A 57,671-nucleotide genomic window follows, 5' to 3' on the forward strand; every position below is an offset into this window, starting at 1 on the left:
GTATGCGGGCGTGCCGGCGGCGATTGATGCCTTCAGGGCCGCGCAGGAAGTGATCGACAGCTACCAAGGCTGACGCAGCCTTTTCCAGTACCGGCCTCTTCGCGGTCACGCCCGCGAAGAGGCTGGTACTGCCTTGCCTATTTGGCCTGGCGAGCCTTCTTCAGCTTGAAGGCCACCCACAGTACGGCAATCCAAGCCGGGATCAGCATCACCGAGATGCGAATCGGCGGGGTCAGGTACATCACCACCAATATCAGCACGATGAACGCCAGACACAGGTAGTTGGTCAGCGGGTGCCCCAGGCTTTTGTAGAAGGGGATGATGCCGGCAGCCAGCTTGGCCTTGCGGAATTTCAGATGAGTAATGCTGATGCTCGCCCAGTTGATCACCAGCGCCGACACCGCCAGCGCCATCAGCAAGCCAAAGGCCTCGCCCGGCATCAGGTAGTTGATCAGCACGCACAGGCCGGTCGCGAAGGCCGACACGCCCAGCGCGGTCAGCGGTACACCGCTGCGGCTTACCTTCAGCAGCTGGCGCGGCGCATCACCTTGGCTAGCCAGGCCGAACAGCATGCGGCTGTTGGCGTACACACAGCTGTTGTACACCGACAGCGCAGCCGTCAGCACCACGATATTGAGGATGGTCGCCACCAGGTCGCTGTCCAGCTCATGGAAGATCATCACGAACGGGCTACCGCCCTGCACTACCTTCTGCCACGGGTACAGCGACAACAGCACCGCCAGGGCACCGATGTAGAAGATCAGGATGCGGTACACCACTTGGTTGGTGGCTTTGGGGATGCTCTGGCGGGGGTTGTCGGCTTCGGCGGCGGTGATACCCACCAGCTCCAGGCCGCCGAACGAGAACATGATCACCGCCAAGGCCATCACCAAGCCGCTGACGCCGTTAGGGAAGAAGCCGCCGTACTGCCACAGGTTGGCCACGCTGGCATCCGGGCCGCCATGGCCGCTGCTCAACAGCCAGGCGCCAAAGCCGATCATGCTGACGATGGCCACCACCTTGACCAGGGCGAACCAGAACTCCATCTCGCCGTAGACCTTCACCTGGGTCAGGTTGATCAGGTTGATCGCCACGAAGAAGATCGCCGCGGTGGCCCAGGTAGGAAACTCCGGCCACCAGTACTGCACGTAGATGCCGACCGCCGTCAGTTCGGCCATGCCGACCAGCACGTACACCACCCAGTAATTCCACCCCGAAACGAAGCCGGCGAACTCGCTCCAGTACTGGTGGGCGAAGTGGCTGAAACTACCGGCTACCGGCTCTTCCACGACCATTTCGCCCAACTGGCGCATGATCAGAAAGGCCATCAGGCCGGCGATGGCATAGCCCAGCAGCACGGAGGGGCCGGCCAGCTGGATGGTTTGGGCGATGCCCAGAAACAACCCGGTACCGATGGCCCCGCCCAGCGCGATCAGCTGGATATGGCGATTCTTCAGCCCGCGCTGTAACCGCTCGGGCGTGCTCTGGTCTTGCATGAAGTGTCCTTTAGCTCAGTGAGGCAGTGCTGTTGCTGTTATTTGCAGTCAAGGATCTAGATCCATCCGCCCCACTGCAAGATGAAAATACCAATGTTGGTGGTGATTGCCGCCATTAGCGTGGTAATGACGATGATCGACGCCGCCAGCTCATGGTTACCATTGGCCGCCCGCGCCATCACGTAGCTGGCCGCAGCGGTCGGGCTGCCGATGTAGAGGAACAGGATGCCCAACTCCGCACCGCGAAAGCCACACAACCAAGCCCCCAGGGTACCGAGCAACGGCAAGCAGACCATCTTCACCAGGCTGGCATCGATGGCCAGCCGGCCACAGTCACGCAGCGCCGCCAGCGACAAGGTGCCACCGATGCAGATCAGCGCCAGCGGCAGGGTCATCTGCGCCAGGTAGTCGCCCGAGGTCAGCAGCCAGTTGGGCAACGGCACCTGGCCGTAAGCCATCGGGGTAGCCACCAGCACGCTGATGATCAACGGGTTGCTGAAAATGCTCTTGCAGATGCTCCATGGGTCGGACTTGAGGTCCGGGCTGTACACCGCCAGCACCACCGCCGACAGCGAGTTGTACATGAGGATGACCAGGCCCGCGAGCACCGCCCCCAGGGAAATACCATAGTCACCGTACAAACTGGCGGCCAGGGCCAAGCCGATCACGCCGTTGTTGCCGCGAAATGCGCCCTGGGTATAGATGCCCCGGTCGGCCAGCGGGCTGCGCCAGATGGCCAGGCCCCAGGCAATGGCGAAGCCGACCAGGGTGGCAGCGATGAAGTACAGCATGACACCGGGTTTGACTGCTGCGGCCAGGTCGGCGTGATAGATACCGAGGAACAGCAGCGCCGGCATGCACACGTTGAACACCAGCTGCGAGGCGACGCGGTTGAAGTTGTCGTCGATCAGGTGGATGCGTTTGAGCAGCACGCCCATGAACAGCATGGCGAAAACCGGTGCCGTGATGTTCAGCGTCTGGATAAGAAGGGCGAGCATGCGCAAGCGATCCTGGAGGGGGTTGCCGTTAGGCGGCTAATAATACGCCAACGGCCGGAATTTGCGGGGATCGCGGGGTGTTATACATAAATTTCTGTCAGTGCCGGCTTCTTCGCGGATAAACCCGCGAAGAAGCCGGCCCTTTGAGCAAAGAATCAGCGCCGAACCGGCCGTTTCTGCAGCTTGCGCTGCAAGGTCCGCCGGTGCATGCCCAGCGCCCGCGCGGTGGCGGAGATATTGCCCTCGTGCTCGTTCAGAACGCGCTGGATGTGCTCCCACTGCAGGCGGTCGACCGACATCGGGTTTTCCGGCACCAGCGTATCCAGGTCGGTGTGCTCCGACAGCAGTGCTGCCAGCACATCATCGGCGTCAGCCGGCTTGCACAGGTAGTTGCAGGCACCGCGCTTGACCGCCTCCACCGCAGTGGCAATGCTCGAATAGCCGGTCAGGATCACCACGCGCATTTCTGGGTCCAGCTCAAGCAGCTTGGGCAGCAGCACCAGGCCCGAGTCGCCGTCCATCTTCAGGTCCAGCGTGGCGTAGTCCGGCAGGTCCTGCTGAGCCAGGATCAAGCCTTCCTCGGCAGAACTGGCAGTGCTCACGCGGAAACCGCGACGGCTCATGGCCCGGGCCATGACCCGGGTGAAGGTGGCATCGTCATCCACCAGCAGCAGGTGCGGCAGCTCTTCGCTTTCGACCTGGTTTTCTTCGCTCATCATTCATCTCCTCGCTTGCCATAGGGCAGGCGCAGTTCGGTCAGGGTGCCACCCTGTTCATGACTATAGAGTTTTACCGAACCGCCCGCACGGGTCACGCTGGCCTTGCTCAAGAACAGGCCCAGGCCGAAGCCTTTGCCCTTGGTGGTAATGAAGGGTTTGCCGATGGCTTCGGCAATGGCCGGCGGCACGCCGGGGCCGTGGTCGCGGATGCTGATGACGATGTCCTGGGCGTCCCAGTCAAGGCGCACTTCCAGGTCATCGGGGCAGGCATCGGCAGCATTGTTCAACAGGTTCAGCAGCGCCTGGGTAAGGTCCGGTGGCGGTGTCAACCGAGGCACCTTGCCGTCGCGCAGACGCTGGAAGCGGTAACTGGCTTCCGGGCGCATCAGGTGCCAGCGGTTCAGCGCTTCGTCCAGCCATGCAGTCACATCCTGCTCGACGATCGCCAGGCGTCGGTTGGCTTCGGCAGCGCGCACCAGCTGTTGCAAGGTTTCCTTGCACAGCTTTACCTGGTCCTGGAGGATCTGCAGGTCCTCCTGCAACAGCGGGTCGGTATGGTCCTGGCGCATTTCGTTGATCAGCACGCTCATGGTCGCCAGCGGCGTACCCAGCTCATGGGCGGCACCGGCAGCCTGGGTGGCCACGGCCAGCAACTGCTCGTCGCGCAGGCTTTCTTCACGCCGTTCGGAACGCAGCTGCTCCTGGCGGCGCAGCTCTTCGGCCATGCGCGCGGCAAAGAAGGTGATCACGGCCGCCGCCAGGGCAATACTCAGCCACATGCCGTAGACCTGCATCTTGTCCCGCGCCATGGGCAAGCCTTCGAGCGGGTAGAACTGCACCAGCAGCAGGCTGTAGGCCGTCAGGGCGATGCCAGACAGGATCAGCGAATACAGCCACGGCAAGGTCACCGCAGCAATCGCCAGCGGCACCAGGTAATACGAAACGAACGGGTTGGTCGAACCGCCGGAGTAATACAGCAAGGCGCTGTGGATCAGCAGGTCACAAGCCAGCTGCAGGGCATACTCCATTTCGGTGACGGGCAGCGACAAGCGCAGGCGCAGGGCCGTGAAGGCACACAGCAGCGAAGACAAGGCCAAGGTGCCGGCCAGCGACAGCCAGGGCAACGGCAGCAGTTCGGTCCAGTAGGCAACACCCACCGAGCCAGCCTGGGCAGCCAGGACCAGGACCCGAATGACGGTCAGGCGCCAGAGGTTCTGACGGGTAGCGGACAACGGTTGTACGGCAGCGAGCATGAGCTCTCCTGATGAGTGCTCCAGAAAATCGGCTGGAGTATACCGAAGCCTGGCGCCTAGCTGCAGCGATGCGGCAAAGCGCCACACTTTGTCACAGGTTGATGATGGCACTTTTGAACCCACTACACTGTTGCCGGTCTGATGGGCCATGCGTGGAATGGACAACCAGACGCCACGCCTTTTATTGCCAAGGAGTACCACATGCAAATCCCACGTCGCGGCACCGCCTTCATCCTGTCTTGCGGCCTGCTCGCCAGCCTGCCGGCGCTGGCGGCCGATGAACCGCGTTTCAACCAGGTATCGCTGCGTGCCGAAGTCAGCAAGGAAGTGGCGCGCGACCTGATGGTCGTGACCTTGTACAGCGAAGCGCAGAACAGCGACCCGGGCAAGCTCGCCAAGCAGATCACCGAAACCATGAACAAGGCCGTGCAGCAGTCGCGTCAGGTCAAGGACGTGAAGATCAGCCAGGGAAGCCGCAACAGCTACCCGGTATATGACAGCAAGGGCCAGAAGATCACCGGCTGGCGCGAGCGCGCCGAACTGCGCCTGGAAAGCGCCAACTTCCCGGCCTTGTCCCAGCTGACCGCCGACCTGCTGCAAGAGCTGAAAATGGGCGGCATGGACTTCTCCATCGCCCCGGCCACGCGCAAGGCCAGCGAAGATGCACTGCTCAAGGATGCGGTCGATGCCTTCAAGGCACGCGCGCAGCTGGCCACAGAAGCGCTGGGCGGCAAGGGCTACAAAGTGGTCAACCTGAACCTCAACAGCAGCGGCTACCCACGCCCGTACCTGCGTAGCGCACCGATGGCGATGAAGGCCATGGGGGCTGATGAAGCGGCACCAGCGCCGGATATCGAAGCCGGCACCAGTGAAGTGAGCATGAATGCCGATGGCCTGATCGAAGTGCAGATGCCTTAACGGGTTCACGAAACACCTGTGGGAGCGGCTGCGCCCGCTCTCCCAGGCATCGCGTCAAACAGATTTTCAGAAGCTTCCTACGCACCATTAAGGTGCCTCCTACATATACTCCCGCCTCGAAACATCCTGCAAAATGCCATCATTTTGCCCGCGCAAACGTTTAACTTCGCCGAAAGTTATACCGATGCGACATCCATGTACGGCCGTACCACTTTTCCGGCGCCAACTATCCTTCTTCCTGTTGCATTGGGAACACCCCCTGCATAAGTATCCGCAGGTCGGCTCACGAGGCCACCTCATCCAAAAAATGACAACAATGAGGCCACCATGCTCAAACACGCAGTCATTCCGTTCCTGCTTGGCGCAGGCTTGCTCACCGGTGCACCGTCGGCCTTGGCCGCGTCCAACCTGGTGTTCTGCTCCGAGGGCAGCCCGGCCGGTTTCGACCCGGGGCAGTACACCACCGGGACCGACTTCGACGCCTCGGCCGAGACCGTGTTCAACCGCCTGACCCAGTTCGAACGTGGTGGCACGGCCGTCATCCCGGGCCTGGCGACCAAATGGGAAGTGTCCGACGACGGCAAGACCTACACCTTCCACCTGCGCGAAGGGGTCAAGTTCCATACCACCGACTACTTCAAGCCCAGCCGCCCGTTCAACGCCGACGACGTGTTGTTCACCTTCAACCGCATGCTCGACAAGGAGCAACCGTTCCGCAAGGTTTACCCCACCGAGTTCCCGTACTTCACCGACATGGGCATGGACAAGAATATCGCCAAAGTGGAGAAGCTCGACGAGCACACGGTGAAGTTCACCCTCAACGAAGTCGATGCCGCGTTCATCCAGAACCTGGCCATGAGCTTCGCCTCGATTCAGTCCGCCGAATACGCCGACCGGCTGCTCAAGGACGGCAAGGCCGCCGACATCAACCAGAAGCCTATCGGCACTGGCCCGTTCGTGTTCAGCAAGTACCAGAAGGACGCGCAGATCCGCTTCAAGGGCAACAAGGACTACTGGCAACCCGATGACGTGAAGATCGACAACCTGATCTTTGCCATCACCACCGATGCCTCGGTGCGCATGCAAAAGCTGAAAAAGAACGAGTGCCAGGTCACTTTGTTCCCCCGCCCGGCCGACATCGAGCCACTAAAGAAAGACCCCAAGCTAAAAATGCCTGACCAGGCCGGTTTCAACCTTGGCTACATCGCCTACAACGTGATGGACAAGATCAAGGGCAGCAACGACGCCAACCCCATGGCCCAGTTGAAAGTGCGCCAGGCGCTGGACATGGCCGTGGACAAGAAAAAGATCATCGAGTCGGTCTACCAAGGTGCCGGCCAGCTGGCAGTCAATGCCATGCCACCTACGCAATGGTCCTATGACACCAGCATCAAGGACGCCCCGTTCGACCCCGAAAAAGCCAAGCAACTGCTCAAGGAAGCTGGCATCAAGGAAGGCACCGAAATCACCCTGTGGGCCATGCCGGTGCAACGCCCGTACAACCCCAATGCCAAGCTGATGGCCGAAATGCTCCAGTCCGACTGGGCCAAGATCGGTATCAAGGCGAAGATCGTCAGCTACGAATGGGGCGAGTACATCAAACGCTCCAAAGGCGGCGAACAGGGCGCCATGCTGATTGGCTGGAGCGGTGACAACGGTGACCCGGACAACTGGCTGGGCACCCTCTACGGCTGCGATGCCGTGGATGGCAACAACTTCTCCAAGTGGTGCTACAAGCCCTACGACGACCTGATCAAGCAGGCCAAGGCCACTTCCGACCAGGCCAAGCGCACCGAGCTGTACCAGAAGGCGCAGCACATCCTCAAGGAGCAGGTACCGATCACACCGATCGCTCACTCCACCGTCTACCAGCCCATGAGCGCCAAAGTGAAGGATTACAAGATCAGCCCATTCGGACTGAACTCCTTCTACGGCGTCAGCGTGGACAAGTAGGCTGACCCGGGCACCCGCTGAGCGGCGGGTGCCCCTCCATCCTTGCCACCCTTTCATGTCGTCCTGCTGCTATCCGCCGCGGGAGCGGCGAACTGTTGCCGTCATTCGTACAACGAGGCGGCGCAAACAGACGAAAAAGGACTTGCCATGCGTCACGCTACCCGCCTTTCGACCCTGTTGGCCCTGGGCCTGATCAGCCAGTCCCCGGCCCTGCTGGCCAACAACCTGGTGTTCTGCTCCGAGGGCAGCCCAGCCGGCTTCGACACCGCTCAGTACACCAGCGCCACCGACAACGACGCCGCCGAACCCATCTACAACCGGCTGGTCGAGTTCGAACGGGGTGGCACCGCCGTGCAGCCTGCCCTGGCAACTCGCTGGGAAGTGTCCGACGACGGCCTGCGCTACACCTTCCACCTGCGTGAAGGGGTGAAATTCCACAGCAACAAGGCCTTCAACCCAAGCCGCGAGTTCAACGCCGACGATGTGTTGTTCACCTTCAACCGCATGCTCGACAAGGGTCACCGGTTCCGCCAGGCCTACCCTACCGAGTTCCCCTATTTCATCAGCATGGGCCTGGACAAGAATATCGCTAGCATCGAGAAGGCCGGCCCGCTGACCGTGGTGTTCACCTTGAACACGGTCGATGCTGCGTTCATCCAGAACCTGGCCATGAGCTTCGCCTCCATCCTCTCCGCCGAGTACGCCGACCAGTTGCTGGCCAGCGGGCGCCCCAGCGACATCAACCAGCAGCCGATCGGTACCGGGCCGTTCGTGTTCCAGCGATACCAGAAGGATTCGCAGATCCGCTACAAGGGCAACAAGGACTATTGGGCACCGAATGAGGTGAAGATCGACAACCTGGTGTTCTCGATCAACGTCGATCCCTCGGTGCGCATCCAGAAGCTGCGCCGCAATGAGTGCCAGGTCACCCTGCACCCGCGCCCGGCCGACCTGCCGGCGCTCAAGGCCGACAGCACGTTGCAGGTGTTGCAGCAACCAGGCTTCAACCTCGGCTACATCGCCTACAACACCCAGCACCCACCATTCGACCGCCTGGAAGTGCGCCAGGCAATGGACATGGCGGTGAACAAGCAAGCCATCATCCAGGCGGTGTATCAGGACTCCGGCCAACTGGCGGTGAACGCCATGCCACCCACCCAGTGGTCCTATGACGAAAGCCTCAAGGACGCCCCCTACAACCCGGAAAAGGCCAGACAGCTGCTGCAGCAGGCCGGTGTCAAACCTGGCACCGAGGTCACCCTGTGGGCCATGCCGGTGCAGCGCCCATACAACCCCAACGCCAAGCTGATGGCCGAAATGCTTCAGGCCGACTGGAACAAGCTCGGCTTCAAGGTACGCATCGTCAGCTATGAATGGGGCGAATACCTCAAGCGCATGAAAAGCGGTGAGCACGACATCGCCCTGATCGGCTGGACCGGTGACAACGGCGACCCGGACAACTGGCTGGGCACCCTCTACAGCTGCGATGCCATCGGCAGCAACAACTATTCGCTGTGGTGCGACCCGCAGTACGACAGCCTGGTCAAGCAGGCCAAGCAGGTGACCGACCGTACGCAGCGCACCGCCCTGTACCAGCAGGCCCAGCAGCGGCTCAAGCAGCAGGTACCGATTACCCCGGTGGCGCATTCCACGGTGAACCAACCGCTCAGCGTCAAGGTTTCCGAATTCAAGGTCAGCCCGTTTGGGCGCAATGACTTTTCCGGTGTGAGTGTTGACTGATCTTTAGCCCTCAAGGGCCACTTCGCGGGTGAACCCGCTCCCACAGAGATCTTCACAAACCAGGCGTCTGCGCAGATCCCTGGGGGAGCGGTTTACCCGCGAAAAGGCCAGCACAGGCAGCACGCCCCCCCCAACTCAGCCCGGCGATCCCGTGGCAACCCAGGCAACACCGCAACACCCACCCGGCCCACAAGGCCGGCAATAACTAGAAAACAATGGGAGCTTCAACCTTGAGAATATTCACCCTGACCGCACTGGCGTTATCCATCAGTGCCTTATCCACCGTGGCCCAGGCCGACCCGCAAAGCCAGGCCTACATCCCGCTCACCCTCAAAGGCAGCAGCGAGCAGGCGCAGGCCAGCGGCTTCATCGACGGCCAGAGCCTGTCTGGCAGCACCCGCAACTGGTACGCCCGCGAACGCGCCGCACGCGCCCCGCTGTGGAAGTACTACAAAAGCGACGGCACCCGCCACCCCACCCACAGCCGGGAAAACTGGGTACAAGGCAGCATCCTCAACTACAGCTCCGGCTTCACCCAAGGCACCGTGGGCATCGCCGTCGAGGCCGCTGGCTACAACGCCATCGCCCTGCAACAGAGCCGCGAAGCTGTCGCCGGCCCCAACAACCGCACCCTGACCCACAGCGATGGCGACCCCATTGGCCAGTGGAGCAAACTGGGCCTGGGCAACATCAAGGCACGGGTGTCCAACACTACCCTTACCTTCGGCCGCCAGTCGGTTGACACCCCGATGATCGCCTACATCGGCAACCGTGCCCTGCCGTCGAGCTTCCAGGGCGCGTTCCTGCACAGCGCCGAGTTCGATAACCTCAGCTTCGACCTGGGCACCTTCGACCGCGTCTCGCCACGTACCGAGCAGAGCCTCAGCAAGTTCCGCAGCGAATACAGCGCCACTGGCGTGGAAACCGACCGCGCCAGCACCGCCGGCATCAACTACCAGCCGTTCAAGAGCCTGAGCACCAGCCTGTACGCCACCAAGGTCGACGATTTCTGGAACCAGTACTACTTCGGCGCCAACCACGTGCTCGGCGACAGCGCAGTGCTCAGCCTGAGCACCGGCCTGAACTACTACAAGACCGTCGACGCCGGCAGCCAGAAAATGGGCAAGATCGACAACGACACCTACAGCCTGTCGTTCGACCTGACCCACCAGGCCCACACCCTCGGTGCCTCCTGGCAGCAGGTCAACGGTAACGAGTACTTCGACTACCTGCACGAAACCAACGGCATCTACCTGGCCAACTCACTGCTCTCGGACTTCAACGGCCCCAACGAAAAATCGCTGAAGATCTCCTACGTACTGAACATGGCGCCCTACGGCGTACCAGGCCTGAAGTTCAACCTGTACAACGCCCGCGGCTGGGGCATCGATGGCACTCACTATCGCGGTACAGCCTACGACGTGAATGGCCTGGATGGCGAAACCCACTACGAGTGGGGGATCGGCACCAGTTACGCGGTGCAGAGCGGGCCGCTGAAAGACACCAGCATCCGCGCCACCTACACCACCCACCGCGCCAGCAAGGCCCAGGGTGATGGCAGCCTGGATGAGTTCCGCGTGGTGACCACCATCCCATTCAACATTCTCTGACCGCCGGCGCCACGGCCCACTTCGCAGCGGGCCGTGGCGACTACGCTGGAATCAATGCAAGCAGGGAGCCTTCAACCCATGCAGAGAGCTTTCATGAAATCGCTACCGCTACGCCTGGCCCTGGCCGTCCTGGTGCTGGGCAGCACCACGCAACTGGCCGCCAAACCACTGGTGGTGTGTACCGAGGCCAGCCCGGAAGGGTTCGACGTTGTTCAGTACACCACGGCGGTCACTTTCGACGCATCGTCCGAAACCGTGTTCAACCGCCTGGTCGATTTCAAGCCCGGCACCACCGACATCCAGCCGGCACTGGCCGAACGCTGGGACATTTCGCCAGACGGCCTGACCTACACCTTCCACCTGCGTCACGGGGTGAAGTTCCACACCACCGACTACTTCAAGCCAACTCGCGAATTCAATGCCGACGATGTGCTGTGGAGCCTGAATCGCCAGCTTGACCCGAATCATCCGTGGCATGACAAGACCAGCGTGGGCTATCCCTACTTTGAAAGCATGGCCTTCAAGGAACTGCTCAAGTCGGTGAGCAAGAGCGACGACAACACTGTGGTGATCACCCTCACCCGCCCGGAAGCCCCGTTCCTGCATGACATGGCAATGGGCTTCACCTCGATCTATTCCGCCGAGTACGGCGACAAGTTGCTCGAAGCTGGCAAAACGGCCGAGCTGAACAGCAAGCCGATCGGCACTGGGCCGTTCATCTTCCAGCGCTACAACAAGGATGCACAGGTCCGTTTCAAACCGAATCCCGAATACTTCCGCGGCAAACCACCCGCCGATGCCCTGGTCTTCGCCATCGCTACCGATAGCAACGTACGACTGCAAAAGCTACGCGCCAACGAATGCCAGGTCGCGCTCTACCCCAAACCGGATGATGTGCCGTCGATCAAGGCTGACCCCAAACTCAAGGTGGCCGAGATCGAAGCGCTGGTCACCGGTTACATCGCCATGAATACCGAGCACCCATACCTGAGCGATGTGCGCGTGCGCAAAGCCATCAACATGGCCTTCGATCGCCAGACCCACGTCGATCAGCTGTTTGGCAAGGGCAACGCGCTAGTGGGCGTCAATCCATACCCGCCGACCATGATCGGTTACAACACCAGTAACAAGAACCCGCCGCGCGACCTCGACAAAGCACGCGCCCTGCTCAAGGAAGCTGGCGTTCCGGAAGGCACGGTGATCACGCTGTTCACCCGCAACGGTGGCGGCATGACCAACCCTAACCCGCGCCTGTCCGCCGAGATGTTACAGGCCGACCTGAAACAGATCGGGCTGAAGCTGGATGTCCGCGTGATGGAGTGGGCGGAAATGCTGCGCCGCGCCAAGAAGGGCGAAGCGGACCTGGTGTCCACCGGCTGGGCAGGCGACAACGGTGACCCGGATAACTTCCTTACCCCGCTGCTCAGCTGTGACGCGGCCAAAACCGGCGAGAACTACGCCCGCTGGTGCAACTCGAAATTCCAGGAACTGATTACCCGCGCCCGCGAGGTGATCGACAACGACGAACGTGCAAGGCTCTATAGCGAGGCATTGAAGGTGTACGATGACGACCAACCCTGGATCAGCATGGCCCATCCGAAGATGTTCACCGCCATGCGTGACAACGTTGAGGGCTACGTGATCAGCCCTCTGACCAACAACAACTTCGCCACCACCAAGGTGAAGTAGAACAACAACGACCGCCGGCAACCCACACGGGCACCGGCGGCACTGCCGTACCGGGCTGATCGCCCCACGGCCTGATGAGGTAACCCCGACAATGTTGAGTTTTATTGCCCGGCGCCTTGGCCTGCTGATACCGACCTTTTTCGGCATCACCTTGCTGACCTTCGCGCTCATACGCCTGATCCCCGGCGACCCGGTGGAAGTGATGATGGGCGAGCGCAGGGTCGACCCCGAAATGCATGCCCAGGCCATGGAGCGCCTGGGCCTGAACAAGCCACTGCCGGTCCAGTACCTGGACTACATCGGCAAGCTGGCCCAAGGTGACCTCGGCGAATCGCTGCGCACCCGCGAAAGTGTGTGGAACGAGTTTCTCACCCTGTTCCCGGCCACCCTGGAGCTGGCCTTCGCCGCTTTGCTATTCGCCGGCATTGTCGGCCTGCTGGCCGGGGTGATCGCCGCACTCAAGCGCGGTTCGCTGTTCGACCACGGTGTAATGGGCATTTCACTGGCCGGCTATTCGATGCCAATTTTCTGGTGGGGCCTTATCCTGATCATGTTCTTCTCGGTGAGCCTGGGCTGGACGCCGGTGTCCGGGCGCATCGACCTGCTCTACGACATCGAGCCGAAGACCGGCTTCATGCTGATCGATACCTTGCTCAGCGACGAGGATGGTGCGTTCAAGGACGCGGTGATGCACCTGATTCTGCCGGCCATCGTGCTCGGCACCATCCCGCTGGCGGTGATCGCCCGCATGACCCGCTCGTCAATGCTCGAAGTGCTGCGCGAAGACTACATCCGTACCGCACGCGCCAAAGGCCTTTCGCCAGCCCGCGTGGTGTTCGTGCACGGCCTGCGCAACGCCCTGATCCCGGTGCTGACCGTATTCGGCCTGCAGGTCGGCACGCTGCTGGCCGGTGCGGTACTGACCGAAACCATCTTTTCCTGGCCGGGCATCGGCAAGTGGCTGATCGAAGCCATCGGTGCCCGTGACTACCCCGTGGTCCAGAACGGCATCCTGTTGATCGCCTGCCTGGTGATTCTGGTCAACTTCGTCGTAGACATCCTCTACGGCCTGGCCAACCCACGCATCCGTCATCAGCGCTGAGGCCCTTGCCATGACTAGCCCGATTGCAAAATCCGTGTCGCCGGCCAGCCCGGTGGACCAGAGCCTGCTCTACCCCTCGCCGTACAAAGAATTCTGGCAAGCCTTCGCGCGCAACAAGGGCGCGGTGATGGGCCTGGCCTTCATGTGCCTGGTGGTGTTCTGCGCCCTGTTCGCGCCGTGGGTCGCCCCGCATGACCCGAGCGAGCAGTACCGCGACTTCCTGCTGACCCCGCCGGTGTGGCTGGAAGGCGGCACCTGGCAGTTCATCCTCGGCACCGACGAACTTGGCCGCGACCTGCTTTCGCGGCTGATTCAGGGTGCACGGTTGTCGCTGCTGATCGGCCTGTCGTCGGTCGTGATGTCGCTGATCCCTGGCATTTTCCTCGGCCTGCTGGCCGGTTTCTTCCCGCAACTGCTCGGCCCATCGATCATGCGCCTGATGGATGTGATGCTGGCGTTGCCGTCGCTGCTGCTGGCGGTGGCCATCGTCGCTATCCTCGGCCCTGGCCTGATCAATACGGTGATCGCCATCGCCATCGTGTCCCTGCCCTCCTACGTGCGCCTGACCCGCGCCGCCGTGATGGGCGAGCTGAACCGCGACTACGTCACCGCCGCACGCCTGGCCGGTGCCAGCCTGCCACGGCTGATGTTCGTCACCGTGCTGCCCAACTGCATGGCGCCACTGATCGTGCAGGCCACCCTCAGTTTCTCCTCGGCCATCCTCGACGCCGCCGCGCTGGGCTTTCTTGGCCTCGGCGTACAACCGCCAACCCCCGAGTGGGGCACCATGCTGGCTTCGGCCCGAGACTACATCGAGCGTGCCTGGTGGGTGGTCAGCCTGCCCGGCCTGACCATTCTGCTCAGTGTGCTGGCAATCAACCTGATGGGCGACGGGCTGCGCGATGCGCTGGACCCTAAACTCAAGAACGCCGCCTGAGGAGAACGCCATGTCACTGTTGCAGATCAACAACCTCAACGTGCGCTTCGGCGACGCCAATGCGGTACCGGTCGTCGACGGCCTGGACCTGGCGGTGGAGGCCGGCGAAATCCTGGCCATCGTCGGCGAGTCCGGCTCGGGCAAATCGGTCACCATGATGGCCTTGATGGGCCTGATCGAAGCCCCTGGGCGTATTACCGCCGACGCCCTCACCTTCGATGGCACGGACATGCTCAAGCTCAGCGGCCGGCAACGACGCAAAGTGGTTGGCAAGGATATCGCCATGGTCTTCCAGGACCCGATGACCGCGCTCAACCCCAGCTATACCGTGGGTTTCCAGATCGAAGAAGTGCTGCGCCAGCACCTGGGCCTGAAGGGCAAGGCCGCGCGCCAGCGTGCCCTCGAACTGTTGAAAAAAGTCGAGATCCCGGCTGCAGAAAGTCGCCTGGATGCTTACCCGCACCAACTGTCCGGCGGCATGAGCCAGCGTGTGGCGATAGCCATGGCGATTGCCGGCGAGCCCAAGCTGTTGATCGCCGACGAACCGACCACCGCGCTGGACGTGACCATCCAGGCGCAGATCATGGAGCTGCTGGTCAACCTGCAGAAAGAGCGCAACATGGCGCTCATCCTGATCACCCACGACCTTGCCGTGGTCGCCGAAACCGCCAGGCGGGTGTGCGTGATGTACGCCGGCCAAGCCGTGGAAGTGGGCCAGGTGCCGGAGCTGTTCGACGTGCCCGCCCACCCTTACAGCGAAGCCTTGCTGGCAGCGATCCCCGAGCACAGCATCGGCGCCGAACGCCTGGCCACCCTGCCTGGCATTGTCCCTGGGCGCTACGACCGCCCGGTCGGCTGCCTGCTGTCGCCGCGTTGCCCGTACGTGCAGGACACATGCCGGCGCCAGCGCCCGCCCCTCGACCCACAGGCCCATAGCCTGGTGCGTTGCTTCTACCCGCTGAACCAGGAGGTGGCGTGATGGCCGTCGTTCTATCCGCCCGGGAGCTTACCCGGCATTACGAAGTCTCCCGCGGGCTGTTCAAGGGCCACGCGCTGGTCCGTGCGCTGAATGGCGTGTCGTTCGAACTGGAGGCGGGCAAGACTCTGGCCGTGGTCGGCGAGTCCGGCTGTGGCAAGTCGACCCTGGCACGCGCCCTGACCTTGATCGAAGAGCCATCGTCCGGCTCACTGCAAATTGCCGGCACCGAAGTGAAAGGCGCCAGCAAGGCTGAGCGCAAGCAACTGCGCCGCGATGTGCAGATGGTGTTCCAGAGCCCCTACGCCTCGCTCAACCCACGGCAAAAGATTGGTGACCAGCTGGCCGAGCCACTGTTGATCAACACCTCGCTGAGCAAAGCCGAGCGCCGCGACAAGGTGCAGAAGATGATGGAACAGGTTGGCCTGCGCCCCGAGCACTACCAGCGTTACCCGCACATGTTCTCTGGCGGCCAGCGCCAGCGTATCGCCCTGGCGCGGGCGATGATGCTGCAACCCAAGGTGCTGGTAGCGGACGAACCGACCTCGGCGCTGGACGTGTCGATCCAGGCGCAGGTGCTGAACCTGTTCATGGACTTGCAAAAAGAGTTCAACACCGCCTACGTGTTCATCTCGCATAACCTGGCGGTGGTACGGCATGTGGCAGACCAGGTACTGGTGATGTACCTGGGGCGGCCGGCGGAAATGGGGCCTAAAGAGGATATCTACGAGAAGCCGCTGCATCCCTATACCCAGGCGCTGCTGTCGGCGACACCGGCCATTCATCCCGACCCGCTGAAGCCGAAGATCCGCATTGTCGGGGAGCTGCCCAACCCGCTGAACCCGCCGGATGGGTGTGCATTTCACAAACGTTGCCCGTATGCGACGGAACGGTGTGCCAAAGAGGTGCCGGCGTTGCGGCAGGTGAGTACGCGGCAGGTGGCTTGTCACTATGCCGAGCAGTTCCTTTAGCCTTTAGATAGCTGGGGCCGCTTTGCGGCCCCAGGTTCTCAATGCATGAAGAACCAGATCAGAATGATCACCGGAATCGGCACCCCAATCATCCAAAGCAGTATCGAGCGCATGGCCTTTCTCCTTGTTCGATGGTGACAAGAAAGGTGCAGCCCTCATGCCAGCTGTATCAAAAAATTACATCCATATGAATCAACGGTTTACTCCAAAGGCCGCTTGAGCGAACCGTGCAATATGCAGGATCCACACCCTTGCACCTGGGTGTTCTGCAATGCACTATCTCCCAATGACCGCCACCGCCCTTCCTGACGGCCCCGAGCAAACCCCGCTCACCGCCGACACCGTGCTGCGCTACCACCTGTGCTGGAAGCACCGCGACCTCGACGGCGTCATCGCGCTGTACCACCCCGACATCCAGTACCACGACTTCTTCCAGAACCGCGTGCTCGGCTACCAGGCGCTGCGCGACTACGTACGCGCCTGCCTGCCCCACGAAGCCGGCGAAGACATCGTCCACAGCGACCGCATCCGCGTCGATGGCTGCACCGCGTTCATCCAGTACCAGGTCACAGTCCAGGGCGGCGACGGCCTGGTGGCGTTCCAGTCCAGCGAAGCCATCACCGTCAAAGACGGGCTGATCTGGCGGGTCAACGAATACGCCACGCTTGTTCGCCAGAACGGCAGCGGTCACGCCGGCAGCGGCCCACGCCCGGCCACCAGCCGCCTGGGCCTGTCACCCCGGCAGTTGTCGACCATGGCCCAGGACCTGGAGCACTACTTCCAGCGCCAGCGCCCCTACCTGGACCCGGAGCTGGACCTGCAGCAAGTGGCCGACGCCAGTGGCTATAGCCGCAACCAAATCTCCTACCTGCTGAACCAAGTGCTGGGGCAAAGCTTCTACCGCTACGTCAACCAGGCCCGCCTGCAGCACCTGATGGCCAGCCTCGACGACGACCGCGTCGAGGCGACGATCGACGAGCTGGCGTTCAGCGCCGGCTTCAACTCGCTGTCAGCGTTCTACAAGTGCTTCCGTGAACACACCGGGCTCACGCCCAAGGCCTACCTGAAGCAAATTTCCCTGCGTGCACGCACGTAAGACAGCCGCCTACCGACATCACTAGGATCGCCCACAGACCTCGATGGACGTGGAGCCGAACCCGATGCAACCCCTGCGCACACTAAGCCTGTGGATGGACCAGCTTGACGAGCCATTGTGCGCCCGCCCGGCCCTGCGCGAAGAGCTGACAGCGGATGTGTGCATCATTGGCGCCGGCTATACCGGTTTGTGGACCGCCTACTACCTCAAGCGCCAGGCGCCACAGCTGAACATCGCCGTGATAGACGCCAACATCGCCGGTTTTGGCGCCTCGGGGCGCAACGGTGGTTGGCTGATGGGTAACCTGCTGGGCGAAGACCGCCTGCTCGCCACCCTGTCGCCGCAACAGCGCCGTGCCAGCATCGACCTGCTGCACGGTATTCCCGATGAAGTGCACAGCGTGCTGCTACGCGAAGGCATCGATTGCGACTACCGCAAAGGTGGCGTGCTGTACTGCGCTGCGCGCTACCCGGAACAGGAGCGCAGCCTGCGCGCATACCTCGACGACTTGTATCGCCAGGGCATGACCGAGGACGACTACCGCTGGCTACGCCCCGAGCAACTGGACGCGCAGCTGCGGGTCAGTAATGCGTTTGGCGCCATCTACAGCCCGCACACCGCGACTATCCAGCCGGCCAAACTGGTGCGCGGCCTGGCTCGGGCAGTGGAGGCGCTGGGTGTACCGATCTACGAAAACACCCCGGCCATCGACTGGCAGACGGGTGAGGTGCGTACGCCACTGGCACGGATTCGCTGCCAGTGGATGGTGCCCGCCGTGGAAGGCTACGCTGCCAGCCTGCCGCCGTTGGGCAAACATCAGCTGCCGGTACAGAGCCTGCTGGTGGCCACCGAGCCGCTGCCGGAGGCCACCTGGGCACAGATCGGCCTGAGCCAGGGGCAAGCGTTCAGCGAAAGCAGCCGCCAGGTCACCTACGGCCAGCGCACCGCCGACAACCGCCTGGTGTTCGGCGCCCGCGGAGGTTACCGCTTCGGTGGACGCCTGCGGGAAAACTTCAACCTCCACGAGCACGAAGTCGAGCTGCGTCGCTACTTGTTCGGCGAGCTGTTCCCACAGCTCAGGCACGTGCGCATCACTCACTCCTGGGGCGGCAATCTGGGCATGGCGCGGCGCTTCCGCCCGCACATGCTTTGCGACCGCCAACGCGGTATCGCCCTGGCTGGCGGTTACGGCGGCGAAGGCGTGGGCGCCACCAACCTGGGCGGGCGCACCCTGGCCGCGCTGATCCTCAACCAGCACAACCAACTGACCGCACAGCCCTGGGTACTCGACAACCGCCCGCTTTCCAGCCTGGCCAGCTGGCCGCCCGAGCCCTGCCGTTGGTTGGGCTACAACGCAATCATCCAAAGTTTCGTCCACGAGGACCGGACCCTCGCCAACCCCGCCAGCGCGCCGTGGAGGCGGCGCCTGGCCAGCTCGCTTGCGGACTTCATGGAAGGCTTCATGCACTGACTTCCCTTATCACCTGCACAGGATCCACCGGTCATGAGCATCACCCAGTTCAAGAACACCGCCAGCGCCGTGCTGGACAGTTCCAACCCCGTCGCGGTACCGCTCGGCGAGCCCATTGCAGTGGCCTCGGTCACCTGCGTGGAGCGCAGCGATGGCGTCGAAACCGGCATCTGGGAATGCACCCCCGGGCGCTGGCGGCGGCAGATCGTGCAGCAGGAGTTCTGCCATTTCATCAAGGGCCGCTGCACCTTCACCCCCGACGGTGGCGAGACCCTCTACATAGAAGCCGGAGACGCACTGATGCTACCGGCCAACAGCACCGGCATCTGGGACATCCAGGAGACCGTGCGCAAGACCTACGTACTAATTTTCTGATCCGCTGATCGCCTGCCTTCGATAACAACAGACAAAGCAAGGTAAACCCGACATGCGCACGCTCCTTCTCGCACCCCTGATGCTGGCCGCCAGCGTGGCCAGCGCCGCTGAAACGGTGAAGATATACAACTGGTCCAGCTACGTCGCTCCCGATACGCTGAAAAACTTCCAGCTCGCCAGCGGCATCGTGCCGACGTACGACGTGTACGACAGCAACGAAACCCTCGACGGCAAGCTGATGACCGGCAACTCCGGCTACGACGTGGTGTTCCCTTCCAACCACTTCATGGCCCGGCAAATCCAGGGCAAGGCGCTGAAGCGCCTGGACAAGTCGCAGTTGCCCAACTGGAAAAACCTCAACCCGGTACTGCTCAAGGCGCTGGAAGTGAACGACCCGGGCAACCAATACGGCTTCCCGTACCTGTGGGGCAGCACCGGCATCGGCTACAACATCGACAAGGTCAAGGCTGTGCTCGGCGACAACGCGCCACTGGACTCGTGGGACCTGATCTTCAAGCCCGAATACATGAGCAAGCTGAAAAGCTGCGGCGTCGCCGTGTTGGACAACGGCCCCGAACTGCTGCCCATCGCCCTGCACTACCTGGGCCTGCCGCACCACAGCCAGAACCCGGCCGACTACGACAAGGCCAAGGCACTGTTGATGCAGGTGCGGCCATACATCAGCTACTTCCACTCATCGAAGTACACCGGCGACCTGGCCAACGGCGATATCTGCGTGGTGGTGGGTTTCTCAGGGGATGTGCTGCAGGCGAAAAACCGGGCTGAAGAGGCGAAGAACGGGGTGAAGGTGGGTTACTCGATACCCAAGGAAGGCGCGCCGATGTGGTTCGACATGGTGGCCATGCCGGCCGATGCACCGGATGAGAAGGCCGGGTATGCCTACATGAACTACCTGCTGCAGCCGGAAGTGATGGCCAACATCAGCAACCATGTGCAATACGCCAACGGCAACCTCAAGGCGGACGGGTTGGTGGACCCGGCGATGAAGGGTAATACGATGATTTACCCGAGCGACGAGGTGATGGGCAAGCTGTATGCGCTGGAGGCGATGCCGGCGAAGATCGACCGCATCAGGACGCGGATCTGGACCAGCATCAAAGCCGGAAATTGAAATGGGGCCGCTTCGCGGCCCCAACTCCAATACTCAATGATGCTCGCGGGTAGCGCGGAACTTGATGTCCGGCCAGCGCTCTTCCATCAGCGCCAGGTTGACCCGGGTCGGCGCCAGGTAGGTCAGGTGCCCGCCACCGTCGATGGCCAGGTTTTCCATGGCCTTGGTCTGGAATTCCTCGAGCTTCTTCTTGTCATCGCAGCTGATCCAGCGCGCCGACCATACGGTGATCGGCTCGTAGGCGCACTCGACCTTGTATTCTTCCTTCAGGCGGCTGGCGACCACGTCGAACTGCAGCACACCCACCGCACCGAGGATGATGTCGTTGCTGCGCTCCGGGAAGAACACCTGGGTCGCACCCTCTTCGGCCAACTGCTGCAGGCCCTGACGCAGTTGCTTGGATTTCAGCGGGTCCTTCAGGCGAACGCGGCGGAACAGCTCCGGAGCGAAGTGCGGGATACCGGTGAAGCCCAGCGCCTCGCCTTCGGTGAAGGTGTCGCCGATCTGGATGGTGCCGTGGTTGTGCAGGCCGATGATGTCACCGGCAAAGGCCTCTTCCAACTGCTCGCGCTCGGAGGAGAAGAAGGTCAGCGCATCGCCGATACGCAGGTCCTTGTTCAGGCGAACGTGGCGCATTTTCATGCCCTTCTCGTACTTGCCCGAGCAGATACGCATGAAGGCGATACGGTCGCGGTGTTTCGGGTCCATGTTTGCCTGGATCTTGAACACGAAACCGGTGAACTTCTCTTCCACAGGCTCCACGGTACGCTCGTGGGCAACACGGCCCAGCGGGCGCGGCGCCCAGTCGACTACCGCGTCGAGCACGTGGTCGACACCGAAGTTGCCCAATGCGGTACCGAAGAACACCGGGGTGAGCTGGCCGTTGATGAACTCGTCCTGGTTGAACTCGTGGCAGGCGCCCTGCACCAGCTCCAGTTGCTCGACGAACGAGTCGTACTGGTCGCCCAGGTGGGCGCGGGCTTCGTCCGAGTCCAGGTTCTGGATGATCTTGGCTTCGGTGCGCTCGTGGCCGTGGCCTGGGGTGTACACCACGATGTAGTCACCGGTCAGGTGATACACGCCCTTGAAATCGCGGTAGCAACCGATCGGCCAGGTAATTGGCGCGGCCTTGATCTTCAGAACGGCTTCGATCTCGTCGAGCAGCTCGATCGGGTCGCGAATGTCTCGGTCGAGTTTGTTGATGAAGCTGACGATTGGCGTGTCGCGCAGGCGGCACACGTCCATCAGGGCGATGGTACGCGGCTCTACACCTTTACCGCCGTCGAGCACCATCAGCGCCGAGTCCACCGCGGTCAGGGTGCGGTAGGTGTCTTCCGAGAAGTCTTCGTGGCCGGGGGTGTCGAGCAGGTTGATCATGTGCTCGCGGTACGGGAACTGCATCACCGAGGTGGTGATGGAGATGCCGCGCTGCTTCTCCATTTCCATCCAGTCGGAGGTGGCGTGGCGGTCGGACTTGCGCGACTTCACGGTACCGGCGACGGCAATGGCCTTGCCCATCAGCAACAGCTTCTCGGTGATGGTGGTCTTACCAGCGTCGGGGTGGGAAATAATTGCGAAAGTGCGGCGCTTCGCGACTTCGGCGGCCTGGTTGGTCATGGGAAATCGCCTGACTGGGGGATTCAAAAAGGGGCGATATCATACCTGAAGTTGGGCCCAGACCAAAACTTGCTGAACCAGTGACACCTGTCCCGGCCCTTTCGCGGGCACGCCCGCTCCCACAGGTTCTGCAAAAGGCTTGAGGACAATAGAGAGCCCTGTGGGAGCGGGCGTGCCCGCGAAGGGGCCGGGACAGGCACAACAAATTCAACAGGCAATCGTTTTATCACGACAGATGGCCGCAGCGCAGTTATTTCAACGCCTACAGTGCATTAAGCCGCTGTTTTTTCTCGCCAAAAAACCCACCACCCAGTGATTAACGCTGGCCAAATGCCGCCTCAGATGGGAACCTTTACGCCCACGGAGACGTCCACTCCCCTGCAACCCGCTTCGGTTGGGGACTGGTTTCATCAGCATTTTCGGGCCCGACGGGGTTCGGCTCATGGCCTGATCGCAGCCTTCGGCGTGCGTCACGCTGCTACTCGCGAACACACCAATCGCCGCCAGGACTGGCCGGCAAAAAAGAAGTGTGCTCGCCGACAACACAAGGAGTCCGCCTGTGGCTAAACGCTACGGTAAAGGGCTGTTGGGATGCGCCACCGTGCTCGTCATCCTGGCCCTGCTGATCCACTGGATCGGCATCGACACGATCGCGCGTTATCGCGACGATCTTGGGTTCTACCTGCAAGCGCACCTGATACTGGTGCTGGCTTCGATGGCGGCGGCGTTGGCCGTGGGCATCCCCGCCGGCATTGCGTTGAGTCGACCGCACCGGGTCGACAAAGCCGAGCGCTTCATGCAGTTTTTCAACGTTGGCAACACCATCCCCCCCTTGGCCGTTCTGGCCATCGCCCTGAGTATTCTGGGCATCGGCGCCGGGCCTGCGATCTTCGCACTGTTCCTCGCCTCCCTCCTGCCTATCGTGCGCAACACCTACGAGGGCCTGAAAAACGTCCCCGCCTCGCTCAAGGAAGCCGCCACCGGCATCGGCATGACCCCGCGCCAGCAACTGTGGCAGGTGGAACTGCCCAACGCGGTGCCGATCATCGTCGGTGGTGTACGCGTGGCCCTGGCGCTGAACGTGGGTACCGCACCGCTGGCGTTCCTGATTGGCGCCAACAGCCTGGGCAGCCTGATCTTCCCCGGCATCGCCCTGAACAACCAGCCGCAGCTGCTGCTGGGTGCCGCGTGCACCGCACTGCTGGCGTTGGTGCTGGATGCCGCGGTGAGTTTCTCCAGCAAGCGCTGGCTGGAACGTGGCCTGGCCCAATAAGGATAGGGAACGTTATGAAGAAGAGAATCGCCTTGCTGCTGGGCGCGGCCCTGCTGTTCGCAGGATTTGCCCAGGCGGCGGAAAAACCGCTGATCCGCATCGGCGCGCGGGTGTTCACCGAACAGACCGTGCTTGCCGAAATCACCGCGCAATACCTGCGCGCCAACGGCTTCGACGTGCGCGTCACCACCGGCCTTGGCAGCAACATCGCGCGCCAGGCCCAGGAAACCGGCCAGCTCGACCTGATGTGGGAATACACCGGCGTGTCGCTGGTGTCGTACAACCACATCGATGAGCGCATGCCCAGTGCCGAAGCCACCTTCGCCAGGGTGAAGGCGCTGGATGCGAAAAAGGACCTGATCTGGCTGACCCCGTCGAAGTTCAGCAACACCTACGCGCTGGGCCTGCCCAAGCAAGTGGCTGACGCCTACCCGCAGGTCAACACCATCAGCGACCTCAACCAGGTGCTGCGCGACGAAAGCCAGCGTACCCACCTGGTGGCGCTGGACACCGAGTTCGCCAACCGCCCCGACGGCCTGGTCGGCCTGCGCGAGATGTACGGCCTGCCGCTGGACCGGCGCAATATCCGCCAGATGGACGGGGGCCTGGTGTACACCGCCATGCGCAACAACCAGGTGTTCGCCGGCCTGGTGTACACCACCGACGGCCGCCTTAACGCCTTCGACCTCAAGCTGCTGGAAGACGACAAGCACTACTTCCCCGACTACACCGCAGCACCCGTTGTGCGCAAAGCCGTGCTCGACGCCAACCCGCAGCTGGTCGCCCTGCTCAAGCCGCTGGCCGAGCAGTTGGACGACGAAACCATGCGCCAGCTCAACGCCAAGGTCGATGTCGAGCACCAGAACCCCACCGCCGTGGCCGCCACTTTCCTGCGTGAGCACCCACTGAACAGCGAGGGCCAGCCATGAACCTGATCGATACCTTCAGCCACCTGGACTGGGCACAGGTGCTGCAACTGACCTGGCAGCACATCACCCTGGTGGGCATTGCCGTAAGCCTGGCAATCCTCGTGGGGGTTCCGCTGGGCATCCTGATGACCCGCTTCCCAACCCTCGCAGGCCCGCTGCAAGCCAGCGCCACGGTGCTGTTGACCATCCCTTCTATCGCCCTGTTCGGCTTGCTGTTGCCGTTCTACTCCAAGTTCGGCCAGGGCCTGGGGCCGTTGCCGGCGATTACTGCGGTGTTCCTGTATTCGCTGCTGCCAATCCTGCGCAACACCTACCTGGCCCTGACCAATGTCGAGCCCGGAATCCGTGAAGCCGCACGCGGCATCGGCATGACTTTCGGCCAGCGCCTGCGCATGGTCGAGCTGCCCATCGCCGTACCAGTGATTCTCGCCGGTGTGCGCACCGCCGTGGTGATGAACATTGGCGTCATGACCATTGCCGCCACCATCGGCGCCGGTGGCCTGGGCGTGCTCATCCTCACCTCCATCAGCCGCAGCGACATGTCGATGCTGCTGGTCGGCGCCGTGCTGGTCAGCCTGCTGGCCATCATCGCCGACCTGCTGCTGCAAACCCTGCAACGTGCCCTGACTCCAGAAGGACTGCGCTCATGATCGAACTGAAGAACCTCAGCAAAACCTTCAACGTCAACGGCAAGGACGTCAAAGCCGTCGACTCGGTAAGCCTTACGGTCAACGAAGGGGAAATCTGCGTGTTCCTCGGCCCTTCGGGCTGCGGCAAGAGCACCACGCTGAAAATGATCAACCGCCTGATCACACCGACCTCCGGCCAAGTGTTCATCAATGGCGAAGATACCACCGGGCTGGACGAAGTGACCTTGCGCCGGCACATCGGTTACGTGATCCAGCAGATCGGTTTGTTCCCCAACATGACCATCGAAGAGAACATCACCGTAGTGCCGCGCCTGCTTGGCTGGGACAAGCAAAAGTGCCATGAACGCGCCCGCGAGCTGATGCACATGATCAAGCTCGAACCTAAACAGTACCTGCAGCGCTACCCACGCGAACTTTCCGGTGGCCAGCAGCAGCGCATTGGCGTGATCCGCGCGCTGGCTGCCGAAGCACCGGTACTGTTGATGGACGAGCCGTTCGGCGCGGTCGACCCGATCAACCGCGAAATGATCCAGAACGAGTTCTTCGAAATGCAGCGGGCGCTGAACAAGACGGTGATCATGGTCAGCCACGACATCGACGAAGCGATCAAGCTGGGCGACAAGATTGCCATCTTCCGTGCCGGCAAGCTGTTGCAGCTGGACCACCCGGACACCCTGCTGGCCCACCCGGCCGATGAGTTCGTCAGCAACTTCGTTGGCCAGGACAGCACCCTCAAGCGCCTGCTGCTGGTGCGTGCCGAGGATGCCGCAGACAACGCGCCGTCGGTAAGCCCGGAAACGCCTGTAAACGATGCACTGGAACTGCTTGATGAACACGACCGCCGCTATGTGGTGGTGACCGATGCGCAGAACAAGGCGCTGGGCTATGTGCGCCGGCGCGACATGCACCGCCAGCAAGGCACCTGTGGCGACTTCCTGCGGCCGTTCAATGCCACGGCATCGCACGATGAACATTTGCGCATCCTGCTGTCGCGCATGTACGAGTTCAACCGGGCGTGGTTGCCAGTGCTGGATGCCGAACAGGTGTTTTTGGGCGAGGTGACGCAGGAGTCGATTGCGGCCTACCTGAGTTCAGGAAGGTCGCGCGGGGCGAAGACTTCGATCGTGTCGCCGGCTGAAGCAGTAATTTCCTGAACCGGCCTCTTCGCGGGCAAGCCCGCTCCCACAGGGTTCGCGCTTACCCTAGGCTTTGCGCAATCCTGTGGGAGCGGGCTTGCCCGCGAATCAGGCGACGCGGTGTCAGAACCCTACACTGGCCTGCACATAGAAGGTCCGCGGCTCACCCACATAGATGCCGGCATTGTTGTCGCTGGAGCGGGTGAAGTACTGTTTGTCGAACAGGTTCTTCACCCCCGCCGCCAGCTTCAGGTTGGACATTTCTGGCCCGAACTCATACCCGCCACGGGCATGCCAGGTCACATAGCCCGGAATATCGCCATACTGCCCATCGGCACTCGGCTCGGTAATGTAGTCGCCATTGAAGCTGCCATCGGCATTGATCCCGGTGCCCGGCGCACGCTGCTTGGATTGGGCGTAGGCGTCCAGGTTCCAGGTCCAGCGGTTGACCGCGTAACGCACCCCGGCAGTAGCCACCTGGCGTGAATAGAACGGCAGGTCACGCCCCTTGAAGCCCGGAATATCCCCTTCATAGGTTGCACGGGTGTAGGTGTAGCCACCACTCACCGACAGCCCGTCCAGGCGCGGGTCCAGCCCGGCCAGGTCATAACGTACCGAGGCCTCGATACCCTGGTGCTTGGTGGCGCCGAGGTTGGTCCAACCCACATCGTTGCTGATGTACTGCAGCTCGTCATCGAAGTCGATGTAGAACGCGGTCAGCTCACCGGCAAAGCCGCCATCGTCATAGCGCGTGCCGATTTCGTAGGTCTTGGCCTTCTCCGGCTCCAGGCCATTGGCCGTGTTGTTGCCGCTACCGCCCTGGCCCAACTGGAAGTACTGCAGGCTGCCGAACGAAGTCTCGTAGTTGGCGAACACTTTCCACGCATCGGAGATGTGGTACATCACGCTCAGCGCCGGCAGCGGCTCGTTGCTGGTGATGCTGCGCTTCTTCTCCGGCACCGGGCGGTTGTTGGCATCCAGCACCGGGCGGTCGCGCCAATCGGTGTTGATGTGCTCGAATCGGACGCCAGGGGTGATGGTCCAGTTACCCACGTCGATCTTGTCGTCGATGTAGTAGGCACTGGCCTCGGTGCCGCCGCTGCGGTCCTGGAACACGTGGCCATCGGAAGTCGGGGTATACGTGGGCACGTTGTCGATCAGCGCCAGGCGCGTCGATTGCTCGCGCATCGCTTCCTTCAAGTAGCGATAGCCCACGCTGACTTCCTGAGTAGTCGGGCCAGCGAAGAAGATTCGCGAGACGCGGGGTTCGATGGCGAAGGTGTGGTAGTTGCGCGGGTACGACGACAGGGTCTTCATGTCCCGCGAGGCGATGGCGCTGCCGCGGAAGCTGTCGGTGTAGTAGGTCAGCACTTCGAACTGGGTGGCATCGTCGAGCTGGCGCTGCCACTTGAACGATACATCCTTGCGCCGGCCGGCAAAGTAGTCGTAGTCGCGCAGGGACTGGTACGGGTTGCTGTCGTACTGGGCCTGGGTCAAACCGCCGGGCATGTCGGCACGGCCATCGTAATAATGGAAGTTGAGCCAGAACTCGTCGACGTCGGTGGGCGCCCAGTGAGTCTTGAGGATGACGTCGTCGATGTCGTTGCCGTTGTTGCTTTCACGGTAACCGTTGCCGTTAACCCCGGTGTACAGCAGCGCCACGCCCATGCCGTTGTCCGCCGTGCCGCCGACGAAGGCCGACTCGGTGTGTTTCCAGCCGCCGTGCTGGGAGGTTTCCAGGGTGGTAGACAACTCCGCCGAGGCTTTCTCGGGGATTGCCCGGGTCACGAAGTTGATCACCCCACCGACGTTTTGCGGGCCATAGCGCACCGAGCCGGCCCCCCGCACCACGTCGATGCTGTCGAGGTTGCCCGAGGAAATCGGCGCCATCGACAGCTGTGGCTGACCATACGGTGCGAAAGCAGCCGGGATGCCATCGATCAGTACCGTGGAGCGCGGCGACAGGCGCGAAGTAAGGCCACGCACACCCACGTTCAGCGACAGGTCGCTGCCGCCGGTGCCGTTGGAGTCCTGCACTTGCACGCCGGGGATACCGCGCAGCACGTCGCGCACGTTCATTGCGCCCTTCTCCACCATCGCCTCGCGGCGCACCACGGTGCGTGCGCCAGGGTGGTTCTGCACCACGCTTTGCTGGGCATCACCCAGCCAGTCACCGACCACTTTAATGTCGGTGGGTGCCAGCTCCAGGCTGCCGCTGCCCAGCTCAAGGGTGGTCGGCAGAGGCTTTATTACAACGGTGTCCTGGGACATCTCGAAGGTCAGCCCGCTGCCTTGCAGCAACTGTTGCAGCGCCTGCACCGGCGCCAGGTTGCCGGACACCGCAGGGGCCTGCTTGCCGGCGACCAGCTCGGGGCTGAAGAACAGCTGCAGGCTGGTCTGCTGACCGAGCTGGGTCAGCGCCGAGCCCAACGGCTGGGCCTGGATCTGGATGGTGTTGCCGGCCTCTGCGGCCTGGCTGTTGACGGCCACGGCACTGACCGCCAGGGCCAGCGCCAAGGCGCGCAAGCGTGGGAAGGGTTTGTTGTTGTTCACGTCGTCGAAACATCCTGGAGAGCGGAATAAACGCCAACCGCATGCAAATGGAAATGCTTGGCAGTTGCAGCTGGCGAGGAAGACGAACGAGCGAAAAAAAACCTGAATCTATTTCGCGATTATTTCGCTGGAGCCGTCTTCATGGGCCTTGATGGCCACGGGGAGGATGCTCGGCAAGGCCCGCAACAGGGCGTCGGTGTCATCGACATTGAAGGTGCTGGACAGGCGCAGTTGGGCGACTTTACCAGGGGCGACCCGTAATGGCTGGCTACGGTAGCGCGAGGCTTCGGCCACGACTTCGGCGAGGGTGGCGTTGTCGAACACCAGCTTGCCCTGGCGCCAGGCCGTCACAGTGGCGGCATTGACTGCGTAGGGTGCGGTGACCAGGCCTTGTGCATCGATATGCGAGCCCTGCCCTGCCGTGAGCTGCGCCAACGAGGCACCCTTGCCCTGCACACGCACTGAACCCTGCTCCACCGCCACACGGGTGCTGGCCGGGTCCAGGCGCACGTCAAAGCGGGTACCGGTTACCGTCACGCGGCCTTGAGCGGTGTCGATGACGAACGGCCTGTCACTGTCGTGGGCGACGCTGAACATGACCTCACCGGCATTCAGGCGAATATGCCGCTGGCCGGCACTGAAGTCGACCTGCACCTGTGTACTGCCATTGAGCTCCAGCTGCGAGCCATCCGGCAGTTCGACCTGACGACGCTCATTGAAAGCCGTCTGCAAGCTGCCCTGATGGTTCAGCTGCTGATAGTGCCAACCGCCCCAACCCAGGCCCAGTGCCAATACCGCGACACTGGCGGCCAACGCCTGGCGCACGAACCGCCGACGTGGCAACTGCTGCACCGGGTCTGGTTGGCACAGCGCCTCCAGGCGCTGGCGTGGAATGAAAGCGGCGGCCTGCCACACGCGGTCGAGGTGTTCGTATTCTTCCCGGTGGCGCTCGTCGCTCGCCAGCCAGGCACGCAACTGTTTCTGCAGCCCGGCATCCCGAGGCGCATCCTGCACGCGGGCAAACCATGCGGCCGCCTGCTCGCGGACGGTATCGGTACCGTGCTGTTTCATCGAAAAGGTCTCCTGACTCATCATGCCGACACATCCAGGTGCTCACGCAAATGCCGGAGCGTGCGGATCATATACTTTTCGACCATGTTCTTGCTCAACCCCATGCGCTCGGCGATCTCGGCCTGGGTCAGGCCTTCGAGCTTCTGCCAGATGAACACCTGCCGGCAGTTGAGCGGCAACTCGGCCAATGCCCGCTCGACGCTGTCGGCCAGCTCCAGCGCATGCACGTAGGCCTCTGGGTCACCACTGCCGGTGCTGCCCTCGTCAAAGGCTTCCAGCGCCAGGGCCTGGCGGCGTTCTTCGCGGCGAAAACCATCCACGGCAATGTTGCGTGCGGTCTGGTGCAGGTAGGCGCGTGGCTGCTCGACCTGCTCGCGCGGGTTTTCCAGTACCCGGACAAAGGCATCATGGGTGAGGTCTTCGGCCTGCTGACGACAGCGCAGCTTGCGCGTCCAGGTGCCTATAAGCTCATGGTAATGGTCGAAGAAGCCTTTGTGTCCGGACACGGTCTGGGTCATCAGGGAGGCGGATAAGGGTGCGAATAGTAATGTTTCTCATCAAAACCAGCAAATCCGCCAGTCGGTAACAAAAAATTTATGGGCCATTTCCTGTACGTGGGTACCAGGAAAATGTGGCCATAAATATGAACACCTACGCCCCCTTCACGGGTAGACATGCAGGCACAGGAACAGCAAAAACCCTGTGGGAGCGGGTTTACCCGCGCAGGGGCCGACAGGGTCCATTCCACAATTTTTTACGCTTGAAACATCGTGGGGAACATCAGCCGGTCACACGAGTCGGTTATTCAAATGGCTGGTCGTCGATCCACGCCGATCACGCCCGGATTGCCTGTTGATTCTGCATTCTTCACGCCCTAAAGTGCGCGCCGAACGTCCATGCTGGAAACGATCCATCCGGCTCAAGTACTGAGTAGGCGAACCAAAGTGGGGATACGGAGGACGTTCAGTTTGCAGCCACTTAATCTTTCAGTTTGCCCATGGAGTCCCTGAGCATGTCGATCCAGGTCGAAGACTATTTCGCGCGTGACACCTTCCAGAAAATGAAGGCGTTCGCCGACAAGCAGGAAACCCCGTTCGTACTCATCGATACCCAGATGATCAGCCAGGCCTATGACGACCTGCGCGCCGGTTTCGAATTCGCCAAGGTCTACTACGCGGTCAAGGCCAACCCGGCCGTCGAGATCATCGACCTGCTCAAAGAGAAAGGTTCGAGCTTCGACATCGCCTCGATCTACGAACTGGACAAGGTGATGGACCGTGGCGTCAGCGCCGACCGCATCAGCTACGGCAACACCATCAAGAAGTCCAAGGACATCCGCTACTTCTACGAGAAGGGCGTGCGTCTGTACGCCACCGACTCCGAAGCCGACCTGCGCAACATTGCCAAGGCCGCACCGGGCTCGAAAGTGTACGTGCGTATCCTGACCGAAGGCTCCACCACTGCCGACTGGCCGCTGTCCCGCAAGTTCGGCTGCCAGACCGACATGGCAATGGACCTGCTGATCCTCGCCCGCGACCTGGGCCTGGTACCTTACGGTATTTCCTTCCATGTGGGCTCGCAGCAGCGTGACATCAGCGTGTGGGACGCCGCCATCGCCAAGGTCAAGGTGATCTTCGAGCGCCTGAAAGAAGAAGACGGCATCGAGCTGAAGCTGATCAACATGGGTGGCGGCTTCCCGGCCAACTACATCACCCGCACCAACAGCCTGGAAACCTACGCTGAAGAAATCATTCGCTTCCTCAAGGAAGACTTCGGTGACGAGCTGCCGGAAATCATCCTGGAGCCAGGCCGTTCGCTGATCGCCAACGCCGGCATCCTGGTCAGCGAAGTGGTGCTGGTGGCGCGCAAGTCGCGTACCGCCGTCGAGCGCTGGATCTACACCGACGTGGGCAAGTTCTCCGGCCTGATCGAAACCATGGACGAAGCCATCAAGTTCCCGATCTGGACCGAGAAAAAAGGCGAAGCCGAAGAAGTGGTCATCGCCGGCCCGACCTGCGACAGCGCCGACATCATGTACGAGAACTACAAGTACGGCCTGCCGTTGAACCTGGCCATCGGTGACCGCCTGTACTGGCTGTCGACCGGCGCCTACACCACCAGCTACAGCGCAGTGGAATTCAACGGTTTCCCGCCGCTGAAGGCTTACTACCTGTAATGCAAGACGGGGCCGCAAGGCCCCGTTTTCAATGCTCGCTCAGCGCCGAAACATTGAATAGCTGTCGAAGTACGGCACGTTCACCTCGCTGATACACATCTGCATGATCAGTTTGTTCGGCGCACCTGCGCTGACATAGTGATCCTCCCACGATTTACGATCACGAACCCCCAGCGGTACGCTACCAACTGCGGCAATCGTCACCCCTGAATACTCGGAAACCTCTGGGATCGCCAGCGCTTGGCCACTGACCCAAATGCGCCATAACAATGGCTTGGCGACTTTCGGGTAGTAACCCACGCAATTTCCGCTGCCCAGGTCCCAGGTATCACGATGGGACGCCCCCGCCTCCGACTCCACGGTGACAATCCTGTAGCCAGGCCTGTCGCCCTCGAAGTAACCAAACCAAAAGCGTTGCTGTGCCCGGACTGAATACGGTGATGCAACGGTGAGCCAGTTGTTACAACGCGAGGCAGGCATAGTTTTGAACTCGACAGAATCGAGAATGCCCTGGTAGCCAGGCGTAGTGGAAGTCAGCGTGGCAATGAAAGAACGTTCTTGAATGAATGACATGTCAGCCCCTCGGGAAATGGGCTTTCAGCATGATCATCACGCGCACCGAAGGTAATGTGGAACGGCTACCGGCGCCCACAGGTACCGGGCAGCCCTTCGGGCCGCGCCATCACGCCCCGCGCCGTTCGATCTCCTCGGCATACCGCGCCGCAAAAGCCATCAACACCGGCCCGGCGGCCTGCAAGGTTACCAACGCAGCGCGCAGGAAGTTCATGTTCCCTTCAACCCGCGCGTGTTCCAGCCACTGCCCAGCCTCGGCCAGTTGCCCACGCTCGACCAGCACCAGCGCCAGGCTGAACATCCCACGGAAATCCCCCGCCTCGGCCGAACGCCGATACCAGCGTACCGCCCGTGCCGGGCTGGGCGCCGTGGCAATGCCCTGCTCCAGGTAACGCCCATACAGGTTCATCGACTTGGCATGCCCCATTTGCGCAGCCTTCTCGTAGCACATCAGTGCCTGCCCCTGATTGGCCGGCACACCGCGCCCGGTCGCCAGTAGGTTGCCCAGGTTGTACAGGCCCCAGTCCAGCCCCGCGTCGGCGGCACGCGCATAGTGAACGGCCGCTTGCGACAAACTCACCTCGCCACCCCAGCCATGTTCCAGGCAACGCCCGAGCATGTTGTGCGCCATGGCACTGCCGCCCTGTGCGGCGATGCCAAACCAACGCCGGGCCACGGTTGCATCTTCTTCAATACCGCGGCCATCCAGCAGGATCTGCCCCAACAGCAACTGCGCCTCGACCGCGCCCTGCCCCGCCGCCGCCAAGATCGCCTGGGCGGCCTTGCCGGGGCTTTCTTCGAGCATGGCCTGCAAGCCGGCCACATCCACCACTTCTTCACGTCGCAACAGATAGGACACGGTTCAGACCTCAGCCCAGCGGCGCAGCAGGTTGTGGTAGGTGCCCGTCAGTTGCAGCAGCGAAGGATGGTCTGGCACATCGGCAGTCAGTTGCTGGATGGCGTTGTCCATCTCGAACAGCAGTGCCCGCTGGCTGTCCTCGCGCACCAGGCTCTGGGTCCAGAAGAATGCGGCATAGCGCTGCCCACGGGTCACCGGGTTGACCTTGTGCAGGCTGGTGCCGGGGTACAGCACCAGGTCACCGGCGGCCAGCTTGACCTGCTGCACGCCATAGGTGTCCTGAATCACCAGCTCACCGCCGTCGTAGCTGTCTGGGTCGCTGAGGAACAGCGTGGAAGACAGGTCGGTACGCACCCGCTCCGGGCTGCCCTTGGGCTGGCGCAGGGCGTTGTCGATGTGGAAACCGAAGTTGCCACCTTCGCGGTAGCAATTGATCAGCGGCGGGAACACCTTGTGCGGCAACGCTGCAGACATGAAGCGCGGGGTTTTCCACAAGCGGTCGATCAGCGCAGAGCCGATCTCCTTGGCCAGCGCGTGCCCTTCCGGCAACTGCAGGTTGTGTTTGGCCTTGGCCGACTGATAACCAGCCGTGACCTTGCCATCGGCCCAGTCGGCCTGCTCCAGCGCCTCGCGGATACGGGCCAGTTCATCAGCGTCGAACAGGCCTGGGATGTGAAGCAGCATGGCGGCAGCACCGTTAGGAAATGTAAAGGCGCCAATGATATTGATTCCCTTTTGCGCTGCACAAGCCCCGTTCGCCGCTTAAGACGTTTCAGCTGTATGAAACCGTAAGGGCAAATTGTAAAGATTGTAAATTCTTCACGAATGGTAACGACTCTCAATTGTTAGTCACAATTGCTTACATTAGTATCCGCCGCCTCAACACCTTGGGGAAGGTCCTAAGCAATGCGCCAGTACGTACCATCTGCAGTGAGTTCGCCACGCCTGATCGTGTCTGCCATCGGTGTCGCCCTTAGCGCCTCGTCGGTGTATGCCGCCGACCCGGCCGCCAGCAGCGCCATTACCCTCGATGCCACCAGCGTCAACGGCAAGGCTGAACAAGCCAGCACCGATTACAAGGTCGAGAAGGCCGCCTCGCAGAAGTACACCGCGCCGCTGGTGGACACCCCGCGCTCGGTCACCGTGATCCCGCAGCAAGTGATCAAGGACACCAATGCCCTGACCCTGCAGGACGCCTTGCGTACTGTGCCGGGCATCACCTTTGGTGCCGGCGAAGGCGGCAACCCGCAAGGTGACCGCCCGTTCATTCGCGGCTTCGACGCCCAAGGCGATACCTACCTGGATGGCGTGCGTGACACTGGCGCGCAAACCCGCGAAATCTTTGCCATCGAATCGGTTGAAGTGGCCAAGGGCCCGAACTCGGCCATCGGTGGCCGCGGCGCGGCCGGCGGCACCATCAACCTGGTGAGCAAGCGTGCGCACCTGGGCAACTCGCTGGACGGCGCCTGGACCTGGGGCAGCGACCAGACCCAACGCTACACCTTCGACGGCAACTACCAATTCAGCGACACCGTTGCCGGCCGCCTGAACCTGATGACCCACGAAAGCAACGTCGCCGGCCGCGACAAGGTCAACTACGACCGCTGGGGTATCGCCCCATCGCTGGCCTTCGGCCTGGGCACCCCGACCCGCGTCAACCTCGACTACTATCACCTGGAAAGCGACGACCTGCCGGATTCGGGCATCCCGTACAGCATTCCGACCAATGGCAGCGGTGGACGCACCTCGGCGCACCCGAGCAAACCGGACGACGGCGGCGACAGCGATAACTTCTATGGCTTGACCGGTCGCGACTTCCGCAAGAGCCGCGTGGACATCGCCACCTTCGCCATCGAGCACGACCTGACCGACTCGCTGACCATCAAGAACACCCTGCGTCACGGCAACAGCATGCAGGACTACATCCTGACCCAGCCTGACGACAGCAAGGGCAACGTCAACAACGGTAGCGTCTGGCGCCGTGCCAACACCCGTGTCGGCAACACCGCCACCACCACCAACCAGACCGACCTGTTCGGCGAGTTCTACCTGGGCGGCCTGAAGAACAGCTTCTCCACCGGTATCGAACTGAGCCGTGAAGAGAGCAAGCGCTCCACCTACAACGTCGACACCAATACCCGTGGCTCGACCGCCACCACCTGTAACCCAAGCCTGATCGGCGCGAACAGCGGCTACAACTGCACCTCGCTGGGCAACCCGAACCCGGACGACCCATGGAACGGCGCGATCTCGCGCAACTACGCCGGCACCGATACCAAAGGCACTACGCGCGCCCTGTATGTGTTCGACACCCTGGAGCTAACGCCTGATTGGCTGCTGAACATGGGGCTGCGCTACGACCACTTCGACACCCAGTACCGTACTTATGACGCTGCTGGCGCGACCGTCGTGAACACCAAAGGAATCGCAGCCAAAGGTCGAGACAAGAGTGAATTCGTAACGGGCCAACTTGGCCTGGTCTGGAAGCCAGCCGAGAACGGTAGCATCTACGTTTCCTATGCCACCTCCGCGACACCTCCAGGCGCGATGCTTGGCGAAGGCATGGAAGGCAACCCGCCACCAAACAGCACTGACCGCAACGGCAACCTGTTGAGCAGCGACATGGAGCCGGAAGAAACCACCAACTACGAAATCGGCACCAAGTGGGACCTGCTCGACCAGCGCCTGTCGCTGACCGCCGCACTGTTCCGCACCGAGAAGGAAAACGCCCGCGTCCAGGTGGACACCACCACCTACGAAAACGTCGGCGAAACCCGCGTGCAAGGTATCGAACTGTCGGCCAGCGGCAAGATCACCGACAAATGGCAGGTATTCGCCGGTTACACCTACATGCAGGCTCGCCAGATCGACGGCGGCCCGCTGGGCAAGGCCAACGACGGCAACCAGCTGCCGAACACGCCGAACAACAGCGCCAGCCTGTGGACGACCTACTCGATCACGCCGAAGCTGACCGTCGGTGGCGGTGCCTTCTACGTGGATGACGTGTACGGCAGCGTGGCCAACACCACCATGGTCGACAGCTACGTACGCTACGACGCCATGGCCGCCTACAAGCTGACCAAGAACGTCGACCTGCAGTTGAACGTGCAGAACCTGACCAACGAGGTGTACTACGACAAGGCCTTCTCCACCCACTTCGCCAACCAGGCGGCCGGGCGGACTGCACTGTTGACCACCAGCGTCCACTTCTGACGAAACACCCTCAAGCCCCGTTCATTCCTGTGAGCGGGGCTTTTGCGTATCAAGGCATAATGCACGCCGCGCAGTGTGCGGCAGTAAGACAAGGTGATCGATGTGGTGAAGAAGACGCTGTTCCAATTGCACTGGTTCTTTGGCATCACCGCAGGCCTGGTACTGGCCTTGATGGGCATTACCGGCGCCCTGTACTCGTTCCAGGAAGAACTGCTGCGTGCGTTCAATGCCGATGTGCTCAAGGTAGAAGTGCGCGCCGAAGGCGTGCTGCCACCGGCCGAACTGGTGCAGCGGGTCGAAGCCCAGCAACATGACAAAGTGTCGATGCTGTGGGTGGACGTGCGCGAAGGCAATGCCGCACGCATCTTCTTCATGCCACCACCGGGCGAACGCCGTGGCGAGCTGCGCTATGCCGACCCGTACACTGGCGAACTAAAAGGCGAAGTAGCCGGGCAAGGCTTCTTCAGTCTCATGCTCAACCTGCACCGTTTCCTGGCCATGGGCGACACTGGCCGGCAGATCACCGGTGCCTGCACCCTGATGCTGGTGTTCTTCTGCCTGTCCGGCCTGTACCTGCGCTGGCCGCGCAAGGCGCTGGACTGGCGCACCTGGCTGACCTTCGACTGGGCCAAGAAAGGCCGTGCCTTCAACTGGGACCTGCACGCCGTGGCCGGCACCTGGTGCCTGCTGTTCTATCTGCTGTTCGCCCTGACCGGGCTGTTCTGGTCCTACGAATGGTACCGCGAAGGCCTGAACAAGCTGCTGGCCGACGCGCCAGCGGCCGGCCAGCAGCAGAAGCGCGGCGAAGGCCGTGGCCGCCACGGGCCGCAGAAAGTCGATAAGAATGCCCCGCCGCTGGTGGTCGACTACGACGCCATCTGGTCCAACCTCAAGGACGCCGCAGGCCCAGGCCTTGCCGCTTACAACCTGCGCCTGCCACCGGCTGGCGGCCAGCCGGCCAACCTGTTCTACCTGCTGGACAACGCCGATCACCCTCGCGCCTTCAACACCCTGGTGCTGGACCCGGCCACCGGCCAGGTGAAAAACCACGACCGCTACACCGACAAATCCTTCAAGGCCCAGCTGCTGCAAAGCGTCTACGCCCTGCACGTCGGTGAGTACTTTGGCCTGCCGGGGCGCATCATCGTCACCATCGCCAGCCTGACAATGCCGTTGTTCTTCGTCACCGGCTGGCTGCTGTACCTCGACCGTCGCCGCAAAAAGCGCCAGGTACGTGAGGCCCGTGGCAACGTCGCCAGTAGCAACGGCAGTGGCGATAGCTGGCTGATCGGTTTTGCCAGCCAAAGCGGCTTTGCCGAACAGCTGGCCTGGCAGAGTGCCGGGCAATTGCAAGCCGCCGGCCTGCCAGTGCAAGTGCGCGCCCTGGCCGAGTTGGGCGAAAACGACCTGCGCCAGGCTCGCCGTGCGCTGTTCGTGGTCAGCACGTTCGGCGATGGCGAAGCCCCCGACAGCGCCCGCGCCTTCGAGCGCAAGGTGCTCGGCCAGCCCTGGGTACTGAACGACCTCAGCTATGCCCTGCTCGCCCTCGGTGATCGCCAGTACCCGCACTTCTGCGGCTTTGCTCGACGCCTGCAGGCGTGGCTGGGTGAGCGCGGTGCCAGCAGCGCCTTCAGCCCGGTGGAAGTGGACAACGCCGACCAGGCTGCCCTGCAGCAGTGGCAGCAGGAACTGGCACAACTAACCGGTGCCCAGCCGGTAGCTGCATGGCAACCGCCTAGCTTTGGCAACTGGTCGCTGGTGCACCGCGAACTGCTCAACCCGGGCAGTCAGGGCCAACCGGTGTACCTGCTAGGCCTGCGCCCAGAGGCGCCTGCCAGCTGGGAAGCCGGTGACCTGGTGGAGATCCTGCCGCTCAATGGTCAGCCACGGATCGACACGTTCCTCAAGGGCATGGCACTGGACGCCAACACCCAGGTGCAAGTGAATGGCCTGAGCGAAACACTGGCCCAAGCCCTGGCTGGCCGCCAGCTGCCAACACGCCGCGATCACCTGATCGGCTTGCAGCCGCAAGCGCTGATCGACGCACTGGTGCCAATCGGCAGCCGCGAATACTCCATTGCCTCGATCGCCAGTGATGGTGTGCTGGAGCTGATCGTGCGCCAGGAACGCCACGCCGACGGCCACCTGGGCCTGGGTTCCGGTTGGCTGACCGAGTACTTGCCGTTGAACGGCACATTGAGCCTGCGCCTGCGAAGGAACAGTGGCTTCCACCTGCCCGAAACCGCTGCCCCCCTGATCCTGATCGGCAACGGCACAGGCATTGCCGGCCTGCGCAGCTTGATCCGGGCCCGGGCAAATGCAGGCGAGCAGCGCAACTGGCTGCTGTTTGGCGAGCGTAACCGAGCGCATGACCTGTTGTGTGGGGATGAACTGCAGGGCTGGCTGGACAGCGGCGACCTGGTACGGCTGGACCTGGCGTTTTCGCGGGATCAGGCCGAGAAGGTGTATGTGCAGGATGTGTTGCTGCAGCAGGCTGACGCGTTCAAACGCTGGGTCGCGGAGGGTGCCTGTGTGTATGTCTGCGGCAGCCTGCAAGGCATGGCTGCGGGGGTAGATGCGGCGCTCAACGGCATGCTTGGGGAAGCCGCTGTGCAGCAACTGATCGAGGATGGGCGGTATCGGCGGGATGTTTACTGATCAGACATTGATGTAAAGGCATCAGGCCCCTTGTGCTACAAGGGCCTGACCTGCTGTCAGTGCAACTCGAAGGTATCGGCATCCAGGTTGGCCGGGAATTTGGCCCGGTACGCCGCCAGTTCCGCCGCACTCAACACAGCAGTAAATACCCCGTCCGCCTCGCCGGCGCTCAGCAGGCTCTCGCCCTGGAAGTCCAGCACCTGGCTGTCACCCGAATACGCAAAGCCTTTGCCATCCGTGCCCACCCGGTTCACCGCAGCCACATAACACAGGTTCTCGATACCCCGCGCCGGCAACAGGCGGTTCCAGTGCTGGCGGCGCGCTGCCGGCCAGTTGGCGGTGTACAGCAGCAGGTCGGTGTCCTGGGCATCGCGGCTCCACACCGGGAAGCGCAGGTCATAACAAATCAGCGGGCGAATCCGCCAGCCCTTTACCTCGAACTGCACCTGGCGCTCGCCTGGGGTGTAATGCTTGTGCTCGCCGGCCATGCGGAACAGGTGGCGTTTGTCGTAATGCAGGATCTCGCCGTCCGGTCGCGCCCACAACAGACGGTTGCGGTGGCTACCATCGGCGGCCTGGATGATTACGCTGCCGGTAATCACCGCGCTGTATTTCTTCGCCTGGGCTTTCAGCCATTTGTAGGTCGGGCCGTTCTCCGGCTCGCACAAGCTTTCCGACTGCATCGAAAAGCCGGTGGTGAACATTTCCGGCAGGATCACCAGGTCCACTTCGCCCACCTGCTCCAGCAACTCCTCGAAGTGTGCATAGTTGGCCTCGCGGTCGTGCCAGGCCAGGGTGGTTTGCACCAGGGCGACTCTCAGGTTCGGCAGTGTGCTCAGATCGCGCATAGTCGTTCCGCTGCCTGACGCAGCGTCTCCTCTCGTTTGGCAAAGCACAGGCGCACCAGGCGTTGCTCGGGGATGGGTTGCTGGTAGAACACCGACACCGGGATGGTCGCCACGCCGTGCTCACGGGTCAGCCACAGCGACATGTCGACATCGTTCAGGTCCGGGCGGATCTGCGAATAATCCACCAGCTGGAAATAAGTGCCCGCCGTGCGGGCAAAGCTGAAGCGCGAGCCCTCCAGCAAACCGCAGAACAGGTCGCGCTTGGCCTGATAGAACGCCGGCAGTTCATCGATATGCTCGGGGTGCTCGGCCATGAAGTCGGCCAGCGCACACTGCAGCGGTGTCACCCCGCAGAAGTTGACGTACTGGTGCACCTTGCGCAGCTCTGCGCTCAGCGCGGGCGGAGCGATCACGTAGCCTGTCTTCCAGCCGGTAACGTGGTAGGTCTTGCCGAACGAGCTGACCACGAAGGCACGTTGGTACAGCTGCTCGTGGGCCAGCACGCTGGCATGGCGAACGCCGTCATAAACCAGGTGCTCGTACACTTCATCGCTGACCAGGTAAATATCGCGGTCGGCAACGAGCTTTGCCAGCTGGTCAAGGTCTTCGCGGGTGATCAAGGCACCGCTGGGGTTGTGCGGCGAGTTGAGGATGACCATGCGCGTGCGCGGGCTCAGCGCATCGCTGAACTTCTGCCAGTCGATACGGAAATTGCCGTCGCTCAGTTGCACATGCACACAGCGGCCACCGGCCAGCTCCACGGACGGCTCGTAGCTGTCGTAGCACGGGTCGAAGACAATCACCTCGTCACCGGCATGCACCACCGCCTGGATGGCACAAAAGATCGCCTCGGTGGCACCCGGGGTGATGGTCACTTCCTGGTCCGCATCCACCCTGGCGCCATACAGGCGCTCGACCTTGGCCGCCACCTGCTGGCGCAGGGCCGGCAAGCCGGTCATCGGCGAATACTGGTTATGCCCGGCGGCCACGTGCCGGCCTACCGCATCGAGCAGTGCCTGCGGGCCATTGAAATCGGGGAAGCCTTGGGACAGGTTGAGCGCGCCAGTCTGCACGGCGAGCTGGGACATGGTGGTGAAGATGGTCGTGCCGACATTCGGCAGTTTGCTGCGGATCATGGAGCCCTCTTTCCTGGGGTGTATCCGGCACGGGGTGGAGTCCGAGCATAGCGGATCGAGCGGTCAGGAAAAAGGTTGAAACAATAGGGGGATTGCGGTGGATCAAAAACGGGGCCGCATAGCGGCCCCGTTATCACTGCTAGCGCTTGTCGCGGCGCTTCTTCTCGGCCTTCTTGTGGTGCGACATCAAGCGGCGCTTCTTGTTGACCTGGCGGTCGGTGAGGGTGTTCTTCTTGCCCTCGAACGGGTTCTCACCGCCCTTGTACTCGATACGGATCGGCGTACCGACCAGTTTCAGTACGCGGCGGTAGGTGTTTTCCAGGTAACGCGAGTACGACTTGGGAATGCTCTCGGTCTGGTTGCCGTGGATCACGATCAGCGGCGGGTTGGCACCCCCGAGGTGGGCATAGCGCAGCTTGATGCGGCGGCCATTGACCAACGGCGGCTGGTGCTCGCTCACGGCATCTTCGAGGATCTGCGTCAGGCGGCTGGTCGGCCAACGGGTGACCGCCGACTTGAACGCGGCCTGCACCGACTTGTACAGGTTGCCTACACCTGTGCCATGCAAGGCGGAAATGAAGTGAATGTCGGCGAAGTCGACGAAGAACAGCCGGCGCTCCAGCTCGGTCTTCACGTAGGCACGCTCGCCCGGTTCCATGCCATCCCACTTGTTCAGGGCGATGACGATGGCGCGGCCGGCTTCCAGGGCGAAGCCCAGCAGGTTGAGGTCGTGGTCAACCACGCCTTCGCGGGCGTCCATGACGAAGATGACCACGTTGGCGTCCTTGATCGCCTGCAGCGTCTTCACCACCGAGAACTTTTCGACTTCCTCGTGGATCTTGCCGCGCTTACGCACCCCGGCGGTGTCGATGAAGGTGTACTTCTCGCCATCGCGTTCGAACGGGATGTAGATACTGTCACGGGTGGTGCCTGGCTCGTCGTAGACCACCACACGCTCTTCGCCGAGCATGCGGTTGACCAGGGTCGACTTACCAACGTTGGGGCGGCCGATGATGGCGATCTTGATGCCATCCTTTTCGCTTGGGCCAGGAATGCGCACGGCTTCCTCGCCTTCGGCGACTTCCTGGTCGAGGGCTTCGTCTTCGGCATCACGCGGCAGGTGGCCGAGCACGGCTTCCATCAGGGCATTGATACCACGGCCCTGGGAACCCGCCACCGGAATGGCGTTACCCATGCCCATTGGCGAGAATTCGGCGCGGGCAACGTCGGGGTCGATGTTGTCGATCTTGTTGGCAACCAGAATCGCCGACTTGTTCCGCTTGCGCAGGTGCTCGGCGATCATCTGGTCTGCTGCGGTCATGCCCGCACGGGCATCGACCAGAAACAGCACATAGTCGGCTTCTTCGATGGCCATGAGCGACTGCTCGGCCATTTTCTCGTCCATGCCCACTTCGTCACCGGTGATACCACCGGTGTCGATCAAAATGAAGGAACGACCCTGCCAGGTGGCGTCACCGTACTGGCGGTCACGGGTCAGGCCCGACAAGTCACCGACGATGGCATCGCGGGTTTTGGTCAGGCGGTTGAACATGGTGGATTTGCCGACGTTCGGGCGGCCCACCAGGGCTATTACGGGAACCATCGGCTCTCCACTCTCGAATTCTTGAAAATGCAAAGGCCGCTGCAAGGCAGCGGCCGGAGTACGGGCGGCGTTTCCTACGCCGCGGCTTGAAGCCCGCCAAGGCTCCAAGCATAGCTTCAGCGGACGGTCAGTGCCTCGAGCTTGCCGCTGTTGCCGAAGACGTAGATGGTGTCACCGACCACAAGTGGCCGGGCGCGCAGGCCATCGCTGTCGATACGCTCACGGCCGACGAAGCGGCCATCGACCTGGCTCAGCAGGTGCAGGTAGCCTTCGAAGTCCCCTACAGCCACGTAGCTGGAGAACACTTCCGGTGCCGACAGCTGACGGCGGGCCATGGTGTCGTTGCTCCACAGGGCGCTGGAAGAGCGCTCGTCGACACTCTCGACAGTACCCGAGGCTTCGCTGACATAGACGTTGCCGTAACCCTGGGCGACACCCACATAGCTGGAGGCATCGCGCTGCCACAGCACGCGTCCGCTTTCCAGGTCCAGGCCCGCTACGCGGCCCTGGTAGGTGCTGACGTAGAGGGTTTCACCGGACAGCAGCAGGCCGCCGTCGATGTCGACCACACGGTCCAGCTCGGAACGGCCCTGCGGGATGGCCACGCGGCTTTCCCACACCGGCACGCCGTTGTTGATGTCCACCGCGACCACCTTGCCAGTGGACAGGCCGGCAATGGCCAGACGGTTGGTGGCGATCGGCGCACCGGTGCCACGCAGGGTCAGTACGGCCGGGGTGTTTTCGTAGATCCAGCGGCGGTCGCCAGTGGCGGCATCCAGGCCGATCAGGCGGTCGTCCTGGGTCTGTACCACCACCACATCACCGTTGTTGGCCGGTGGGGCCAGCACTTCGCTGGTCACGCGGGAGCGCCAGCGCTCTTCACCGGTGCTGGAGTCCAGGGCAATGACTTCACCCTTGAGGGTACCGAGCATGACCAGGCCGTAGCCCACGCCAACAGCGCCGGAAACCTGCAGCTCCAGGTCTTTCTTCCACACCACGTCACCGGTGATGCGATCAAGGGCAAAGACTTCGCCATTGACGTCGGAAGCGTAGATACGGTCGTTTTCGATGGCCGGTACCAAGGTGTTGTAGGTTTTACCCTGGCCGTCACCGATCGAACGGCTCCACTGCTTTTTCAGTACCACTTCCTCGGTGAACTTGGTCAGCTCGGCCGGGGGCAGTTCCTTCTTGCTGTTGCTGCTGCAACCTGCGGCCAGTACGGCCAGGGTCAGCACTGCTGCATGTTTCCAACCGATCACTTACGCGTCCCCTTTAGCCAGGTCATCCAGCTTCAATTGCAGGCCACCGACCGCCGCGTCATCGGACAGCGCAGCCTTGGCTTTTTCGTAAGCGCTGTGCGCGTCGTCGGCGCGACCCAGCTGTACCAGCAGGTCACCCTTCAACTCTTCACGGCTGGCCAGGAAGGCTTTGTCGGCGTCGCCGTCAAGCAGCTTCAGGGCGTCCTCGGCCTTGTTCTGGGCGGCCAGTACGCGAGCCAGACGCTGGCGCGAAATCTCGCCCAGGGTCACGTCGGCCGGCTTGTCCAGCACGCTTTTCAGCTCGGCGGCAGCGTCGTCGAGCTTGCCGGTCTCGACCGCTACCTTGGCCACGAACAGGCTGCCGTACTGGGCGTAGGCGGTGCCGCCGAACTCGCTCTTGAGCTTGCCGGACAGCTCCGCGACCTTGGTGGCGTCTGGCTGGCCAGTCGGCGTCAGGCTGGTTTCAAGCAAAGCCTGATACAGCTGCGAGGCACCTTGCGACTGGTTGTTCTGGTACTTGTGCCAGGTATTCCAGCCCAGCACCACCACGCCAGCCAGCAATGCGCCGGTCAGCAGCGGCTTGCCGTTGCGGTTCCACCAGTCCTTGACCCCTGCCAGGTCATCATCATCGGTACTCGACACCCCAATACTCCTTTTCGCCTATTCGCTTGTTGAACCGCGTTACGCCTGCGCGATCGCGGTTTCCAGGTGCTCTGCAAGAGCATCCCAGGCAATGTTCTGTTGTTCGCCCTGGCCACGCAGGGGCTTCAAGCCAATCTCTTGCTTGGCCAATTCGTCGTCGCCGAGGATCAGGGCGAACAGCGCGCCGCTCTTGTCGGCTTTCTTGAACTGGCTCTTGAAACTGCCACCGCCGGCGTTGACTGCCAGGCGCAGGCCCGGCAGGCGGTCGCGCAGGCCTTCGGAAAGGCGCAGGCCAGCCAGTTCCGCCTGCTCGCCGAAGGCGCACAGGTAAACGTCGATCTGGCGGCTGATGGACTCTGGCACCTTGCCCAGGGTTTCCAGCAGCAGGATCAGGCGCTCGATGCCCATGGCGAAACCAACACCCGTGGTTGGCTTGCCGCCCATCTGCTCGACCAGGCCATCGTAGCGGCCACCGGCACACACGGTGCCCTGGGCACCGAGCTTGTCGGTCACCCACTCGAACACGGTCTTGCTGTAGTAGTCCAGGCCACGCACCAGCTTGGTGTTGATCACGAACGGAATACCGGCGGCGTCCAGGCGGGCCTTGAGGCCTTCGAAGTGCACGCGGGATTCTTCGTCCAGGTAGTCTTCCAGCTTCGGAGCGCCAACCAGCACCGCCTGGGTGTTCTGGTCCTTGCTGTCGAGAATGCGCAGCGGGTTGCTCTTCAGGCGGCGCTGACTGTCTTCGTCCAACTGCTCCAGGCGCGCCGAGAGGAACTCGACCAACGCGTCACGGTAGCGTGCACGGGCTTCACTGGTGCCCAGGCTGTTGAGTTCGAGCTTGACCGCATCCTGGATACCCAGCAGGCCCCACAGGCGCCAGGTCAGCATGATCAGCTCGGCGTCGATGTCCGGGCCGTCCAGGTTGAACACTTCCACGCCAATCTGGTGAAACTGGCGGTAGCGGCCCTTCTGCGGGCGCTCATGGCGGAACATCTGCCCGATGTACCACAGTTTCTGCACCTGGCCGTTGCCGGTGATGCCATGTTCGAGCACAGCGCGCACGCAGGCGGCGGTGCCTTCAGGGCGCAGGGTCAGCGAATCGCCGTTGCGGTCCTCGAAGGTGTACATCTCTTTTTCGACGATGTCGGTCACTTCACCGATCGAGCGCTTGAACAGCTCGGTGAACTCGACGATCGGCGTGCGGATCTGGCTGTACCCGTAGGTGTCCAGCAGGCCGGCCACGGTGCCTTCGAAGTAGCGCCACAGTGGCGACTGTTCTGGCAGGATGTCGTTCATTCCACGGATGGCTTGCAGCGATTTGCTCACGAAAAGTCCTTACGAATTCTGTGTGTCAGCCACGGACGATCAGCGCCGCGTCGGCCTCGACCTTTTCGGCCGCTTTCTGGCGGATGAGTTTTTCCAGCTCATCGACCAGGTTGTCATTGGTCAGTTTCTGCGCAGGCTTGCCGTCGATGTAGATCAGGTTCGGCGTGCCGCCGGTCAAGCCTACATGGGCTTCCTTGGCTTCACCTGGGCCGTTGACCACGCAACCGATCACCGCCACGTCCAGCGGCACCAGCAAGTCTTCCAGGCGCCCTTCCAGCTCGTTCATGGTCTTGACCACATCGAAGTTCTGCCGCGAGCAGCTCGGGCAGGCGATGAAGTTGATGCCACGCGAACGCAGGTGCAGCGACTTGAGGATGTCGTAGCCGACTTTCACTTCTTCGACCGGGTCGGCCGCCAGCGAGATACGGATGGTATCGCCAATGCCTTCGGCCAGCAGCATACCGAGGCCGACGGCAGATTTCACCGTCCCCGAACGCAGGCCACCGGCTTCGGTGATGCCCAAGTGCAACGGCTGCACGATCTGCTTGGCCAGCAGCCGGTAGGCTTCGACGGCCATGAACACGTCGGAGGCCTTGACGCTGACCTTGAAGTCTTGGAAGTCCAGGCGGTCGAGGTGCTCGACGTGGCGCAGGGCCGACTCGACCAGCGCTGCCGGGGTTGGCTCGCCGTACTTCTTCTGCAGGTCTTTTTCCAGGGAACCGGCGTTGACCCCGATACGGATCGGGATACCACGGTCGCGGGCGGCATCGACCACGGCGCGCACACGGTCTTCACGGCCGATGTTGCCTGGGTTGATACGCAGGCAATCGACGCCCAGCTCAGCAACGCGCAGAGCGATCTTGTAGTCGAAATGGATGTCGGCGACCAGCGGCACGCTGACCAGCTGCTTGATCTTGCCGAAGGCTTCGGCGGCGTCCATGTCCGGTACCGAGACACGTACGATGTCCACGCCGGCATCGACCAGGCGCTGGATTTGCGCCACGGTGGCGGCTACATCGTTGGTATCGGTGTTGGTCATGCTCTGCACCGCGATGGGTGCGTCACCACCCACCGGCACATTGCCGACCCAAATTTTGCGGGATTCGCGACGTTTGATCGGAGATTCGCCGTGCATGACTTACTGTCCCAACTTCAGGCGAGCGGTCTCGCCACTGGTGAACGGGGCAACATCGACGGCCTGGCCGTTGTAGCTGACCTGGGCGCCACGGGCAAAGCCCAGACGCACCGCGAACGGCGGCTTGCCGGTCAGCTCGAGGTTGTCCCCCTTGCGCTTGATGGCGCTGAACAGCACCTTGCCGTTGCCGTCGCTGACCTGGGTCCAGCAATCGGCGGTGAACTGGATGGCAACCTTGGCACTGCCAGCCGGTATTGCGGCAGGCTCGGCGGCGACCACGGTAGACGCGGGCGCCGCAGGCGCAACAGCGGCAGGTGCTGGGGTAACCGGTGCTACCGGGGCAGGCGCAGCAGCAGGCGCGGGTTGCGCGGGTGCTTGCTGGCCCGCGGCCGGGGCCGGCACTGCGGCAGCGGCTGGGGCCGCGCTGGTCGGCGCCTGTTCAGCGGCGGCGGCAGGCTGCTCGGTTGCGCCCTGCTCCAGCGCCAACGGCGCGCTTTCGGCCTGCTGGCCGACGGAAACGGCCTGGTCTTCAGGCTCATCGAGCGGGTGAATCTGGGTGGTGCCGTCGGCGCTTTCGACTTCGACGTGCTCCAGGGCAATCTTGGCCAGGTCCTTGCCACGCAGGCTGCCCTGGTCCTGCCACCAGACGAAGCCGCCACCGACCACGGCCACCAGCAACAGCAGGCTGACGCCGCGCAGGATGTTATGCGACAGGCGCACCGGCTCTTCGATGCGGCCCAGCGAATGCACTTCGCTGCCCTTGGCGTGAGTACCGGTGTAGCGGTCGAAGGCCTCTACCAGGGCGGCCTGGTCGAGCTCCATCAACTTGGCATAGGCGCGAATATAGCCACGCGCGAAGGTATGCCCGGGCAGCTTGTCGAAGGCGCCGGTTTCCACGTGGTTCAACGAACTGACAGTGAGGTTGAGCTTGCGGGCCACCTCGGCTTGAGACCAGTCCCGTTTCTCACGGGCCAGGCGCAAAAGCTCACCGGGGTTCTGGCCAGGCGCTACTGCTACTTCGGGATGCGCGGCGTTCATCGTTGCTCCGACAGGTATTGCTGGTATTCCGGCGTACCGGGATAAAGTCGTTGTAATTGCTGGCCCAGTTCGGCCAGTGCGCCCTGCTCGTCGAACACCCTGGCAAGGCGGCTGCCCAGCAGCAGGCTACGGGCGTCGTGGTCGCTCAACTGGCTGAAACGATCGTAGTAGTCCCGGGCCGGCACATAATGCCTGTTTTCGTAGGACAACTCAGCCATTTCCAGCAACGCTTTCGGTTGCCGCTGGTTGAGTTGCAACGCTTTCAACAGATAGGCATGCGCCTGGTCGCGGCGCTCGAGCTTGAGGGCGGTCAGGCCCAGGTTCTCGTACACCCGTGAGCGCTCAGGATACAGGGTATCGGCACTGGCCAGGCGAAACATCTGCTCGGCCTCGGCAAATCGCCCCTGAGCATAAAGGAAACTGCCGTAATTGTTGCTAATTCGTGTGTCGCCGCTGCTGATCTGCAGGGCCTTGCGAAAGTGCGTTTCGGCCAGCGCCGGTTCGCCTTCGGCCTGAAACACCAGCGCCAGGGCAGCGTGCGCGTCGGCATCCCGCCCATCCAGCGCCAAGGCCTTGCCCAGGGGTGCCTTGGCCTGCTCGGTCAAACCCTGTTGCAAATAACCCAGGCCAAGCTGCACATAAGCTCGCCCCGCTTCCACCTTCCCCTGGCGACTGGCCAGGGGGTCGCCCACGCCACCCGACACGCAGCCGGCCAGCAGCGAAAGCGCAAGGATCGACAGCGCGGTGCGCAGGCTCATGGGCGAGGTCCCGGTCAGTGGCTGGCGGCGCTGTCTTGCAGCTCGACGTCTGCGGAAAGCTGGCGAACAGCGATATAGCGTTCACTGCGGCGGGTACGGTCGTTGACCTGGCCAACCAGCTGGCCGCAGGCAGCGTCGATGTCGTCGCCACGGGTGGTACGGGTGGTGACGTTGAAACCACCGTGGTGCAGCAGGTCCTGGAAGCGACGAATGGCGTTGTTGCTTGGCCGCTCGTAGCCCGAATGCGGGAACGGGTTGAACGGGATCAGGTTGATCTTGCACGGTACGTCGCGCAGCAACTCGATCATTTGCGCGGCATGCTCAGGCTGGTCATTGACGTCCTTGAGCAAGGTGTACTCGACGGTGAGCACGCGCTTGCCGCCCAAGGTAGACATGTAGCCCATGCACGATTCCAGCAGCACCTTCAGCGGGTACTTCTTGTTGATCGGAACCAGCTTGTTGCGCAGTTCGTCGTTCGGCGCGTGCAGCGAAAGGGCCAGCGACACGTCGATGTGCTTGGCCAGTTCGTCGATCATCGGTACCACGCCCGAGGTGGACAGCGTGACGCGACGCTTGGAAATGCCATAGCCAAGGTCATCCATCATGATTTTCATGGCGGCGATGACGTTGTCGAAGTTCAGCAAGGGCTCGCCCATGCCCATCATCACCACGTTGGTAATCGCGCGGTCGACTTTGGCAGGGACGGTCCCGAAGGATTTGTTGGCAAGCCACACCTGGCCGATCACTTCGGCGGCGGTGAGGTTGCTGTTGAAGCCTTGCTTGCCGGTGGAGCAGAAACTGCAGTCCAGGGCACAGCCGGCTTGCGACGATACGCACAGGGTACCGCGGTCGTCGGTAGGAATGTAGACGGTCTCGACGCAGCTGCCGGAGGCAACGCGGATCACCCATTTGCGGGTGCCGTCGGCGGAAATGTCTTCACTGACCACTTCCGGTGGGCGAATCTCGGCAACGGCCTCGAGCTTTTCGCGCAAGACCTTGCCTACGTTGGTCATGGCCGCAAAGTCGGACACGCCAAAATGGTGAATCCATTTCATCACCTGGCCGGCACGGAAGCGCTTCTCCCCGATAGAGTCGAAGAATTGTTCCATTTCCGGCTGGGTCAGGCCCAACAGGTTGATTTTGCCAGTAGATGTCGTCATGGATTCACCCTCACCCGTAAGCTTTCGCTTAGCGAGTGGTTACCTCGGTAGCAGCGAAGAAGTAAGCGATTTCGCGAGCAGCGGCAGCTTCGGAGTCCGAACCGTGAACGGCGTTGGCGTCGATCGACTCGGCGAAGTCAGCACGGATGGTGCCGGCAGCAGCTTCTTTAGGGTTGGTAGCGCCCATCAGCTCACGGTTCAGAGCGATGGCGTTTTCGCCTTCCAGAACCTGAACAACAACTGGACCGGAAGTCATGAAGGCAACCAGGTCACCGAAGAAGCCGCGAGCGCTGTGCTCAGCGTAGAAGCCTTCGGCTTCGGCTTTGGACAGTTGCTTGATTTTCGAGGCAACGATTTTCAGGCCAGCTTCTTCGAAGCGAGTGGTGATCTTGCCGATGACGTTTTTGGCAACGGCGTCAGGCTTGATGATCGAGAAAGTACGTTGAACAGCCATGGAAAACTCCAGAATATGAGTGTTACGAAAAATTAAACCCGCGAATTATACGCGGGTTCTGGGGGATTGCCTAACCTGCAAGTGACGCTTAGTCGGCTTCGTCGATCCAGGCAGCCTGGATGGCCTCGAGCACTTTCTCACCGCCGCGTGACGGATCGTCGCTGAATTCTGGCAATGCCAGCACCCAACGGTGCAGGTCTACGAAATTCACATAACGAGGATCGACCTCCGGCTTGCTTTCTGCAAGCTGGATTGCGATCTCAAGTACATCAACCCATTTCAGACTCATGTACAGATCCTCAGTGCGGTGCTTCGGCAGCGTGGTTGAGCGAATACTTGGGGATCTCGATGGTCAGGTCTTCGTCAGCGACGACCACCTGGCAGCCAAGGCGCGACTGCGCTTCCAGGCCCCAGGCCTTGTCCAGCATGTCCTCTTCCAGCTCGTCGGCTTCTTCAAGCGAGTCGAAACCCTTGCGTACGATGCAGTGGCAAGTGGTGCAGGCCTTGACACCGCCGCAGGCGCTTTCCATCTCGATGTGATGATCGTGGGCCAGTTCCAGGATGTTGGTCCCGGTCGGCACCTCCACGGTCAGCCCTTCCGGGCAAAACTTCTCATGCGGCAGGAATGTCACCAGCGGCATCGGTTACTCCTCGATCTCATTCAGGTTGCGCCCGGCCAGTGCGGCTTTGACCGTCGAATCAAGGCGACGGGCGGCAAAAGCATCGGTCACCTGCGACAGACGCTTGGTCTGTTGCTCGATGGCAGCGCCATCGGTGCCGGCCAGCAAATCACGTAGTTCTTGCATCTGGAATGCAATGGCGTCGCGCTCGTCACTGCTGAGCAGGCGTTCGCCATCGGCGTCCAGGGCGCCCTGTACCGCTTCGAGCAGGCGCTCGCCGTCCACCTGGTGCTCGCGCAACTGGCGGGCGTGCTTGTCGGAACCGGCATGCTCGAAGGAGTCTTTCAGCATGCGGGCGATTTCGCCGTCGGTCAGGCCGTAGGACGGCTTGACCTGGATGCTGGCTTCCACGCCCGAACCCAGCTCGCGGGCGGCGACACTGAGCAGGCCATCGGCGTCCACCTGGAAGGTAACGCGAATTTTTGCCGCGCCGGCCACCATGGCCGGAATACCACGCAGCTCGAAGCGGGCCAGCGAGCGGCAGTCGCTGATCAGCTCGCGCTCGCCCTGCAGCACATGGATCATCATGGCCGACTGGCCATCCTTGTACGTGGTGAACTCCTGGGCGCGGGCCACCGGAATGGTGGTGTTGCGCGGGATCACCTTCTCCATCAACCCGCCCATGGTTTCAAGGCCAAGCGACAACGGGATGACATCGAGCAGCAGCAGTTCACCACCTTCACGGCGGTTGCCAGCCAGGGTGTCGGCCTGGATGGCGGCGCCGATGGCCACCACCTGGTCGGGGTCGATCGACGTCAACGGGGTGCGCCCGAACAACGCGCCCACGGCTTCACGCACACGCGGGACGCGAGTCGAACCACCGACCATGACCACGGCGCTGACTTCTTCCAGCTCGACGCCACTGTCGCGCACGGCGCGGCGGCAAGCCTTGAGGCTGCGGGCAACCAGCGGTTCGATCATGGCTTCGAAGGCGGCGCGGCTCAGCTCGCCCTGCCAGGCGCCATGGCTGACACCGACCACATCGGTGTCAGTCAACGCTTCCTTGGCCGCGCAGGCGGTTTGCAACAATGCGCGCTGGGTAGCTGGGTCCAAGTCGGACGACAAGCCAGCCTGCTCGATGATCCAGCCGGCAATGGCGTGGTCGAAATCGTCGCCACCCAAGGCGGTATCACCACCGGTGGCAAGCACTTCGAAGACACCAGCGGTCAGGCGCAGGATGGAAATATCGAAGGTGCCGCCGCCCAGGTCATAGATGGCCACCACGCCTTCGGCGTTCTGGTCCAGGCCGTAGGCCACTGCAGCCGCAGTGGGCTCGTTGAGCAGGCGCAGCACGTTCAGCCCCGCCAGGCGCGCAGCGTCCTTGGTGGCCTGGCGCTGGGCGTCATCGAAATAGGCGGGCACGGTAATCACCGCACCTACCAGTTCGCCACCCAAGGTCGCTTCGGCGCGCTCGCGCAGCACCTTGAGGATATCGGCAGACACTTCCACCGGGCTTTTCGGCCCTTGGACAGTGTCGATGAACGGCATGTGCGACTCACCACCAACAAAGCGGTACGGCAGCTGCTCGCCCAGTTGCTTGACGTCGGCCAGGCCGCGCCCCATCAGGCGCTTGACCGACAGCACGGTGTTCAGCGGGTCGCTGGAAGCGGCATCACGCGCTGCCTGCCCCACTTCGTTGCGCCCTTCGAGGTAGCGCACCGCGGACGGCAGAATGACGTTACCCTGCGCGTCAGGCAGGGGCTCGCTACGACCGCTGCGCAATGCAGCGACCAGAGAGTTGGTGGTACCCAGGTCGATCCCCACCGCCAGGCGGCGCTGGTGCGGCTGAGGGCTTTGACCGGGTTCGGCAATCTGCAGTAGGGCCATGCTTATCTGAATACCTTAGGTGCCATCACGGGCAGCACCGGGTTAATCGTCGAGGCGCTCTTCCAGTTGGCGCACTTCTTGGGCGAGCTTGTCGAGGAACTGCATGCGGCGCATCAGGCGCTCGGCCTTGTCGCGCTCGCCTGGGGCATCCCAGCAGGCGGCAAAGTCCTCGTTCAGCGTGTCCTGGGCAACCTTCAGGCGCTTCTTGAACACACCGACACCATCAAGGTCGGCTTCGTCCTGCAGCTCTTCGAGCTCTTCACGCCACTGCATCTGCTGCAGCAGGAAGTCGGGGTCGTGGACCGTGACCTCCTGGGGCACTTCGTGGCCGCTGATGGCCAGCAGGTAGCGCGCGCGACGCGGCGCACTGCGCAGCGTCTGGTAGGCGTCGTTGAGGGCCGCGGATTTTTCCAGCGCTATACGTTGCTCTCGCTCGGAGGCGTCGGCAAAGCGGTCGGGATGGACTTCGCGGGCCAGCTCGCGATAGCGAGTGGCCAGCTTGTCGAGATCCAGGCGGAAGCTTGGCTGGAGGTCAAACAATGCGTAATGACAAGGAGTACCCACAGCCAGCCTCAAACGTTGAAGCTTTCGCCGCAGCCACACTCACCGCGCACGTTGGGGTTGTTGAACTTGAAGCCTTCGTTCAACCCTTCCTTGACGAAATCCAGCTCGGTGCCGTCGAGGTAGACCAGGCTCTTGGGATCGATGATCACCTTGACGCCGTGGTTTTCGAACACCTGGTCTTCGTCCGCCAGTTCGTCGACGAACTCCAGCACGTAGGCCAGGCCCGAGCAACCGGTGGTGCGCACGCCCAGGCGAATGCCCTCACCTTTGCCGCGCCCGTCGAGGGAGCGGCGAATGTGGTTGGCGGCGGCTTCTGTCATGCTGATAGCCATCAGAACTCCTTACCTCGCAGGCGACTTAGATCAAGCCTTTCTTCTGCTTGTAATCGCGCACGGCTGCCTTGATGGCATCCTCGGCGAGTACCGAGCAGTGGATCTTGACCGGCGGCAACGCCAGTTCTTCGGCCAGCTGGGTGTTCTTGATGGTTTCGGCTTCGTCCAGGGTCTTGCCCTTCATCCACTCGGTGGCGAGGGAGCTGGAAGCGATGGCCGAACCGCAGCCGTAGGTCTTGAACTTGGCGTCTTCGATAACGCCTTGCTCGTTGACCTTGATCTGCAGACGCATCACGTCACCGCACGCTGGGGCGCCGACCATGCCGGTACCGACATCCGGGTCCTCGGCATTCATCTTGCCGACGTTGCGTGGGTTTTCGTAGTGGTCGATGACCTTTTCACTGTATGCCATGGTGCAATTCCTTCCTCATCAGGGAGCCGCTCTTGCCGGCGACTGCTTAGTGGGCGGCCCACTCGATCTTGGAGATGTCAACGCCGTCTTTGTACATGTCCCACAGCGGCGACAGCTCACGCAGTTTGTTGACGGCCTCGCAGACTTTCTGCGCGGCGTAGTCGACTTCTTCTTCGGTGGTGAAACGGCCGAAGGAGAAGCGGATCGAGCTGTGCGCCAGCTCGTCGTTGCGGCCCAGAGCGCGCAGTACGTACGACGGCTCCAGCGATGCCGAGGTGCAGGCCGAACCGGACGATACGGCGATGTCCTTCAGCGACATCAGCAGCGATTCACCTTCGACGTAGTTGAAACTCAGGTTCAGGTTGTGCGGAACACGGGCAGTCTGGCTGCCGTTGACGTACAGCTCTTCAAGGTCCGAGACCTGCTTGAAGAAGCGGTCGCTCAGGGCCTTGATGCGCGCGTTTTCCGCAACCATTTCCTGCTTGGCGATGGCGAACGCTTCGCCCATGCCGACGATCTGGTGGGTTGGCAGGGTGCCCGAACGCATGCCGCGCTCATGGCCGCCACCGTGAATGATGGCTTCCAGGCGTACACGCGGCTTGCGGCTGACGTACAGCGCACCGATGCCTTTAGGGCCGTAGACCTTGTGAGCCGAGAACGACATCAGGTCGACCTTGAGCTTTTGCAGGTCGATTTCGACCTTGCCGGCCGACTGGGCGGCGTCGACGTGGAACAGTACGCCGCGCGAGCGGGTCAGCTCACCGATGGCGGCGATGTCGTTGATCGAGCCAACTTCGTTGTTCACGTGCATCAGCGAGACCAGGATGGTGTCGTCGCGCAGCGCCGCCTCTACCATGGCCGGGGTGACGATGCCGTCTTCGCCTGGCTCAAGGTAGGTGACTTCGAAACCTTCACGCTCCAGCTGGCGAGCGGTATCCAGGACCGCCTTGTGCTCGATCTTGGAGGTGATGATGTGCTTGCCCTTGGTCTGATAGAAGTGCGCGACGCCTTTGAGTGCGAGGTTGTCGGACTCGGTAGCACCGCTGGTCCAGACGATTTCGCGCGGATCGGCATTGATCAGCTCGGCAACCTGGCGGCGACCGTTCTCGACCGCTTCTTCGGCTTTCCAGCCGAATACGTGGGAACGCGAAGCCGGGTTACCGAAGTTCCCGTCAACCAGCAGGCAGTCGGCCATCTTCTGGGCCACGCGTGGGTCGACCGGGGTGGTCGCGGAGTAATCAAGGTAGATCGGCAACTTCATTTGTCTCTCCTATCAGGCGGTGGCGTCGCTCGTCGTCCCAAAGGGATCAATCGACGGCGGACGTCTCAATCTTGTCCAACTGGGCGGTTCGGCCTGCGACACGACGCAGGTCCTGGCGCTGGGCGACTTCCTGCACCTCACGGCGCATGACGAGGTCGGCCAGGCTGATGCCGCTGAGGAATTCATGGATCTGCTGGCTGAGGTCGCACCACAAGTGGTGGGTCAGGCAGGTATCACCGGCATGGCAGTCCCCGAGACCCTGGCAGCGGGTAGCATCGACCGATTCGTTGACCGCATCGATGACCTGGGCCACCTGGATGGTTTCCATGCCTCGCGACAGCTGATAGCCACCGCCTGGACCGCGCACACTGGAAACCAGGCTGCTGCGGCGCAGCTTGGCGAACAGCTGCTCCAGATAAGAGAGGGAAATGCCCTGGCGCTCGGAAATGTCGGCCAAAGACACCGGCCCATGCTGCGCGTGCAACGCCAGGTCAAGCATGGCGGTCACGGCGTATCGGCCTTTGGTAGTCAGTCGCATGGCTATTGGGTACCACGGGAGTTTCGGGATGTGTGCGAGTATGCGATTCCCGAGCATTTAAGTCAACTATTAGACCTAGTGCTTTAGTCGGGTTTGGCATCGGGAGGCGGGCGCGATTGTAGCAGACGAGGGGCGTGAGCACACGCCCCGTATGTCACTATGATTTCAGTGCGGCGCAATCAATGCGACTGAGTGTCGCGCTTGGCCACCAGGGCGGCTTCGGTGAAGTCATCCTCCGGCAAGGCCGGCAGTTCCTTGGCGCAGTAGTCACTGCCCATCTTGGTCAGGGCACCGCACATACCCTCCAACCGCTCGTCGACCGCCTGCAGATGGTCGAGCATCTGGCCGATGGCACGCGCCACCGGGTCGGGCATGTCGCCGCTGACACCGTAGGCATCGAAGCCGATCTTCTCGGCCATGGCCTTGCGCTTGGCCTCGACTTCGGTGTCTTCGCTCTTGACGATGATTCGCCCGGGAATACCCACCGCCGTGGCCCCGGCCGGCACCGCCTTGGTCACCACGGCGTTGGAGCCGATCTTGGCCCCGGCACCGACGGTGAACGGCCCCAGCACCTTGGCCCCCGCCCCTACCACCACACCGTTTTCCAGGGTGGGGTGGCGCTTGCCTTTATTCCAGCTGGTACCGCCCAGCGTCACACCCTGGTAAAGGGTGACGTCATCGCCAATTTCGGCGGTTTCGCCAATGACGATGCCCATGCCGTGGTCAATGAAAAAGCGCCGACCGATGGTGGCGCCGGGATGGATCTCGATGCCGGTCAGCCAACGGCCAAAGTTCGACACCAGGCGGGCCAGCCATTTGAAATCACGCTTCCACAGGGCGTTGCCCAGCCGGTGCAGCCAGATGGCGTGCATGCCGGGGTAGCAGGTGAGCACCTCGAAGGCATTGCGCGCAGCCGGGTCACGGTGGAATACGCTTTGAATATCTTCACGCAGGCGTTCGAACATCTATCAGTCCTTCCGTTTATGCGGCTCGCCCCGGACCACTTTCTGGGTCTCGGTCAGGATGCCGCGCAAAATGCTCATTTCCGAACGCTCGACCGCCACCCGCCCATACAGCCGGCGCAGGCGCGGCATCAGGTGCTTGGGCTTTTCGGGGTCGAGGAAGCCGATGCCCACCAGGGTTTTCTCCAGGTGGTCGTAGAACAGCTCCATTTCGTCCATGGTCGCCAGCTCGGTGGCGTCAACCTTCTCGACTTTTTCGGGTGCTTCACCGGCAGCCAGCCAGGCCATGCGCACCTCGTAAGAGAGCACTTGCACAGCAGCGGCCAGGTTCAGCGAACTAAAGTCGGGGTTGGAGGGAATGTGCACGTGGAAGTGACATCGCTGCAGTTCTTCGTTGGTCAGGCCGGCGTGCTCGCGCCCGAACACCAGGGCGATCTCCTCGCCGCCATTGGCATGCTCCACCGCCTTGGCCCCGCACTCGCGCGGGCCGATCAACGGCCAGGGAATGCTGCGCTCGCGGGCGCTGGTGCCCATCACCAGGTTGCAGCCGACCAGTGCCTGCTCGAGGCTGTCGACCACCAGGGCGTTA

The 57,671-nt window shown here is 62.2% G+C and carries 52 protein-coding genes and 1 pseudogene (1 of these 53 running past the window's edge); 21 read left to right on the forward strand and 32 right to left on the reverse strand.

The genetic code is table 11. The annotated features are described in order from the left end of the window. A pseudogene (locus APH42_RS29845) lies at window positions 1-73 on the forward strand (4-carboxymuconolactone decarboxylase); the annotation flags it as partial. A 64-nt stretch (window positions 74-137) separates the two neighbouring features. Here APH42_RS29845 and APH42_RS09580 read toward each other — a convergent pair. The 4 genes from APH42_RS09580 to APH42_RS09595 all read right to left on the reverse strand — a co-directional run bounded on the left by APH42_RS09580 (window position 138) and on the right by APH42_RS09595 (window position 4,466). Continuing rightward, complete coding sequence (locus tag APH42_RS09580; RefSeq protein ID WP_012270634.1) at window positions 138-1,496, reverse strand: amino acid permease; 1,359 nt, start codon at window positions 1,494-1,496, stop codon at window positions 138-140. A gap of 56 nt (window positions 1,497-1,552) precedes the next feature. Further along, window positions 1,553-2,494 (reverse strand): AEC family transporter, encoded by a 942-nt coding sequence (locus tag APH42_RS09585; RefSeq protein ID WP_012270633.1) that lies wholly within the window; start codon window positions 2,492-2,494, stop codon window positions 1,553-1,555. A 155-nt stretch (window positions 2,495-2,649) separates the two neighbouring features. Further along, entirely contained in the window at window positions 2,650-3,210 is a 561-nt protein-coding gene (locus tag APH42_RS09590; protein ID WP_003255244.1) for a response regulator transcription factor, read from the reverse strand. Beyond that, a complete protein-coding gene (locus APH42_RS09595; RefSeq protein WP_012270632.1) occupies window positions 3,210-4,466 on the reverse strand; it encodes an ATP-binding protein in 1,257 nt (418 codons plus the stop codon). Before APH42_RS09595 ends, APH42_RS09590 begins: the two co-directional genes overlap by 1 nt. A 201-nt stretch (window positions 4,467-4,667) precedes the next feature. Here APH42_RS09595 and APH42_RS09600 point away from each other — a divergent pair, with 201 nt between their 5' ends. From APH42_RS09600 to APH42_RS09660, 13 genes are all read left to right on the forward strand, one after another. Next, the gene (locus APH42_RS09600; RefSeq protein WP_012270631.1) at window positions 4,668-5,384 is read left to right on the forward strand and encodes an SIMPL domain-containing protein; all 717 of its coding nucleotides are present in this window, start codon (window positions 4,668-4,670) and stop codon (window positions 5,382-5,384) included. Window positions 5,385-5,711: 327 nt separating this feature from the next. Further along, entirely contained in the window at window positions 5,712-7,337 is a 1,626-nt protein-coding gene (locus APH42_RS09605; RefSeq protein WP_060493207.1) for an ABC transporter substrate-binding protein, read from the forward strand. A 147-nt stretch (window positions 7,338-7,484) separates the two neighbouring features. Then, window positions 7,485-9,077, forward strand: a complete 1,593-nt coding sequence (locus APH42_RS09610; protein WP_012270629.1) for an ABC transporter substrate-binding protein — start codon at window positions 7,485-7,487, stop codon at window positions 9,075-9,077. Window positions 9,078-9,307: 230 nt separating this feature from the next. Continuing rightward, on the forward strand, window positions 9,308-10,687 hold the full coding sequence (locus tag APH42_RS09615; protein WP_060493208.1) for an OprD family porin: 1,380 nt from the start codon (window positions 9,308-9,310) through the stop codon (window positions 10,685-10,687). A gap of 78 nt (window positions 10,688-10,765) precedes the next feature. Beyond that, window positions 10,766-12,376, forward strand: a complete 1,611-nt coding sequence (locus APH42_RS09620; RefSeq protein WP_177336846.1) for an ABC transporter substrate-binding protein — start codon at window positions 10,766-10,768, stop codon at window positions 12,374-12,376. A 91-nt stretch (window positions 12,377-12,467) separates the two neighbouring features. Then, complete coding sequence (locus APH42_RS09625) at window positions 12,468-13,478, forward strand: ABC transporter permease subunit (RefSeq protein ID WP_012270626.1); 1,011 nt, start codon at window positions 12,468-12,470, stop codon at window positions 13,476-13,478. Window positions 13,479-13,488: 10 nt separating this feature from the next. After that, entirely contained in the window at window positions 13,489-14,415 is a 927-nt protein-coding gene (locus APH42_RS09630) for an ABC transporter permease subunit (protein ID WP_012270625.1), read from the forward strand. Window positions 14,416-14,425: 10 nt separating this feature from the next. Next, on the forward strand, window positions 14,426-15,394 hold the full coding sequence (locus tag APH42_RS09635; RefSeq protein ID WP_012270624.1) for an ABC transporter ATP-binding protein: 969 nt from the start codon (window positions 14,426-14,428) through the stop codon (window positions 15,392-15,394). Beyond that, the gene (locus tag APH42_RS09640; protein WP_060493210.1) at window positions 15,394-16,362 is read left to right on the forward strand and encodes a peptide ABC transporter ATP-binding protein; all 969 of its coding nucleotides are present in this window, start codon (window positions 15,394-15,396) and stop codon (window positions 16,360-16,362) included. The genes APH42_RS09635 and APH42_RS09640 overlap by 1 nt, the downstream gene beginning before the upstream one ends. A 271-nt stretch (window positions 16,363-16,633) precedes the next feature. Next, window positions 16,634-17,458, forward strand: coding sequence for a nuclear transport factor 2 family protein (locus tag APH42_RS09645; RefSeq protein WP_012270622.1), 825 nt, complete (start codon window positions 16,634-16,636; stop codon window positions 17,456-17,458). A gap of 64 nt (window positions 17,459-17,522) precedes the next feature. Further along, window positions 17,523-18,929: an FAD-binding oxidoreductase gene (locus APH42_RS09650; RefSeq protein WP_060493221.1), complete on the forward strand. Its 1,407-nt coding sequence runs from the start codon at window positions 17,523-17,525 to the stop codon at window positions 18,927-18,929. A gap of 33 nt (window positions 18,930-18,962) precedes the next feature. Beyond that, a complete protein-coding gene (locus APH42_RS09655; RefSeq protein ID WP_012270620.1) occupies window positions 18,963-19,304 on the forward strand; it encodes a cupin domain-containing protein in 342 nt (113 codons plus the stop codon). Window positions 19,305-19,356: 52 nt separating this feature from the next. Next, window positions 19,357-20,436: a polyamine ABC transporter substrate-binding protein gene (locus APH42_RS09660; RefSeq protein ID WP_012270619.1), complete on the forward strand. Its 1,080-nt coding sequence runs from the start codon at window positions 19,357-19,359 to the stop codon at window positions 20,434-20,436. A gap of 33 nt (window positions 20,437-20,469) precedes the next feature. Here APH42_RS09660 and APH42_RS09665 read toward each other — a convergent pair whose 3' ends face one another. Beyond that, window positions 20,470-22,053 (reverse strand): peptide chain release factor 3, encoded by a 1,584-nt coding sequence (locus APH42_RS09665; RefSeq protein WP_012270618.1) that lies wholly within the window; start codon window positions 22,051-22,053, stop codon window positions 20,470-20,472. A gap of 559 nt (window positions 22,054-22,612) precedes the next feature. On the opposite strand from APH42_RS09665, the gene APH42_RS09670 reads away from it, so the two are divergent. The 4 genes from APH42_RS09670 to APH42_RS09685 are packed head-to-tail and all read left to right on the forward strand — an operon-like array spanning window position 22,613 to window position 26,059. After that, window positions 22,613-23,326 carry an ABC transporter permease gene (locus tag APH42_RS09670; RefSeq protein ID WP_012270617.1) on the forward strand — a complete coding sequence of 238 codons (714 nt, stop codon included), beginning with the start codon at window positions 22,613-22,615 and terminating at the stop codon, window positions 23,324-23,326. A gap of 14 nt (window positions 23,327-23,340) precedes the next feature. Then, window positions 23,341-24,255, forward strand: a complete 915-nt coding sequence (locus APH42_RS09675; protein ID WP_012270616.1) for a glycine betaine ABC transporter substrate-binding protein — start codon at window positions 23,341-23,343, stop codon at window positions 24,253-24,255. After that, window positions 24,252-24,905 carry an ABC transporter permease gene (locus tag APH42_RS09680; RefSeq protein WP_012270615.1) on the forward strand — a complete coding sequence of 218 codons (654 nt, stop codon included), beginning with the start codon at window positions 24,252-24,254 and terminating at the stop codon, window positions 24,903-24,905. Before APH42_RS09675 ends, APH42_RS09680 begins: the two co-directional genes overlap by 4 nt. After that, window positions 24,902-26,059: a betaine/proline/choline family ABC transporter ATP-binding protein gene (locus tag APH42_RS09685; protein WP_012270614.1), complete on the forward strand. Its 1,158-nt coding sequence runs from the start codon at window positions 24,902-24,904 to the stop codon at window positions 26,057-26,059. Before APH42_RS09680 ends, APH42_RS09685 begins: the two co-directional genes overlap by 4 nt. A gap of 105 nt (window positions 26,060-26,164) precedes the next feature. Here the strand turns inward: APH42_RS09685 and APH42_RS09690 are convergent, their stop codons facing one another. The 3 genes from APH42_RS09690 to APH42_RS09700 all read right to left on the reverse strand — a co-directional run bounded on the left by APH42_RS09690 (window position 26,165) and on the right by APH42_RS09700 (window position 30,183). Beyond that, window positions 26,165-28,594, reverse strand: coding sequence for a TonB-dependent siderophore receptor (locus tag APH42_RS09690; RefSeq protein ID WP_060493211.1), 2,430 nt, complete (start codon window positions 28,592-28,594; stop codon window positions 26,165-26,167). Between the two features lie 108 nt (window positions 28,595-28,702). Beyond that, window positions 28,703-29,665, reverse strand: coding sequence for a FecR family protein (locus APH42_RS09695; RefSeq protein WP_012270612.1), 963 nt, complete (start codon window positions 29,663-29,665; stop codon window positions 28,703-28,705). A 20-nt stretch (window positions 29,666-29,685) separates the two neighbouring features. Further along, a complete protein-coding gene (locus APH42_RS09700) occupies window positions 29,686-30,183 on the reverse strand; it encodes a sigma-70 family RNA polymerase sigma factor (RefSeq protein ID WP_060493212.1) in 498 nt (165 codons plus the stop codon). Between the two features lie 494 nt (window positions 30,184-30,677). Here APH42_RS09700 and APH42_RS09705 point away from each other — a divergent pair, with 494 nt between their 5' ends. Then, a complete protein-coding gene (locus APH42_RS09705; RefSeq protein WP_012270610.1) occupies window positions 30,678-31,841 on the forward strand; it encodes a type III PLP-dependent enzyme in 1,164 nt (387 codons plus the stop codon). 39 nt (window positions 31,842-31,880) lie between these two features. Here APH42_RS09705 and APH42_RS09710 read toward each other — a convergent pair whose 3' ends face one another. From APH42_RS09710 to APH42_RS09720, 3 genes are all read right to left on the reverse strand, one after another. Beyond that, a complete protein-coding gene (locus tag APH42_RS09710) occupies window positions 31,881-32,414 on the reverse strand; it encodes a hypothetical protein (protein WP_012270609.1) in 534 nt (177 codons plus the stop codon). 109 nt (window positions 32,415-32,523) lie between these two features. Further along, window positions 32,524-33,273 carry a tetratricopeptide repeat protein gene (locus APH42_RS09715; RefSeq protein WP_012270608.1) on the reverse strand — a complete coding sequence of 250 codons (750 nt, stop codon included), beginning with the start codon at window positions 33,271-33,273 and terminating at the stop codon, window positions 32,524-32,526. A 3-nt stretch (window positions 33,274-33,276) separates the two neighbouring features. Then, on the reverse strand, window positions 33,277-33,957 hold the full coding sequence (locus APH42_RS09720; protein ID WP_060493213.1) for a Fe2+-dependent dioxygenase: 681 nt from the start codon (window positions 33,955-33,957) through the stop codon (window positions 33,277-33,279). A 222-nt stretch (window positions 33,958-34,179) separates the two neighbouring features. Between APH42_RS09720 and APH42_RS09725 the strand changes: the two genes are divergently transcribed. Next, a complete protein-coding gene (locus APH42_RS09725; RefSeq protein ID WP_012270606.1) occupies window positions 34,180-36,486 on the forward strand; it encodes a TonB-dependent siderophore receptor in 2,307 nt (768 codons plus the stop codon). Between the two features lie 102 nt (window positions 36,487-36,588). Next, window positions 36,589-39,144, forward strand: a complete 2,556-nt coding sequence (locus APH42_RS09730) for a sulfite reductase flavoprotein subunit alpha (protein ID WP_060493214.1) — start codon at window positions 36,589-36,591, stop codon at window positions 39,142-39,144. A gap of 56 nt (window positions 39,145-39,200) precedes the next feature. Here APH42_RS09730 and APH42_RS09735 read toward each other — a convergent pair whose 3' ends face one another. From APH42_RS09735 to trmJ, 21 genes are all read right to left on the reverse strand, one after another. Next, window positions 39,201-39,992, reverse strand: coding sequence for an amidohydrolase (locus APH42_RS09735; RefSeq protein ID WP_012270604.1), 792 nt, complete (start codon window positions 39,990-39,992; stop codon window positions 39,201-39,203). Next, the gene (locus APH42_RS09740; protein ID WP_012270603.1) at window positions 39,980-41,128 is read right to left on the reverse strand and encodes a pyridoxal phosphate-dependent aminotransferase; all 1,149 of its coding nucleotides are present in this window, start codon (window positions 41,126-41,128) and stop codon (window positions 39,980-39,982) included. The genes APH42_RS09735 and APH42_RS09740 overlap by 13 nt, the downstream gene beginning before the upstream one ends. A 139-nt stretch (window positions 41,129-41,267) precedes the next feature. Continuing rightward, window positions 41,268-42,731 carry a ribosome biogenesis GTPase Der gene (der, locus tag APH42_RS09745; protein WP_012270602.1) on the reverse strand — a complete coding sequence of 488 codons (1,464 nt, stop codon included), beginning with the start codon at window positions 42,729-42,731 and terminating at the stop codon, window positions 41,268-41,270. 116 nt (window positions 42,732-42,847) lie between these two features. Then, complete coding sequence (bamB, locus tag APH42_RS09750) at window positions 42,848-43,990, reverse strand: outer membrane protein assembly factor BamB (RefSeq protein ID WP_012270601.1); 1,143 nt, start codon at window positions 43,988-43,990, stop codon at window positions 42,848-42,850. Continuing rightward, the gene (locus tag APH42_RS09755; protein ID WP_012270600.1) at window positions 43,991-44,632 is read right to left on the reverse strand and encodes a tetratricopeptide repeat protein; all 642 of its coding nucleotides are present in this window, start codon (window positions 44,630-44,632) and stop codon (window positions 43,991-43,993) included. It lies immediately after the preceding gene. Between the two features lie 39 nt (window positions 44,633-44,671). Further along, window positions 44,672-45,961 carry a histidine--tRNA ligase gene (hisS, locus tag APH42_RS09760; protein ID WP_003248516.1) on the reverse strand — a complete coding sequence of 430 codons (1,290 nt, stop codon included), beginning with the start codon at window positions 45,959-45,961 and terminating at the stop codon, window positions 44,672-44,674. A 25-nt stretch (window positions 45,962-45,986) separates the two neighbouring features. After that, a complete protein-coding gene (ispG, locus tag APH42_RS09765) occupies window positions 45,987-47,096 on the reverse strand; it encodes a flavodoxin-dependent (E)-4-hydroxy-3-methylbut-2-enyl-diphosphate synthase (RefSeq protein WP_012270599.1) in 1,110 nt (369 codons plus the stop codon). Window positions 47,097-47,099: 3 nt separating this feature from the next. After that, the gene (locus APH42_RS09770; protein ID WP_012270598.1) at window positions 47,100-48,134 is read right to left on the reverse strand and encodes a RodZ domain-containing protein; all 1,035 of its coding nucleotides are present in this window, start codon (window positions 48,132-48,134) and stop codon (window positions 47,100-47,102) included. Continuing rightward, window positions 48,131-48,892 carry a type IV pilus biogenesis/stability protein PilW gene (pilW, locus tag APH42_RS09775; RefSeq protein WP_060493215.1) on the reverse strand — a complete coding sequence of 254 codons (762 nt, stop codon included), beginning with the start codon at window positions 48,890-48,892 and terminating at the stop codon, window positions 48,131-48,133. Before pilW ends, APH42_RS09770 begins: the two co-directional genes overlap by 4 nt. Window positions 48,893-48,906: 14 nt before the next feature. After that, window positions 48,907-50,052, reverse strand: a complete 1,146-nt coding sequence (rlmN, locus tag APH42_RS09780) for a 23S rRNA (adenine(2503)-C(2))-methyltransferase RlmN (RefSeq protein ID WP_012270596.1) — start codon at window positions 50,050-50,052, stop codon at window positions 48,907-48,909. Window positions 50,053-50,080: 28 nt separating this feature from the next. After that, entirely contained in the window at window positions 50,081-50,506 is a 426-nt protein-coding gene (gene ndk / locus APH42_RS09785; protein WP_008092560.1) for a nucleoside-diphosphate kinase, read from the reverse strand. An 88-nt stretch (window positions 50,507-50,594) separates the two neighbouring features. Continuing rightward, window positions 50,595-50,795: a Fe-S cluster assembly protein IscX gene (gene iscX / locus APH42_RS09790; protein WP_003248529.1), complete on the reverse strand. Its 201-nt coding sequence runs from the start codon at window positions 50,793-50,795 to the stop codon at window positions 50,595-50,597. 10 nt (window positions 50,796-50,805) lie between these two features. Next, window positions 50,806-51,147 carry an ISC system 2Fe-2S type ferredoxin gene (gene fdx / locus APH42_RS09795; RefSeq protein ID WP_012270595.1) on the reverse strand — a complete coding sequence of 114 codons (342 nt, stop codon included), beginning with the start codon at window positions 51,145-51,147 and terminating at the stop codon, window positions 50,806-50,808. A gap of 3 nt (window positions 51,148-51,150) precedes the next feature. Beyond that, window positions 51,151-53,013 carry a Fe-S protein assembly chaperone HscA gene (hscA, locus tag APH42_RS09800; protein WP_060493216.1) on the reverse strand — a complete coding sequence of 621 codons (1,863 nt, stop codon included), beginning with the start codon at window positions 53,011-53,013 and terminating at the stop codon, window positions 51,151-51,153. A 42-nt stretch (window positions 53,014-53,055) separates the two neighbouring features. Continuing rightward, window positions 53,056-53,577 carry a co-chaperone HscB gene (gene hscB / locus APH42_RS09805; protein WP_060493217.1) on the reverse strand — a complete coding sequence of 174 codons (522 nt, stop codon included), beginning with the start codon at window positions 53,575-53,577 and terminating at the stop codon, window positions 53,056-53,058. An 8-nt stretch (window positions 53,578-53,585) separates the two neighbouring features. Continuing rightward, window positions 53,586-53,909, reverse strand: coding sequence for an iron-sulfur cluster assembly protein IscA (iscA, locus tag APH42_RS09810; RefSeq protein ID WP_003248536.1), 324 nt, complete (start codon window positions 53,907-53,909; stop codon window positions 53,586-53,588). Between the two features lie 25 nt (window positions 53,910-53,934). After that, on the reverse strand, window positions 53,935-54,321 hold the full coding sequence (gene iscU, locus APH42_RS09815; protein ID WP_003248539.1) for a Fe-S cluster assembly scaffold IscU: 387 nt from the start codon (window positions 54,319-54,321) through the stop codon (window positions 53,935-53,937). Between the two features lie 46 nt (window positions 54,322-54,367). Beyond that, window positions 54,368-55,582, reverse strand: a complete 1,215-nt coding sequence (locus APH42_RS09820; protein WP_060493218.1) for an IscS subfamily cysteine desulfurase — start codon at window positions 55,580-55,582, stop codon at window positions 54,368-54,370. Window positions 55,583-55,628: 46 nt separating this feature from the next. Then, a complete protein-coding gene (gene iscR / locus APH42_RS09825; RefSeq protein ID WP_008092572.1) occupies window positions 55,629-56,120 on the reverse strand; it encodes a Fe-S cluster assembly transcriptional regulator IscR in 492 nt (163 codons plus the stop codon). 179 nt (window positions 56,121-56,299) lie between these two features. Further along, window positions 56,300-57,085: a serine O-acetyltransferase gene (gene cysE, locus APH42_RS09830; protein WP_012270590.1), complete on the reverse strand. Its 786-nt coding sequence runs from the start codon at window positions 57,083-57,085 to the stop codon at window positions 56,300-56,302. Window positions 57,086-57,088: 3 nt separating this feature from the next. Next, window positions 57,089-57,671, reverse strand: partial view of a tRNA (cytosine(32)/uridine(32)-2'-O)-methyltransferase TrmJ gene (gene trmJ, locus APH42_RS09835; protein ID WP_012270589.1) — the 3' portion only. 173 nt of this gene lie beyond the right edge of the window; the window shows 583 of its 756 coding nt (coding positions 174-756); its start codon lies off the right edge, out of view; it ends in the stop codon at window positions 57,089-57,091.

This window comes from Pseudomonas sp. NBRC 111140 (genome assembly GCF_001320885.1).
Lineage (GTDB): Bacteria > Pseudomonadota > Gammaproteobacteria > Pseudomonadales > Pseudomonadaceae > Aquipseudomonas > Aquipseudomonas putida_P.

Excerpts from the sequence above, each read along its gene's own strand:
- APH42_RS09580 (WP_012270634.1), bottom strand. The coding sequence starts at position 1,496 with ATGCAAGACCAGAGCACGCCCGAGCGGTTACAGCGCGGGCTGAAGAAT.
- APH42_RS09585 (WP_012270633.1), bottom strand. The coding sequence starts at position 2,494 with ATGCTCGCCCTTCTTATCCAGACGCTGAACATCACGGCACCGGTTTTC.
- APH42_RS09590 (WP_003255244.1), bottom strand. The coding sequence starts at position 3,210 with ATGAGCGAAGAAAACCAGGTCGAAAGCGAAGAGCTGCCGCACCTGCTG.
- APH42_RS09595 (WP_012270632.1), bottom strand. The coding sequence starts at position 4,466 with ATGCTCGCTGCCGTACAACCGTTGTCCGCTACCCGTCAGAACCTCTGG.
- APH42_RS09600 (WP_012270631.1), top strand. The coding sequence starts at position 4,668 with ATGCAAATCCCACGTCGCGGCACCGCCTTCATCCTGTCTTGCGGCCTG.
- APH42_RS09605 (WP_060493207.1), top strand. The coding sequence starts at position 5,712 with ATGCTCAAACACGCAGTCATTCCGTTCCTGCTTGGCGCAGGCTTGCTC.
- APH42_RS09610 (WP_012270629.1), top strand. The coding sequence starts at position 7,485 with ATGCGTCACGCTACCCGCCTTTCGACCCTGTTGGCCCTGGGCCTGATC.
- APH42_RS09620 (WP_177336846.1), top strand. The coding sequence starts at position 10,766 with ATGCAGAGAGCTTTCATGAAATCGCTACCGCTACGCCTGGCCCTGGCC.
- APH42_RS09625 (WP_012270626.1), top strand. The coding sequence starts at position 12,468 with ATGTTGAGTTTTATTGCCCGGCGCCTTGGCCTGCTGATACCGACCTTT.
- APH42_RS09630 (WP_012270625.1), top strand. The coding sequence starts at position 13,489 with ATGACTAGCCCGATTGCAAAATCCGTGTCGCCGGCCAGCCCGGTGGAC.
- APH42_RS09635 (WP_012270624.1), top strand. The coding sequence starts at position 14,426 with ATGTCACTGTTGCAGATCAACAACCTCAACGTGCGCTTCGGCGACGCC.
- APH42_RS09640 (WP_060493210.1), top strand. The coding sequence starts at position 15,394 with ATGGCCGTCGTTCTATCCGCCCGGGAGCTTACCCGGCATTACGAAGTC.
- APH42_RS09645 (WP_012270622.1), top strand. The coding sequence starts at position 16,634 with ATGCACTATCTCCCAATGACCGCCACCGCCCTTCCTGACGGCCCCGAG.
- APH42_RS09650 (WP_060493221.1), top strand. The coding sequence starts at position 17,523 with ATGCAACCCCTGCGCACACTAAGCCTGTGGATGGACCAGCTTGACGAG.
- APH42_RS09655 (WP_012270620.1), top strand. The coding sequence starts at position 18,963 with ATGAGCATCACCCAGTTCAAGAACACCGCCAGCGCCGTGCTGGACAGT.
- APH42_RS09660 (WP_012270619.1), top strand. The coding sequence starts at position 19,357 with ATGCGCACGCTCCTTCTCGCACCCCTGATGCTGGCCGCCAGCGTGGCC.
- APH42_RS09665 (WP_012270618.1), bottom strand. The coding sequence starts at position 22,053 with ATGACCAACCAGGCCGCCGAAGTCGCGAAGCGCCGCACTTTCGCAATT.
- APH42_RS09675 (WP_012270616.1), top strand. The coding sequence starts at position 23,341 with ATGAAGAAGAGAATCGCCTTGCTGCTGGGCGCGGCCCTGCTGTTCGCA.
- APH42_RS09680 (WP_012270615.1), top strand. The coding sequence starts at position 24,252 with ATGAACCTGATCGATACCTTCAGCCACCTGGACTGGGCACAGGTGCTG.
- APH42_RS09685 (WP_012270614.1), top strand. The coding sequence starts at position 24,902 with ATGATCGAACTGAAGAACCTCAGCAAAACCTTCAACGTCAACGGCAAG.
- APH42_RS09695 (WP_012270612.1), bottom strand. The coding sequence starts at position 29,665 with ATGAAACAGCACGGTACCGATACCGTCCGCGAGCAGGCGGCCGCATGG.
- APH42_RS09700 (WP_060493212.1), bottom strand. The coding sequence starts at position 30,183 with ATGACCCAGACCGTGTCCGGACACAAAGGCTTCTTCGACCATTACCAT.
- APH42_RS09705 (WP_012270610.1), top strand. The coding sequence starts at position 30,678 with ATGTCGATCCAGGTCGAAGACTATTTCGCGCGTGACACCTTCCAGAAA.
- APH42_RS09710 (WP_012270609.1), bottom strand. The coding sequence starts at position 32,414 with ATGTCATTCATTCAAGAACGTTCTTTCATTGCCACGCTGACTTCCACT.
- APH42_RS09720 (WP_060493213.1), bottom strand. The coding sequence starts at position 33,957 with ATGCTGCTTCACATCCCAGGCCTGTTCGACGCTGATGAACTGGCCCGT.
- APH42_RS09725 (WP_012270606.1), top strand. The coding sequence starts at position 34,180 with ATGCGCCAGTACGTACCATCTGCAGTGAGTTCGCCACGCCTGATCGTG.
- APH42_RS09735 (WP_012270604.1), bottom strand. The coding sequence starts at position 39,992 with ATGCGCGATCTGAGCACACTGCCGAACCTGAGAGTCGCCCTGGTGCAA.
- APH42_RS09740 (WP_012270603.1), bottom strand. The coding sequence starts at position 41,128 with ATGATCCGCAGCAAACTGCCGAATGTCGGCACGACCATCTTCACCACC.
- der (WP_012270602.1), bottom strand. The coding sequence starts at position 42,731 with ATGGTTCCCGTAATAGCCCTGGTGGGCCGCCCGAACGTCGGCAAATCC.
- ispG (WP_012270599.1), bottom strand. The coding sequence starts at position 47,096 with ATGCACGGCGAATCTCCGATCAAACGTCGCGAATCCCGCAAAATTTGG.
- APH42_RS09770 (WP_012270598.1), bottom strand. The coding sequence starts at position 48,134 with ATGAACGCCGCGCATCCCGAAGTAGCAGTAGCGCCTGGCCAGAACCCC.
- pilW (WP_060493215.1), bottom strand. The coding sequence starts at position 48,892 with ATGAGCCTGCGCACCGCGCTGTCGATCCTTGCGCTTTCGCTGCTGGCC.
- rlmN (WP_012270596.1), bottom strand. The coding sequence starts at position 50,052 with ATGACGACATCTACTGGCAAAATCAACCTGTTGGGCCTGACCCAGCCG.
- ndk (WP_008092560.1), bottom strand. The coding sequence starts at position 50,506 with ATGGCTGTTCAACGTACTTTCTCGATCATCAAGCCTGACGCCGTTGCC.
- iscX (WP_003248529.1), bottom strand. The coding sequence starts at position 50,795 with ATGAGTCTGAAATGGGTTGATGTACTTGAGATCGCAATCCAGCTTGCA.
- fdx (WP_012270595.1), bottom strand. The coding sequence starts at position 51,147 with ATGCCGCTGGTGACATTCCTGCCGCATGAGAAGTTTTGCCCGGAAGGG.
- hscA (WP_060493216.1), bottom strand. The coding sequence starts at position 53,013 with ATGGCCCTACTGCAGATTGCCGAACCCGGTCAAAGCCCTCAGCCGCAC.
- iscA (WP_003248536.1), bottom strand. The coding sequence starts at position 53,909 with ATGGCTATCAGCATGACAGAAGCCGCCGCCAACCACATTCGCCGCTCC.
- iscU (WP_003248539.1), bottom strand. The coding sequence starts at position 54,321 with ATGGCATACAGTGAAAAGGTCATCGACCACTACGAAAACCCACGCAAC.
- APH42_RS09820 (WP_060493218.1), bottom strand. The coding sequence starts at position 55,582 with ATGAAGTTGCCGATCTACCTTGATTACTCCGCGACCACCCCGGTCGAC.
- iscR (WP_008092572.1), bottom strand. The coding sequence starts at position 56,120 with ATGCGACTGACTACCAAAGGCCGATACGCCGTGACCGCCATGCTTGAC.
- cysE (WP_012270590.1), bottom strand. The coding sequence starts at position 57,085 with ATGTTCGAACGCCTGCGTGAAGATATTCAAAGCGTATTCCACCGTGAC.